Here is a 51,931-nt window from a genome sequence, read left to right as displayed (position 1 = left end):
TTTCTCATCGGCTCCTCGCTATCCTCGGAGCCATTCTTTCACGTTTCAATCGGTCCGAAAATCGCCGAGCAGGTCAGGCTGAATGCGATCTATCTAATCTAGTCGACCCCATCGGACTCGCACCGCAGGAAGCGGCGACGGGGTGATGATGGAAGGGGTGGCTGCGCGGGTCGCCCCCGGGAACCAGCCCTTCCGATGCGAAACCGCTACTCGGGCTTGATCCCCGCCGCCTTCACCGTCTTCTGCGCCCCGGCCAGATCCGCCTTCATCCGCGCGCCCAGTGTCTCCGGCGTGCCGCCGTAGATCTCCAGGCCGAGCTGGGCGAAGCGCTCGCGCGTGGCCGGCTGCGCCAGATAGCCGTTGACTACCGTGTTGATGCGGTCGACGATCGGCCGCGGCAGGTTCGCCGGCCCGAGGATGCCCAGCCAGATGCTGGTCTCGAACGCCGGGAAGCCGACCTCGACCATGTTCGGCACGTCGGGCAGCAGCGGATGGCGCTTGGGCGAGGTGATCGCCAGCGCACGCACCTTGCCGGCCTTGATGTGCTGCGCGGCGGTCGACAGCTGGTCGAACATGATCGGCACATGGCCGCCGATCACGTCCATGCCGGCCGCCGGGTTCGACTTGTACGGCACGTGGTTCAGCTTGATGCCGACCAGCGACGAGAAGTACTCGCCAGCCAGGTGCCCGGTGGAACCGATGCCGGCAGTGGCCCAGCCGAGCTGGCCGGGCCGGGCCTTGGCGAAGGCCACCAGTTCCTTCACCGTCTTCACTGGCACCGACGGATGCACCACCAGCACCTGCGGTGCGTTCGAGGTGCCGATCACCGGCGTGAAGTCGCGGAAGATGTCGTAGGGCAGCTTGGTGGTGAGCGCCGGGGCCATCGAGAACGCGCCCGAGGTCAGCAGCAGGGTGTAGCCGTCCGGCGGCTGGCGCGCGACGAAGTCGGCACCGATCGAGCCGGTCGCGCCGGCGCGGATCTCGATGACGATCGGCTGGCCGAAGGCCTCCTGCATGCTGGGGGCAACCAGCCGGGCCATGGTGTCGGCCGAGCCGCCGGCACCGAAGTTCACGATCATCCGCACCGGCTTCGAGGGCCAGGCCGGCTGGGCCTGCGCGCTGCCGGCAGCCGCCATCAGTGCGGTAGCTGCCAGGGCAGCCAGGGCGAGGCCCGGGGCGGTGCTGCGTTCAGGTGCTGCGTTCGATCCGTTTCGCTGTTTCATGTGATTCACCTTGCTCCATCACTCCGCTTTGATGCCGGCCGCCTTGATCGTGCGTGACGCCCAGGCAAAGTCCCGCTTCATCTCGGCGGCGAACGCCTCTGGCGTGCCGCCGATCACTTCCAGGCCGAGGCCGTTGAGCCGGTCGCGCACGTCCGCGAGCTTCAGCACCCGGTTCACCTCGGTGTTGATCCGGGCCAGCACGTCTTTCTGCAGGCTGCCCGGCCCCATCAGGCCATGCCAGACGGTGGTCTCGAAATCCTTGTAGCCGCTCTCGATCATCGTGGGCACCTCGGACAGCGAGGCCACCCGCTTGCCCGAAGTCACGGCCAGCGCACGCACCTTGCCTGCCTTCACATGCGGCACGGCGGTCGACAGCTGGTCGAACATGATCGGCACATGGCCGGCGATCACGTCGATCGTGCCCAGCCCGTTCGACTTGTAGGGTACGTGGATCAGCTGCAGTCCGCTCGCGATGCCCAGGCTTGCGCCCGACAGGTGCGCGACCGAGCCGATGCCGGAGCTGGCGTAACCGAGTTCGCCCGGCCGCTTCAGCGCGAACGCGACGAGGTCTTTCACCGTCTTCACCGGCAGCGACGGGTGCACGTACAGCACCTGCGGTCCGGCGGTGGTCTGCACGATCGCGCTCAGGTCGCGCTGCCAGTCGAACGGCAGCGTCGGGTACAGCGCCGCGGCGGTCGACAGCGCCGAGGTGAACAGCAGCGTATGGCCATCGCCGGCCGCGCGTGCGACCACGTCGGCCGCGATGGTGCCGGTGGCGCCGGAGCGGTTCTCGACCAGCACCGGCTGGCCGATGCCCTCGGCCAGCTTCTGCGCGACGGTGCGCGCGACGGTGTCGGAAGAGCCGCCGGCACCGAAGGCGACCAGCAGCCGCACCGGACGCTCGGGCCAGGCCTTCTGCGCGACGGCAGGCGCGCTCGCCGCGAGCAGCACGGCCAGTGCACCGCCGACCGCGCGGCGCGCGGCTGGTGTCATCGTGCAACCACCGGACGCAGCCCGCGGCTCATTGCCTCGCGTGCGCATGTCGCGTTCACTGCTCGAGCGTGATCTTCGCGTCCTTGACCACCTTCTGCCACTTCAGGAAGTCGTTGCGGTGCAGGGTCGCGAACGCCTCGGGCGTGCCACCGGCCGGCTCGACGCCCAGTTCGTTGAAGCGCTTGACGGTCTCGGGCAGCTTGACGATGCGGTTCACCTCGGTGTTCAACCGCATGACGATGTCGCGCGGCAGGTTGGCCGGGCCCATCATGCCCAGCCAGACGTTCGCATCGAAGGCCGGCAGCCCGGCCTCGGTGACCGTCGGCACGTCGGGCAGCAGCGGCAGGCGCTGGGCCGCAGTGACCGCGAGCGCGCGCAGCTTGCCCGAGCGCACATGCGGCGCGCCGGTGAGTACCAGGTCGAACATCAGCGGCACGTTGCCGGAGATCACGTCGATCACCGCGATCGGGTTGGCCTTGTACGGCACATGGACCATCTTCGTGCCGGTCATCGAAAGGAACAGCTCGGTCGCCAGGTGGCCGGTGCTGCCCACGCCGGCGGTGGCGTAGCTGATCTGGTCGGGCCGCTTCTTCGCGAAGGCAACCAGTTCCTTGATGCTCTTCACCGGCAGCGACGGATGCACGTTGATGATGGTGGCCGTGTTCGAGATGTTCACCACCGGGGTGAAGTCCTTGAAGATGTCCACCGGCACCTTGGGGTTGAGCGCTGGCGTGGACGAGAACGCGCCCGAGGTGACCATCAGCGTATAGCCGTCGGGCTGGGAGCGCGCGACGGCCTCGGCGCCGATCATCCCGGCCGCCCCGGTGCGGTTCTCCACCGTCGTGCCCTGGCCCCAGGTCTCGGTGAAGCGCTGGCCGACCAGCCGCGCCATGGTGTCGGCGGAACCGCCGGCGCCGAACGGTACGATGATGCGGATCGGCTTGGCCGGGTACTGCTGGGCGGCGGCCGTCAGCGCGGCCAGCGGCAGGAGGGCGGCCAGCGTGGCCAGGCTTGCGAACGGCTTCACGTGCATCAGGATGCTCCAGTGTGGGTCAGGACAAGGGAAAAGCGGCGGCGAGCGGCATGCACGCAGGCAGGAAGGAAGGCGGAGCCGGCGCTCAGCCGCGCGCGTCGCGGATCATGTTCTTCGCGATCACCAGCTGCTGGATCTGGCTGGTGCCCTCGAAGATGCGGAACAGGCGCACGTCGCGGTACAGCCGTTCGATCGGGTACTCCTGCATGTAGCCCGCGCCGCCATGCACCTGCACGCAGCGGTCGGCCACGCGCGAGCACATCTCGGAGGCGAACAGCTTCGCACAGGACGCTTCGGTCGCGATGTTCGCGCCGTCGTCGGCGCGCCGGGCGGCATCGAGCGTCATGCAGCGCGCGGCGTAGATCTCGGTCTTCGAGTCGGCGAGCATCGCCTGCACCAGCTGGAAGCCGGCGATCGGCTGGCCGAACTGTTCGCGCTGCATCGCATAGGCGAGCGTCTCGTCGAGCATGCGCTGCGCGATGCCCACGCACACCGCGGCGATGTTGAGCCGCGCGCGGTCGAGCACCTTCATCGCGGTCTTGAAGCCCTGCCCTTCGACGCCACCGATCAACGCACTGGCCGGCACGCGCACGTCCTGCAGGATCACGTCGGAGGTATGCGAGCCGCGCTGGCCCATCTTGCGGTCGGGCGGCGCGGTCGTGAGACCCGGCGTGTCACGCTCGACGATGAAGGCGCTCACCCCGGCCGCGCCCTTCTGCGACGCATCGGTGCGCGCCATCAGCGTGAAGATCGAAGCCTCGGGTGCATTGGTGATGTAGCGCTTGGTGCCGTTGATCACGTAGTGGTCGCCATCGCGCCGCGCGAAGGTCTTCAGCCCGCCGGCATCCGAGCCGTTGTCGGGCTCGGTCAGCGCGAAGCTGCCGATGATCTCGCCGGCCGCAAGGCGCCGCAGATAGCGCTCTTTCTGCGCTGGCGTGCCGTCGATCACGATGCCCATGCCGCCGATGCCGTTGTTGGTGCCGACATACGAACGGAACACCGGCGACGCGTAGCAGAGCTCGAACGACACGTGCATCTGTTCTTCAGTGGTCAGGCCCAGGCCGCCGTACTCCCTCGGCAGCGCATAGCCGAACAGGCCCATCTCGCGCATCTCGTGCACGATGGCCTCGGGCATCGCGTCTGCCTCGGTCACCTCGACCTCGGCCGGGATCAGCCGCTCGCGCACGAAGCGGCGGATCGAGTCGAGCAGCAGCCCGAGGGTTTCGGCGTCCTGGATCATGGTCGGTCAGTCGGGGTTGGCGCCGGACTTGCGAACTACTTCGCCCCAGCGCTTGAGCTCGGAATCGATCAGCCTGTTGAAGTCGGTCGGGGTCCCACCCATCGCCTCGATGGCCAGATCGGCCAGGCGCGCCTGGGTGGCCGGCAGCGCCAGCAGCTTGTTGGTCTCGGCGTTGACCTTGTCGATCACCGCCTTCGGGGTGCCGCGCGGGGTGACCAGGCCGAACCACGCATAGGCGAGGTAGCCCGGCAGGCCGGCCTCTTCGACCGTCGGCACGTCGGGCAGGATGCTGGTGCGCTTCGGCGTACCCATGGCCAGCGCGCGCAGCTTGCCGGACTTGATCAGCGGCACGTAGGGCGGCAGGTTGTCGATCGCGATCGTGATGCCGCTGGATGTCATCAGGTCGGACACCACCATCGCACTGCCCTTGAACGCGGCGAAGGTGAGATCGACGCCGGCCATGGTCTTGAACAGTTCGCCCGACAGGTGCCCGGTGGTGCCGATGCCGGGCGCGCCGAACACCAGCTTGCCCGGATTGGCCCGGGCCGCGGCAATGAACTCCTTCAGGGTCTTCTGCGGCGCGCTGGCGTTGACCACGAAGGCGTTCGGCGTCTGGCCGACCGCGACGACCGCCTCGAAATTCTTCGGGCTCCAGGACAGCTTGCGGTACAGCGTCGGGTTGATGCCCGAGACACCGGCGGTGGTCATCATCATCGTGTAGCCGTCCGGGTTGGCACGCGCCGCCAGTTCGGCGCCGATATTGCCCCCGGCACCGGGCCGGTTGTCGATCACGAAGGTCTGGCCCCAGCGGTCGCCGAGGTGCTGGGCGACCACCCGGGCGAGAATGTCGGTGGTACCGGCTGGCGGAAAGCCGACGATGAAACGGACCGCTCGATTGGGAAAGTCGGCCGCCGCGTCGCGGGCCTGCGCCTGCGCCGGTGTGCTCGATGGCGCAGACAGGGCGAAGAAGGCCAGAGAGGCCGCTGCGAGTCCGGCGTTACGATTGCGCGTCATGCGGTTTCTCCTCCGGGGCGTTATGCTCCCGCCTTGTGGTCTGGTGGGCTTCAGCCTGTTCCCGGCTGCGTCGGATTGTAACGGTGGCGAAACCCTTGCGGCTACGATGACCACTCCTGACGTATTCCGTGTGCTGGATTGCTGGCTCTGGCGGATCGACCCTTCGACGGAACGTGTCGTCACGATGGGCGGGAGCAACCCGTTCGGCACGGCACCCGCATCCTGGCGGACATTCCTTCGACGATGTGCGATCGATGACCGGCATGCCGTACTCCTGGCAGTGCGCTTGCTCAGGTCGTCGGAGGCGGACGGCACGCTGCGCGTGGAGAACCTCGCGATGCAGGCCGCTGGCGGGTACGGCCACCACGTCGACCTGCTGATCGGCCGGCAGCGAAATGGCGCTGGCGCGCCGGAATGGTCAGGCATGGTGTCGAGGCGGTGGCCGACCGCCCGCCGACCCGCGTCGGCGGTGGAACCGTCAGCGACCTCCGTGGCCGGGGAACTCGACGCCGCCGGCCTGGGCTGGTGGTCGATGGAGAACGCGGAAGACGGCCTGTCCCTGTCGCGTACTGCGGCACGCCTGATGGGTTTCGGCGACAGCGCATGCAAGGTACCGCTCGGCGCCTGGCTTGCCGCCGCACCGCCGCAGGAGTGTCCGCGACTGATGCGACAGATGGAACGCATCCTCGACGGCAAGACCGACCGCTTCGAACTCGACCTGCATGGCCTCGATCCGGCACGACCGCAGGCGGGGCTCAGGCTGACCGCGTTTCGCGCGCGCGCGCGCGGCAACGGACTGGTCGGCGTGATCGAGGCGCTCTCCGGCATCGCGGTGCATCCGCTCCAGCGGCCTTCGCCCACGGGTCCGGCCGGCGCGCCCTCCCGCACCGGGACGCAACCGTCGACCGATACAGGGCTCGACCGCGACTCGCTGGTGCGCGAGATACACCACCGGATCAAGAACCATCTTCAGGGGATGACCGGCCTGATCGAGCGCTACCGGAACGACTATCCGGCCCTGGGCGAAGCGCTGGATGCCATCGGCGGCCAGTTGCACTCGATCGGCACCGTCTACGGCCTGCTCGCCCGGTCCGGCCGCAGCGACCTGGCGCTCGACGAGATCGCGCAGGCGGTGACCGACGGCCTCTCCGGCATCGCGGTCAACGGCGTGCAGACCCGCTTCCCCGACGGCATGGGCTGCTGGCGGATCGCCGAGCAGCATTGCGTGGCCATCGCCCTGGTGGTGAACGAACTGCTGATGAACGCCATCAAGCACGGGGGATCACGCCCCGGGATGCCTCCGGTGGCCGCCGAGTGCGAACTCGTCCCGCAGGGCTGTACGCTGCGCATCCGCAACGACGGCACCCTCCCGCCCGGGTTCGACTTCGATGCCGGCACGGGCGCGCGCACGGGGCTGCAACTGGTGCGCGCGATGCTCCCGGGCCGCGGAGCGAAACTGTCCATCTGCGCGGTGGAGGGCAAGGTGGAGGTGTCGCTGCTGCTCGAGCCGCCCGTCCTGTCTGCGGCACCCGAGCCGAAGGGCACGATGTCTCATCCGGAAGAAACGCGTATTCCACTTTGAGAAGGTAGAATGACGTGGAAGACAGCCCGATTCGACCAGCGAGCTACAGTCAGCCCCCATGACAGCGCCCACCGAGACCGACGCGGCAGACGATCTTGCGCCGAAGACGGTGATGATCGTCGATGACGATCCGCTGATACTTACCACCATGCGCGACGGTCTGCAGCGCGCGGGTTACGCCGTATGGGCAGCCGCCTCCGCCGAGGAAGCACTCGAACTCACGCACGAAGCGATGCCTGACGCCGCGCTGGTCGACATGCGGATGCCGGGCATGAGCGGGCTCGAACTGGCCGAGGCCCTGCTCGACCGCGCCCCTCTGGCGATCGTCTTCCTGTCCGCCTACGACGACCTCGAACTGGTGCGCGAAGCGGCCACCCAGGGCGCCTATGGCTACCTCGTGAAGCCCGCACTGATCCGCCACATCGTCCCGGCCATCGAATCCGCGATGGTGCGCGCCCGCGATGTCGCCCAGATCGAGGACGAACAGGAGCGGTTGCGCGGCGCGCTCGAAGGGCAACAGGAAATCAGCGTCGCAGTGGGCATCATGATGGAGCGACAGCGCCTTTCTCGCAATGCGGCATTCAACTACCTGCGCAGCGAGGCGCGCAGCGGACGCCGCAAGCTGCGCGATGTCGCCAACGAATACATTGCGGCCGAAGAACGGCTGAACCGCGCCGACGACTGACCGCCAGGAGCGGTTGCCGGGCAATCCCCCGGCCAGGTCGTCCGGCTGCGTTCGCCCAGGCCGGCGATCGCCTGCGGTCGGCCTAAAGGAATCGCCGCCAGCGCCGTTACCCGGATTGTCGCTACAAGGCGAGCCAAGTCATCCAGGGTCGGGCCGACACCGCCGGCCGCCGGAGTTCCGCGCCATGCAGGCGCCACCCGAAAACCTGTTCGAGGAACTGTTCGATGGCTGAGTCCCTGCCTTCGACCCAATCGTCGATTGCCGCGCGCATGGCAATTGCAGTGGGTACCTGCAGCGCCGGAGCGGCATCAGCCGCGGCTGCCTGGGGCGCCTGGCCGGCGCTCGCGGCCGCCGGCGGGGCGGCGCTCGGCTGTGCCGCCGGCATCCTGGCTGCCCTTTACTGGCTGGAACACCCCGATGCCGCCCGTCTCGCGCTCGCCCGCGGCGCCGAGGCCGAGGCGGCGCTGGCGACCGCTCGGCTGCTGGAAGAACAGGGCAAGGCGATCGATGCCGCCTGCGCGGCTGCGCCGATCCTGGCCCGCCACGTCACCACCGCACGCGACCAGACCCGGGAGGCGACCGAGTCGCTGACCGGCAGCCTGCTGGCGCTGGTCGAGCGGCTGAACGCCAGGGGCGCGGGCGATGACGAGGGCGAGGCGACCGCGGCGATCCACGACTCCGAGGGCACCCTGCGCCCGGTCGTCGGAACACTCGAGGCGTTCGTCGACTCGCGCGATGCGCTGGTCGGCGAGGTCGCCACGCTCGCGGCCTTCTCGAGCGAACTGAAGTCGCTCGCGGCCGATGTTGCCGACATCGCCAGTCAGACGAACCTGCTGGCACTGAACGCGGCGATCGAGGCGGCACGCGCCGGCGAGCAAGGGCGCGGCTTCGCCGTGGTCGCCGACCAGGTGCGGAAACTGTCCACACAGTCCGGCGAGACTGGCAAGCGGATCACCGCGAAGCTGGACACCGTCAGCGCCCGGATGATCGCGCTGCTCGAATCCGCGCGGCAGAACGCCGAGGCCGACCGGCAGTCGGTGACCGAGACGCGTGCATCGATCGAGTCGGTGCTGGGCAGGCTGTCGCAGGCGGTCGGCAGTCTCACCCAGAGTTCGTCGCAACTGCGTGGCGACCGCACCGAAATCGGCAAGCGTATCTCGGAGCTGCTGGTGGGCTTCCAGTTCCAGGACCGCACGAACCAGATGCTCACCAAAGTGACACGGGACCTCGATGAACTGACCGGCGCGATCGCGCCGGGTGCCAGCCGCCCGATCGATCCGGTGCGCTGGGTGGAGTCGATGCGTGCCGGCTATGCAATGAGCGAGCAGCACGCGAACCACGACGCGGCGACCGGCAGCGGCGCCGGCGGGCGGGCCGCCGCCGGCAGCAGCCTCACCATTTTCTGATGGCCACGGATACCCGCTGACACGCTGCGGAGTGCCTGAATGCACCGGTTCAGGTCGCGGCAGCGTACCCTCGGGCGAAAGTCGAGGAAGCTCGGATGCCGAAGAACAGCGGACAGGATCGGGTAGTACACATCGATCGCGGTGCCAGGCGCGAGGCAGGCGAGAGGCCAGCCGGACGGTCCGCCCTGGCCGCGGACGCCTCCACCGCCCGGCTGGACGCACTCTACGCGCTCGCTCCCGCCGCGCTGATGGAACTGGATCCGGTAACCCTGCGCATCCTGCGCGCCAACAGCCGGCTGCGCGAGATCGTCGACCTTCCGCCCGAAGACCCGACTGGCTGCACGCTCTTCGACCTGCTGCCTCTGCAGGACCACGCTCAGTTGTACCGCGCCGCAGCGGCCTTCGCCGAGGGCTCGGATGCCACCGTCACCTTCCCTGTGGCCCTGGGCTTCGATGTCGCCCCGGGCGGCGGAGAGGGCAAGCCGCGCACTGGCGTTTCGCTGTCGCTGCGGCCCGTCCGCACCGGGCCGGCCAGCCTGGTATCCATCCTCGCGGCAGCCTCGCCTGCAAGCTCGACCGGGATCGACGGCGAAAACCTCGCGCGCGCCTGCGAATCCGCATCGATAGCGGTCGCCGAGCGGGACCTGGCCTCGGGCCGGTTGACCCGGGTGAACGCATCGTTCTGCCGGCTCGTGGGCTATTCCGAAGCGCAGCTGCTGACGATGACGATCGAGGACCTGACCCCCCCGGAGGAACTGGACACGATCCGCCGTCGCCTGGCACCCCTCGCCTCCGGCTCGGTGACCGAGTACACCGCGATGAAGGCGCTGCTCTGCTCCAACGGCAGCCGCTGCTGGGTCCTCGGCAGCATCTCGCGCCTGCCCGGCTCGGGCGGCACGCCGGACCACCTGATCACCGTCTACATCAACGTAAACGAGGTCGTTTCCGCACGGACGGCGCTGATGCTGAGCGAGACGCGCTACCGCACGCTCGTCGACACCATGCCGGACGCCGTCAGCATCGTGGACCGGGAGGGCAACATCACGTTCGTGAACCGCGCGATGGTGTCGCTGCTGGGATTCCCTGCCCGCCACTGGATCGAGGGCGGCGAGTCGGCAATCTCCAGGAGGCTTGACGCCACAGGGGTGGAGCAGCAGCGTCAGTTCTGGGCATACCTCGAGTCGCATGGCGAGTTCGATACGCGGCCAGGAGAACGGAGCTGGATGCGGCGCGACGGGCGCACGGTCAGCGTGGAACAGCGCGCGGCCAGCCTGCGCAACGATCGCGGCGAGGTCATCGGCGCGCTGTTCGTGCTGCGCGACGTGACCGAGGACAGACGGTCCAGGCTGGAGCGCGAGCGGGTGGCGGCGATTGTCGAAGCATCCGAGGACGCGATCTTCAGCGTCTCGCGCACGCATGTGGTCGAAAGCTGGAACAGCGGCTGCGTGCGGCTGTTCGACCTGCAGCCATGGCTGGCCGTGCTGCGACCACTGGAAGGCCTGTTCCCGGCGCCCCTCGGTGGCCTGCTCGGGCAGATGATCGACCAGGCCGCTGCCGGCCATCCGGTACGCAATGCCGAATGGCCGGGTTTCGCCGAGGGCCGGGCCCGCTGGGTCGTCTCGATGCGCGCGGTACGCGCGCGCGACGGCGGTACCAGTTCGGTCTCGGTGATCGTGCGCGACATCTCTGCTGAAATCGCCGCGACGCAGGCGCTCGACGACGAGCGCCGCTTCATCCGGACCGTGCTCGATACGATGCCGATCGCAATCTCGGTGCGCGATGCGCACGGCCGTGTACTGCTCGCCAACCACCGGTTCGACGCGCTTTTCGCGAAGGATGGCGGATCGACGGTCGGTACCGGCTACGAAGAACGGGTGCGCGTCCCCGCCGAGGCCGACCTGCTGATGCGCATGGACGCCGATGTGCTGCGCAACGGGCTTCCGGTCACCTATGAACGCAGGGTACGGGTCGATGGGGTTGGCGATGTAGACCTGCATACCGTCAAGGTGCCACTGCGCCAGGCCGGGGAGACGCGGATCCTTACCGCGTCGGTCGACGTATCCGACCGCATCCGCGCACAGGACGACCTGCGGCGTGAACGTGCGTTCATGCGCACGGTGATCGACACCGACCCGACGCTGATCACCGTGAAGGATGCACACGGGCGCTTCCTGCTCGCCAACCGCGCGGCCGCAGAGGCACTGGGCTGCACGGTCGAGGCACTCGAAGGCTACCGCCTCTCCGAGGTGCGACCCGGCGCGCGCCTCGATGCAGACATCGCGCGCCACGACGCAGAGGTCCTGCGGCTGAAGCAGCCGGTCACGCGCGAAGAATGCCAACGCGTTGCCGACGGCAGCGAGCGCTGGTTCAGCAGCACCCGCCTGCCGCTGGCCGGTGCCGATGGCGAACCGGTGGTGCTGGGCGTATCGACCGACATCACCGAGATGCGGCTGCAGGCGCGCCGGATCCACGAACTGAAGAATTTCGATTCGCTGACCGGCCTTCCCAACCGCATGCTGATCGAAGACCGCCTGCAGATGGCACTGACCACGGCGGAACGCGACCGCAGCCGCGTTGCCGTGATTTTCGTGGACCTCGACCATTTCAAGACCGTCAACGATTCCCTCGGGCACCCGGCCGGCGACCGCCTGCTGGTGGAGGTCGCGAAACGCATCCGCGCGGTGCTGCGCGACTCCGACTCCGTCGGCCGCCTCGGTGGCGACGAGTTCCTGCTGGTCCTGCCGCAGGTCGACGGACCGGAGGGAGCGGCACTGGTCGCGGGCAAGCTGCTGGCAGTGCTGGAAGAAGCCTTCGATATCCTGGGTCATTCGCTGACCGTCAACGCAAGCCTCGGCATCGCCTTCTACCCGGAGGATGGCGTGACGCCGCACCTGCTCGTGCAGAACGCCGATACGGCGATGTACCACGCGAAAGAACAGGGCCGCAGCTGCTACCGCTTCTTCACCAGCGAGCTCAATGCCCGCGCAGCCCGCTCACTGGCGATCGAGCACGGCATACGACGGGGCCTGCGCGACGGGGAATTCGAACTCTGGTACCAGCCGGTCTACGCGCTGGCCGACGGCAGCGTCGCCGGCATGGAAGCGCTGATCCGCTGGCGCCGTTCGAGCGGCGAGTTCCTGATGCCGGGCGACTTCATCGGCGTGGCGGAAGAGCGCGGCCTCATCAGCCACCTCGGGCGCTGGGTACTGGAGGCCGCGTGTACGTTCGCCGCCGCACGCAGCCGCGCGGGCCTGCCCGCGATACCGATCGCGATCAACCTGTCGCCGATACAGCTGCGCCAGCAGGGGCTTGCCGCGATGATCGAGGACACCCTGCGCGCGACCGGGGTAGACCCGTCGCTGCTCGAACTGGAATTGACCGAGAGCTCGATCATGCATGACATGAATGCAGCCATCGACGTGCTGCGGCAGATCCGTACGCTGGGCGTGCGCATCGCCGTCGACGATTTCGGTACCGGACATTCGAGCCTGGCCTGGCTGCGCCAGCTGCCGATCGACAAGCTGAAGATCGACCGCGCCTTCGTCGCGAACGTGCCGACGAACGAGGTCGACACGGTGATCTTCCGGACGATCGTGGCCATGGCGGGCGCGCTGGGCATCCGCACGGTCGCCGAGGGAGTCGAGACGCGCGAGCAGCTCGACCGCGTGCGTGCGCTCGGCTGCGATCTCGTGCAGGGTTACCTGCTGGCGAAGCCCACGCCCGAAGGCGACATCGTGCGTGCCGCCGGCACGCTGGTCGATCTGTCCCCGAAGCCTGCGCCGTCTGCAGGATAGCCGGGCGCTTCCGGCGATACACTACCGCCCGAAGCCTCACCCGACGGATTGCCATGACCTCCACGAACCACCCGCCGCGTACCGGCGGCCAGATCCTCGCCGACCAGTTGCGCATCCATGGGGTCGACCTCGCGTTCGGCGTCCCCGGCGAGAGCTATCTCGCCCTGCTCGACGCGATGCACGACCACCGCGAGGCAATGCGTTTCGTGATCTGCCGACAGGAAGGCGGTGCGGCGAACATGGCCGACGCCTATGGCAAGCTGACCGGCCGGCCGGGCATCTGCATGGTCACGCGCGGCCCGGGGGCGACCAACGCATCGATCGGCGTGCACACTGCCTTCCAGGATTCGACGCCGATGATCCTGTTCATCGGACAGGTGGCGCGCGACTACATCGACCGCGAGTCGTTCCAGGAAATCGACTACCGCCGCTTCTACGGGCCTTTCATGAGCAAATGGACCGCGCAGGTCGATTCGGCCGCGCGCCTGCCCGAGTATGTCAGCCGTGCCTTCCACGTCGCCACGTCGGGCCGACCGGGCCCGGTCGTACTCGCACTGCCCGAAGACATGCTGACCGAGACGGCCTGCGTGGCCGATGCATCGCCCTATCGGCGCGTGCAGGCCAGCCCGGCGGCGGCAGATCTGCAGACGCTGCATGCACGGCTCGCAGCGGCGAAGCGCCCGTTCCTGATGATCGGGGGCAGCGGCTGGACCACCCAGGCCGTCGAGGACATCGCGGCGTTCGCCCAGGCCAACCGCCTGCCGGTCGGCTGCTCGTTCCGCTGCCAGGACCTGATGGACAACCGGTCGCCGAACTATGCGGGCGATGTCGGTGTCGGCATCAATCCGGTGCTCGCCGAGCGCATCCGCAGCGCCGACCTGCTGCTGGTGGTCGGACCCCGACTGGGCGAGATGGCGACCCAGGGCTACACGCTGCTCGATGTGCCCCGGATGAAGCCCGCCCTGGTGCACGTGCATGCCGGCGCCGAGGAACTCGGACGCGTTTATCAGGGCGACCAGCTGATCAATGCCGGCATGCCGGAGATGGCCGCCGCTCTGCGCGCACTGCCGCCGGTACCGGACGAAGTGGTGGCCGGGTGGAGCGACTGGACGGCCAGCGCCCACGCCGATTACCTGAAAACGCTGGAACCGGTAGCGCCGCCGGGGGACGTGAACCTGTCGATCGTGCTGCGCCAGCTCCGGCAGCGCCTGCCCGACGATGCGATCGTGACCAACGGTGCCGGCAACTATGCGGCCTGGCTGCATCGCTTCTTCGACTATCGCAGCTACCGCACGCAGCTTGCACCCACCAGCGGCGCGATGGGCTACGGCGTACCCTCCGCCGTGGCCGCCGCACTGGTCCATCCCGGCCGGGTGGTAGTGTCCTGGAACGGCGACGGCTGCTTCATGATGAACGGCCAGGAGATGGCCACCGCGGCACAGTTCGGTGCGAAGGTCGTGTTCTGCGTGGTCAACAACGGCATGTTCGGCACCATCCGGATGCACCAGGAACGCGAGTACCCGGCGCGGGTCTCCGGCACCGAACTGAAGAACCCCGACTTCGTCGCGCTCGGCCGTGCCTACGGCGCACATGCCGAACTCGTCACACGCACCGACGAGTTCGCGGCGGCACTCGAGCGCTGCCTCGCGCACGACGGCCCGTCGCTGATCGAGATCCGTACCGACCCCGAGGCGATCACCCCGCGCACCACCCTGACCGCGCTGCGTAACGCGAAACGCTGATGCACGTCCTGCGCCTGCCGGGGTCGAGACCGGGGCGGGCATGATGCCGGAGCCGGCGACGCTGGCTGTATGCCTGGTCGCGATCTTCGCGATCGCGTTCATGAAGGGCGCGTTCGGCGGCGGCCTGGCGGCACTGGGCATCCCCCTGATGTCGCTGGTGCTCGACCCGATCTCGGCTGGCGCGTTGATGGCGCCGCTGTTCATCGTGATGGACGTGGTCGCCTTCCGCTACTGGAAGCCGGCCACCTGGTCGCGCCGGGACCTCGCCTGGCTGGTGCCGCCGATGGTCGTGGGTATCGGGGTCGGCTGGTGGTTCATGAGCCTGATGAACCCGTACTGGGTGGCCGTCGTGGTCGCGCTGGTCACGCTCGGCTTCGCGGCACAGTGGTTCGCCGGGGGCAGCCGCATCGTCGTGCGACCACGCTCGAAGTGGCGGGCGCTGCTGGCCGGTGGCACCTCGGGCATCACCACGATGGTGGCACACAGCGGAGGCCCCCCGGTGGCCGTGTACCTGCTTTCGATCGGCCTGTCCAAGTCGGTGTACGCCGGCACGACCAGCATGTACTTCACCGTCGCCAACGCGGTGAAGGCCGGTCCCTGGCTGCTGCTAGGCCAGCCGGACGCGAAGCTCTGGATCCTGATCGCGGCCTGCACCAGCGTGGTGCCCGCGGGCGTGTGGGTCGGCTGGCGCCTGCACCAGCGGCTCGACCAGCGACAGCTCTATTCGCTCTGCTACGTGCTGCTGGTCCTGACCTCGCTCAAGCTGCTGTGGGACGGCATCCGCGGCCTGTCCGGCTGAGGACGAAGGCTGGCACCAGCGGCGGCGAACACGTTTCGTGCGGCCGTCCGGCCGAAGCGGGATAATCCGCAGACCTCGATACGGAATGCGGAGCAGCCATGCGGCGTGTCACCTTCACCCAGTACCTCGTCGAACAGGAACGCAAGCGCAGGACGGTCCCTGCAGAGCTGCGGCTTCTGCTGGAAGTGATCGCCCGCGCGTGCAAGGCGATCAGCCATGCGGTGGGCAAGGGTGAACTGGCCGATGTGCTCGGTGCCGCCGGCACCGACAACGTGCAGGGCGAGGCTCAGAAGAAGCTCGACGTCATCTCCAACGAGGTGCTGGTCGAGGCCAATTCATGGGGCGGCAGCCTGGCCGCCATGGCCTCCGAGGAGATGGAAGAACCGTACCAGATCCCGAACGAGTACCCCAAGGGCCGCTACCTGCTGCTGTTCGATCCGCTCGACGGCTCGTCCAACATCGACGTCAACGTCTCGATCGGTACCATCTTCTCCATCCTCGAGTGCCCGCCCGATGTGACCGACCCGGACGAGTCCAGCTTCCTGCAGCCCGGCGCGAAGCAGGTCGCCGCCGGCTTCGCCGTGTACGGCCCGTCGACCGTGATGGTGCTCACGGTCGGCCACGGCACGGTCGGCTTCACCCTCGACCGCGAGGTAGGCACCTGGGTACTCACCCAGCCACGCATCGAGATCCCGGTGTCCACCAAGGAATTCGCGATCAACATGTCGAACGCGCGAAACTGGCCGGCACCGATCAAGCGCTACATCGACGAGTGCGTCGCCGGCAAGGACGGGCCGCGCGACAAGGATTTCAACATGCGCTGGGTCGCGTCGATGGTGGCCGATGTCTATCGCATCCTGACCCGCGGCGGCATCTTCATGTATCCCGCCGACACACGGCACAAGGAAGGCCGCCTGCGGTTGCTGTACGAAGCCAACCCGATGGCCTTCATCGTCGAGCAGGCGGGCGGCGCAGCCAGCACCGGCACCCAGCGCATCATGGACGTGCAGCCCGCCAGGCTGCACCAGCGCATCGGCGTCGTGCTCGGTTCCACGGAAGAGGTGGAGCGGGTCGAGCGCTACTTCGCGGAAGCCGGTTGAGCGCACCGGTACAGGGGGCGCAGCAGCCTGGCCCGGAAGCGGGTACGGGTACGGGTACGGGTGCGAACGCGCCAGGCGATGCGCCCGCCGGTGCGCGGACACGACCCGCGTGTCCAGGCGCTGGCCCTTGCCGCGCTGGGCGTCGTCTTCGGCGACATCGGTACCAGCCCGCTGTATGCGATGAAGGAAGTGTTCTCGGAGGCCTACGCGGTCACCGCGACACACGACCATGTGCTGGGCGCGGTGTCGCTGGTGCTCTGGTCGCTGATGCTGGTGGTGTCGGTGAAGTACGTGATGTTCATCATGCACGCCGACAACCGCGGCGAGGGCGGCATCATGGCGCTCATCGCACTGGTGCTGCGCGAGCGGGTGTTCCTGCTCACGGTGGTCATCGCCGACGTGCCCTATGTCGCCCACGACCAGCGCATCGCCGTCGAACCGCTGGGCAACGGCTTCTACCGCGTGCTGATCCACTTCGGCTTCCGGGACATCCCGGACGTGCCGGCCGCCATGGCGCGCCTGCCCGCCGTGGGCCATCCGTTCGAGATGATGGCGACTTCTTTCTTCCTGTCGCGCGAGACCGTGGTGCCGACAGTCAGGGCCGGCATGGCGCTCTGGCGGGAGCGTCTGTTCGCGACCATGGCCCGCAATGCCGGCAGTGCTGCAGCCTACTTCCGGCTGCCGCCGAACCGCGTGATCGAGCTGGGCACGCAGGTCGAGATCTGACGGCTCAGCGTACGCTGCCTCCGCGCAGGCGCTGCGCCGTGGTCGACGGCAACTCGCCGAACATCTGCCGGTAGTCGGCGGCGAACTGGCCGAGGTGCCAGAAGCCCCAGTCGAGCGCTGCATCGGTGACGGCAGAGCCGCCCAGCAGCGCCCGGCGTGCACCGTTGAAGCGCAGTGCGCGCAGGTATGCGATCGGGCTCAGTCCGAGGACGTCCTGGAAGCAATACTGCAGCGTGCGCCGGCTGACCTCGAGCGCGGCGCACAGGCGGGCGACGTTCATCGGCTCGTGGGGCGCTGCATCGATCAGTTCACGCGCGCGGGCAACGAGGGACCAGCGGGCACGCAACTGCATCGGCATGGCGGCTGGCGGACCGGCGCCCTCGAGCAGGTCGCACACCTCCGCGACGATCGCGTCTTTCAGCGCAGCACATGCATGGCGGTTCTCCACGAGCTCCGGCGTGGACGAGAAAGCCTCGACCACGCCGCACACCAGACGGCGCATCGACTCCAGTGCATGCGGGTGGGCGGCACGTACATGGGCGCGGTCGCCCAGGCGCTCGAGCAGGTCGGCGCGGGAAGGGATCGCGCCTGGCGCGGACATGAACTCCGGCGAAAACGCGACACCGGCCACCTGATGGTCGGCGGGCGAACAGAACTCGAAGCCGTCGCGGCCCGAATACAGGTAGGCCTGGTCGAGCGTGCAGGCGCTGCCGCAGAACCGCGCAGCGCCGTCGAGCCGCAACGGTACCGCCACGGCCAGCGAGCCATGTGCGAGGTGCCCCCGCTGCAGCAGCGCGCGGTTCGCCGATTCGATGAACACATAGATGGCGTCGAATGTGACTGCACGGACGGTCCCTTCGAAAGCCCCGCGCGACAGTTGCCAGTAGGCCTGGTTCCATCCGGGCAGGACGGCGGCCTGTTCCTGTGCGTCTGCGCAATGGAAAGCGGCGACGGGCGCTTTCACGCATTGCACGTGCTGGGACATCGGTGCCTCCAGAGGAACGGTCGGGGAGCGAGCGGAAACGTTCGGCAAGGCGGGCACAACGGCGCGAACGATGGTGAGCGACGTAATCGTAGTACTCGTTTGTTGCCGGAATTCGATGCTGCGGATGTCGGTGGCGGTTGCCGAATTCCGATAGCGACCGCCCGGGCCATCGCCTACTTTCTGGCCTCCGCCTGTACACCGTGCGGCCTGACCGATTTGCGACCGGCCGCGCGAGGCGTCGCCCTTCCCCTTACCGTCCGGCGCGAGCGCTCGCCGGGCAGATGTCGAATCCCCTGAACCGGAGACAGTCCATGAGCTACAGTCTGGTGTCGCTCGTCCGTCCGATGGCCATTGCATGCACCCTCGGGGTGTCGGCGATGATCGTCGCCCCGGATGCCGCCGCAGCACAGGCCTTCCCTGCAACACTGGTCGGGCAGGCCATCCTGCCGGCCGCGTCGTTCACCAAGCCACCGGCCGACGCCCCGGCCTCGATGGCAGTATCCGGGCGCTACACCCATCCCGACACCCGCCGACGCGACCAGATCGGCTCGATTCCGGGCATCTCGTTCCTGTCCGATCCCAAGGCACCCCGCTTCACCGGCGTAGACACGCCGTTCAAGGGCCAGCCGATCCAGGGCTTCTCCGGCATCAAGTGGATGAAGGACGGCACCGCCTGGGTCACCGGCGACAATGGCTTCGGCACGCGCGCCAACTCACCCGACGCGATGTTGATGTTCTACCACGTACGCTTCGACTGGAAGACCCACCAGATCGTCATCCTGCGCACGGTCTTCCTGCACGACCCGGACGGCGTCCTGCCGTTCAATATCGTCAACTCGGCGAGCAAGACCCGCTACCTGACCGGGGCCGATCTCGACATCGAGTCGATCCAGATCATCGGCGACAACTTCTGGTTCGGAGACGAGCTCGGCCCGTACCTGATCCGCACCGACCGCAACGGCAAGGTAACCGGGATGTTCGAGACGGTGATCGACGGCCGTGTCGTGCGCTCGCCCGACCACTTCGCCGTGACCACGCCGAACGTGCCCGGCCAGTTCAACACCGTCGTACGCCGCTCGCGCGGCTTCGAGGGCATGGCAGCCTCGCCAGATGGACGTTTCCTCTACCCGCTGCTGGAAGGCCCGATCTGGAACGAGGCCACCAAGGGCTGGGAGATGGCCGACGGCCGCGAGGCGCTGCGCATCCTCGAATTCGACGTGCAGAAGGCGGCCTACACCGGTCGCTCCTGGCGATACCAGCTCGAAGTCAACGGCCACAACATCGGCGACTTCAACATGATCGACGGCACTACCGCGCTGATCATCGAGCGGGACAACCGGGAAGGCATCACTGAACTGGCCTGCAACGGCCCGGCACGCGCCGACTGCTACAACGCACCGGCCCAGTTCAAGCGGGTCTACAAGATCGACCTTGGCGGCACTGCACCCGATGGCATCGTACGCAAGATCGGCTATATCGACCTGCTGAACATCGCCGATCCGGACAAGCGCGCAAGGCAGGGCACGATCGCCGGCCGGTTCACGATGCCGTTCTGGTGTATCGAGAACGTCGACATCGTCGATGCGGACCACATCATCGTCGGCAACGACAACAACCTGACCGTGGGTGCCGGCCGCGAGCCCGGCAAGCACGAGGACAACGAGTTCGTGCTGCTGCGCGTGAGCGATTTCCTGCGGGCTCTCTGAGCCCATCACGTTCCAGGAAGTAGAGGCATGGGCAAGGGCGACTTCGGTCGCCCTTTCTTCATTCCGACGCGGTGGGACCCCCTACCCGCGACCTTCGAATCGCAGTAGATTGCAGGCTTGCGCGCCGCGCGACCGCGTTCGACCTCGAACCGCGACCATTCTCTGGGGGGAGAAAACAGCATGAGCATGATGACCGACGAAGACCTGGCACGACTGGCACCAGCCGAATCCTCGCTGTTCGCCTCGCCGATACCCGTGCAGTCCGTGTCCTCCGACGAGTTCATGCCGGCACCGCAGACCGAGCGCCAGCGCGAGTTCGAGGCCCGCGTGAAGGCGATCGGATCGGAGCTCGCCGAGCATCAGGGACTGAGCAGGCGCGCGTTCTTCAAGACCTCGGCCGGGATGGCCGCGGCGTTCGTGGCGATGAACGAGACCTTCGGGCCGCTGTACATGGTGAGCCGCGCCGAAGCGGCCACGCCCGAGATGGCCAATGCCCGCTCGGCGGCACTGAAGGGTCAGTTCATCATGGACATGCACACGCACTTCCTGCGCGACGACACGCGACTGGAAGGTTTCGTGCGCTCGCGCGAGGCAGTCGGCAAGGCCGGCTGGAACCCGGCGCTCGCAGGCAAGCCGCAGAGCCTGGAAGACCTGAAGTTCGCGAATTACTTCAAGGAGATCTACCTCGACAGCGACACCAAGGTCGCGTTGATCTCCGGCTCGGGTTCCGAGGACCCGCGCGACTGGTTCCTCACCAACGAGATGAAGGCCGACGCGCGTGCAAACGTGAACAAGCAGAGCGGCACGAGGCGCATGTTCTCGCACGCGATCTTCATGCCGGGCATGCCGGGCTGGCTCGAAAAGGTCGACCGCGACCTCGAAGTGCTGAAGCCGGATTCGTTCAAGGGCTACACGGTTGGCGACAACACCAACAAGCACCTCGCACGCCACCCCTGGCACCTCGACGACGAGAAGCTGATGTATCCGTTCTACGAGAGGCTGGTCAAGGCGAGCAAGACCAACCCGAGCCTGGCCAACGTCTGCGTGCACAAGGGCCTGTTCCCGCCGTCGACCACCAAACAGTTCCCCGACCTGGTCAAGTACGCGGATGTGCGCGACGTCGGCAAGGCCGCGAAAGACTGGCCGCAGCTCAACTTCGTGATCTACCACTCCGGCTTCCGCTTCACCGGCGGCGCGCAGAACACCGGCTGGGAACAGTTCGAGAAGACCGGCCGCATCGACTGGGTGACCGATCTCGCCGAGATCCCGTCGAAGTACGGGGTGAACAACGTCTACGGCGACCTCGGGCAGATCTTCGCGCAGAGCACGGTCGCCGAGCCGCGACTGTGTGCCGCAATGCTGGGGCAACTGGTGAAGGGTCTGGGTGCCGACCGTATCGTCTGGGGCACCGACGCCGTGTGGACCGGCGCGCCACAGTGGCAGATCGAGGCGCTGCGCCGGCTCGAGATCCCGGAAGAGATGCAGACGAAGTACGGCTTCAAGCCGCTCGGCGCGCCCGACGGCCCGGTGAAGAATGCGATCTTCGCGGAGAACTCGGCACGCCTGTACCGGTTCACGCAGGGCATGCGTGCCGGGCTGGAGAACGACATCGTCGCCCGTGCGAAGCGCATCTACGACGAGCAGGGCGATGGGCGTACCAACCTCGCGTACGGCTACATGAACCCGGGCGCCTGACCGCCGCACGTGGAACCGGCCCTTGCCGGTTCCACTGAAGTTCATGCTGTGCCGGCCGCGACCCTCAGTAGCCGCGCGCTGGATCCACCGCATTGAGCGGGGCATCACCGCGCGCGATGCGGCGCAGGTTATCGACGATCTGCGTGGCCGCCGTGCGCGGGATCGCGATCGATGCAAGATGCGGCGTGATCAGCACCTGCGACAGGTCCCACAGCGGATGCGCCGGCGGCAGCGGCTCTTCCTGGAATACGTCGAGCGTCGCCTCGGCCAGGTGCCCGGAGCGAAGCGCCTGCACCAGCGCCTGTTCATCGACCGTGCGGCCACGTCCGGCGTTGACGAACTTCGCACCGCGCGGCAGTTGCGCGAACCGCTCGGCCGTCATCAGATGCTCTGTTTCGGGCGTCAGCGGCAGCAGCATCACGCAGATTTCGCTCTGCGCGAGGAAGGCCGGCAACGCCGCCATGCCGGCGAAGGTCTCCACGCCGGGCATGACCTTGGGCGAGCGCGACCAGCCGAGCACGCGGAAGCCCTGCCGGACGAACTCGGCGGCCGCGACCGAACCGAGTTGTCCCAGCCCCATCATGCCGACGGTGCACTCGCGCGTCTCGCGCGGATGCACGTAGGCCCAGCGGCGCTCGGCACGCGCGCGCTCGAAGGTACCGAACTCGCGGAAGTGGCGCAGCACGCAGGTCAGCAGGAACTGGCCCATCATCCTGCCCATCTCGGGGTCGGAGATCCGGGTGATCGGAATACCCGGCGGCAGCGTCGCGTCACCGACGATGTTGTCCACACCGGCGCCCAGGGTGATGATCAGCCTGAGGTTCGGAAACTGCCGGTAGAAGCCGGGTGGGGCCTTCCATGCAAGCACCGCCTCGACAGCTTCGAGCGGCCCGCAGTCGGGCCAGGTACGGAACGCCAGCGCAGGATCGGCGGCGCGCAAGGCCTCTCGCCAGTCATCGGCGTTATCGACCTGGCTGTAGAAGACCAGCGTCATGGCCAGACCTTCGACCGGTCGAGCCGGCACTGATCGGCACGCCGGCGCCCTGGCTGCGCGCCGAGGCATGGGGTGGACAGACGGTTCATCGTCCGGGAGCTTAGCGGGTCGCCACCGCACGGACAACAGGATCGCCCGGCGCCTGCCACGATCGCCGACCGGACCGGGACGGCCTGGTCGCCGCTAGTTGAACGCCTGCAGCCCCGTCATCGCACGGCCCAGCACCAGCGCATGGATGTCGCTGGTGCCTTCCAGCGTGTTGACCGTCTCGAGGTTCAGCAGGTGGCGGATCACGTGGTACTCGTCGCTGATGCCGTTGCCGCCATGCATGTCGCGCGCCATGCGTGCGATCTCGAGGGCCTTGCCGGTGGAATTGCGCTTGATGATCGACACCATCTCCGGCGCGGCACGGCCTTCGTCGCGCAGGCGCGACACACGCAGCACCGCCTGCAACCCGATCGCGATTTCGCACTGCATGTCGGCGAGCTTCTTCTGCACCAGCTGGTTCGCGGCCAGCGGCCGTCCGAACTGGATACGTTCCATCGTGTAGCGGCGCGCCGCATGCCAGCAGAACTCGGCCGCACCCAGCGCGCCCCAGGCGATGCCGAAGCGCGCGTTGTTGAGGCAGCCGAACGGCCCCTTCAGGCCGGTCGCCCCGGGCAGCAGCTGTTCGTCGGGCACGAACACCTGGTCCATCACGATCTCGCCGGTCGGGCTGGCGCGCACCGAGAACTTGCCTTCGATCTTCCGGGTGGAGAGCCCCTTCATCCCGCGCTCGAGGATGAAGCCGCGGATCGTGCCATCGCGCGGGCTTCCGTCACTTCCGGCACTGCCGTGCACCTTCGCCCAGACGATCATCAGGTCGGCGATCGGCGCATGGGTGATCCAGATCTTGCTGCCGGCGAGGAGCCAGCCGCCATCGACCTTCACCGCGCGCGTCTTCATGCTGCCAGGGTCGGAACCATGGTCCGGCTCGGTCAGGCCGAAGCAGCCGAGCCATTCGCCGGTCACCATGCGCGGCAGGTACTTCGCGCGCTGCGCGTCCGATCCGTAGGCATGGATCGGGAACATCGACAGCGTGCCCTGCGTGCCGCAGGCGGACCGGAAGGCGGTGTCGACTCGTTCGAGCTCGCGCATCGCCAGCCCGTAGGCCACGTAGCTGATGCCGGCACAGCCATGGCCGGTCAGCGTCGCCCCGAGCAGTCCGAGCTCGCCCATCTCGCGCATGATGTCGCGGTCGAAGGTCTCGTCGCGATTCATGCGCAGGATGCGCGGCATCAGGCGCTCCTGGGCATAGGCACGCGTCGCATCGCGGATCGCGCGTTCCTCGCCGCTCAACTGGTCGTCGATCAGGAACGGGTCGTCCCAGGCGAACTCACCCTGGAACTGGGTGGTCATGACCGCCCGGCCCTCCGTCCCCGCCCCGCCGCTCAGCCGTCGACGCGTTCCATCACTAGCGCCATGCCCTGGCCGACACCGATGCACAGGCTGACCAGCGCATAGCGGCCACCGGTACGCTGCAGCTGGCGTGCTGCAGTCAATGCGATCCGGGCACCGGACGCACCAAGCGGATGGCCGACGGCGATCGCGCCGCCATTCATGTTCACCCGCGAATCCTCGAACGAGGTACCGAGGCCCTTCAGGCAGGCGAGCACCTGTGCTGCGAAGGCTTCGTTGATCTCGATGACGTCCATGTCCTTCAGCGACAAGCCGGCGCGGGCGAGCGCCTTCTGCGACGAGGGCACAGGGCCGAAGCCCATGATGCGCGGCGGCACGCCGGCAGCGGCAGTCGCCAGGATGCGGGCGATCGGCTTCACGCCGGCCTTCTCGCCGATGGCGCGGCTGCCGATCAGCAGCGCAGCTGCGCCGTCGTTCACGCCAGAGGCGTTGCCGGCGGTGGTGACGCCGCCTTCGTTCAGCGGCTTCAACTTCTGCAGCGCCTCGATGGTGGTGTCGGCACGCGGATGCTCGTCCTCGCTCACCACCTTCGGGTCGCCCTTGCGCTGGGGGATGGTGACCGGCGCGATCTCGCCAGCGAAGAAACCGTCGGCCTTGGCAGCCGCGTACTTGCGCTGCGAGGCAAGTGCGAAGATGTCGGCGGCGGCGCGCGGTACGTCGTAATCGTGCGCCAGGTTGTCGGCGGTCTGCGGCATCGAATCGTCGCCGAACTGCTTCTCGACCTTCGGGTTAGGGAAGCGCGGGCCGATCGTCGAATCGAAGATGCGCATCTCGCGGCTGTAGGCCGACTCGGCCTTGGCCATCACGAACGGCGCACGGCTCATGCTCTCGACGCCACCGGCGATGAACAGGTCGCCCTCGCCCGCGGTGACCACCTGGGCCGCGTAGGCGACGGCGTTCAGTCCGCTCGCGCAGTTGCGCTGGAGCACAGTGCCGCCGACCTCGATCGGCAGGCCGGCGAGCAGTCCCGCGTGGCGTGCGACGCAGCGCGAATCTTCGCCGCCCTGGTTCGCGCAGCCGATGATGAGGTCCTCGAGCTGTTCGGGTTTGAAGCCGCTGCGTGCCATCAGTTCCTTCATCACGCCTGCGAGCAGGTCGTCCGGGCGTACGCCGGCCAGCGCACCGGCGTGGCGGCCGATGGGGGAACGCAGTCCGTCGTACAGATATGCGTCGAGCATGGTGATCTCCTTATTCGGGGGTGAGCAGCGACACGCCGAGCTTCGCCCGCCGGGTCATCCAGACGTTGGGACGGTAGCGCGGATCGCCGTAGATCCGGTACATGTTGGACAGCACCGCATGGATGCGCTCGACGCCGACGACATCGCCGAACTTGAGCGGCCCGTGCGGGTAATTGAGGCCGAGCGTGACCGCCTTGTCGATGTCAGCGGGCGACGCGGTCTTCATCTGCGCGATCGAGCAGCCGATGTTGCAGATCATCGCGACCACGCGCTGGGCGATGAAGCCGGGGCTGTCGCGCAGCACGGTGACCGGCGTGCCATCCGAGGCGAGCAGGCCGTGCGCCGCGGCGAGCATCGCCGGGTCGGTCAGCGGCGTACCCATGATCGTGCGCCGCTTCACCAGCGGGAACAGTGTGTCCACCGCCACGGTGCGCTTCGGGTCCAGCCCCTGCTCGACCGCGCAATGGGTTGCATCGGTACCGTACGGCGTGACCAGGATCAGCGCGCCAGCGCTCGGTGCATCGCCACGCTCGACGCTGGCACCCAGCTTCGACAGCAGCGCGGCAAGCGCTTCATGGCCATGGGGCTCGGCGCGGCTCACCCAGACGCTCGCCGGGCTCGCATCCGGGGCCGGCGACTCGGGTGCCACCAACGGCTTCATCTCGGCATCGTACTCATAGAAGCCACGCTTCGTCTTGCGGCCGAGCACGCCAGCCTCGTAGCGAGCGCGCATCAGCATCACCGGCCGGTAGCGCGGCTCGTCGTAGAACTGCTGGTAGATCGCCTCCGACGCCGGGTGCGTGACATCGAGCCCGGTCAGCTCCATCAGCTCGAACGGGCCCATGCGGAAGCCGCCGACGTCGCGCATCACGCGGTCGATATCGAGGATGCCCGCGAGGCTCTCCTGCAGCATGTGCGCCGACTCGATGGTGAAGCCGCGGCCGACCTGGTTGACGATGAAGCCCGGCACGTCGACGCAGCGCACCGGCTCGCGCGTCATGCGCTTGCCGATCGACATCAGCGCATCGCCGACCCAGGGCGCGCTCTGCACGCCATCGATCACCTCGACCAGCTTCATCAGCGGCACGGGATTGAAGAAGTGGAAGCCGGCGAAACGGTGCGCCGTCTTGAGCTTCGCGGAAATGGTGGTCACCGACAGCGACGACGTGTTGGTGGCCAGGATGCATTCGGGCGACACGATCTGTTCGAGCTCGGCGAACACCTGCTGCTTGACCGCGAGGTTCTCGACGATGGCCTCGACCACCAGGTGGCAGCGTGCATAGCCGGCCATGCCGTCGATCACCTCGACGCGGCCGATGGCTGCAGCCGAATCGGCCTCGGACAACTGCCCTTTCTCCGCAGCACGCTGGAACATCTTGCCGATGAACTCGCGCGCCTCGGCGGCGGCACCGGGCTTGGCGTCGTGCAGCAATACATGCATGCCACCGGCAGCGGCGACCTGGGCGATGCCGCGGCCCATTGCGCCTGCGCCGAGCACGCCGACCACCAGGTCGGCACGTTGCGGATCGAAACTCGGATCGGATGCCATCTTGACTCAGTACCTCCAGGAGAAGCGGTAGCGTCCGGCGTGCCTCAGGCAGGCAGGATGAACTCGGCTTCGATGATGATCTCGACCGACGCCGAAACGCCCGGCTCCGGCGGCGTGGGCGGCGGCGGGGTCAGCATGCCGAACATGCGGCGATCGAGCGTGCCTCGCGCCGAGAAGCCGATGGTGGGCAGGTTGGTCGGCGGGCGTGACCGGAAGCCCGCGTTGAGGGTGACCTCAAGAGACACGGGCGCGGAGACGCCGAGCAGGGCCAGGTCTCCGGCCACCCGCATCCGGTTGCCCTCGACAGACTGCACCTTCGTCGATCGCCAGGTAGCCTCGCGGAACTTGGCGACGTTGAAGAACTTCTCGCTGCGCAGGTCGCCGTTCCAGTCCCGCTTGTTGAATCCGGGCGGATAGTCGGTCTCGATCGATGCCATGTCGATCGTCGCCTGCGCGCTGCTGCGCGCGAGGTCTGCCGGATCGAAGTCCAGCTGGACGTCGAAGCGGGTGAACCGCGCCGTATAGTTCGACAGGCCGAAGTGGCTGATCCGCCACAGCAGGCTCGCGTGCGTCGGATCGAGCCGGTAACGCCCCGCCGGTACGTCGAGCTTCGATTGCGCGTGTGCGGGCAGGCCTGCAGCCATGGCCAGACCCCCAAGCGACCCAAGCACTTCCCTGCGTTTCATGGCCTCTCCCTGAGCGTGGTGGCACGCGTGGACTGCTGCCTGCCTGTCAGCGCCCCTTGAACTGGGGCTTGCGCTTTTCCATGAAGGCGGTGCGGCCTTCCTTGTAGTCTTCGGTCGTGTAGCAGAACTCGACCGCCTTCGCGCAGGCGTCGAGGTCGCGCTCGGCGGGGTCTGCATGGATGTTCTTGACGATCAGCTTCACCGAGGCGATGGTCACCGGCGCGTTGCCGGCGATCACCATCGCATAGTCGCGGGTGTACTTCTCGATCTGGTCGACCGGCACCACGCGATTGACCAGGCCCATGGTCTCGGCCTCTTTCGCGTTGAAGCGGCGCGCCGTGTAGAAGATCTCGGCCGCGAACGACGGGCCGACGATATCGGACAGGCGCTTGATGCCGGCGAAACGGTAGCCGAGCCCGAGCTTGGCGGCCGGCACCGAGAACTGCGAGTCTTCGGCGGCGATACGGATGTCGGCGCCGAGCGCGATGCCGAGGCCACCGCCGATGCAGAAGCCGCGGATCATGGCGATCACCGGCTTGCCGCAGGCCTGCAGGCGGTCGTTCGCATGGTCGGCGATGGCGTTGTATTCCTTCACCGCCTCCATCGTGCCGCGGCGCTCGCCGAACTGCGAGATGTCGGCGCCGGACACGAACGCCTTGTCGCCGGCACCGGTGATGATGATCACGCGGATCTCGGGATCGGCCTCGTAGGCGTCGAGGATCTTCGGCAGCGACTCCCACATGTCGACGGACATCGCGTTGTGCCGGGGCGGCTGGTTGAAAACGATCCAGCCGAGGGGACCTTCCTTGCGGACGATCATCCGCTCGGTGATGCCTTGCAGGGCGGGCAGTGCGTCGTTCATGCCGGGCCTCTTCGAGTGTGGCTTGGGTGACGGGAGCAGGGGCGGTGAACATAGCAGATTTGCCGCCCCCGGCAAAACGGGCAAGACCTTCGGGATCCTGCTCGACCTCTCGACCGGACCGGCTCAAGCAGTGGCTGGCAGCAACCCTGCGACCGATGCCTTCAGGCGCAGCAGCGCGCCGATGCGGGTGAGCTCCGGCATCGGCACGCCGTAGCGCTCGGCCAGCTCGATCGGGGCGTCGACCAGCGCGCCGATCTCGATCTCGCGCCCGGCTTCGAAGTCCTGCAGCGTCGAGGGCTTGTGGATTCCCTTGTCCCTGGCCTGGGCAAGCTTCGCTTCGATGCTGCCGATGATGCCCGAGCCGCTTGCCGTCGCCAGGGCTTGCACCTCACGCATGATGGCCTCGGCGATCGGCCCGGTGGCTGCATCGCGAGCGACATCGCACTGCCGTGCACCCGTCAGCGCGCAGAGCGTGTTGAACGCGGCGTTGGTGACGAACTTGTTCCAGACCGCACGCCGGATATCGTCGCTCACCACGGCTTCGAAGGGCGAACCGGCGAACGCCTGTGCGACCCTCGCCGCGGCAGCGGGGTCCGCCCCGACGATGACCGGCCCCAGCGTCAGTTGTCCGGGGACCGTCTGCGTCCAAGTGGCGTTCTCGAGGCTGCGCCATGCGGGAGAATAGGTGACGGCTCCCACAAGCCGCTCGGGCCCGACGGCTGCCGCGAGTTCGCCGAGCGGGTCCACCGCGCGGATCGGCTGCTGCGCCGTACCGAACCACCACGGAACGCCGTTGACCACCGGGGCGACCAGCGTATCCGGCCCGATCGCGGCGCGCACCTGGCCCAGCGCGGCGCCGAGCGAGAATGCCTTGGTCGCGAAGATCACGATATCGGCCGGGACCAGCGCCGCGCTGCCATCGACGACGCGCGGCTGCACATGGAACTCGGACTGATCGGGAGTGACCAGGCGGATGCCGCGCTCGGTGATCGTGCGCGCGGTCGCGCCGCGCGCAAACACGGTGACGTCACGGCCGGCTGCGCCGAGATAGCCGGCCAGCATGCCGCCGATGGCACCTGCACCTACGATCAGTATCGAGTCGGACATGGTGGGTACCGGAGAGGCTGTCGAAAGGTCACGGCTCTACCTTGATTCCAGCCGCGCGGATGGTCTTGGAATAACGCTCGGTTTCTTCCCGGATGATGCGCGCAAGCACCTCGGGCGTGCTGGCGTGCAGGTCGAAACCCACGGCCAGCAGCCGGTCGCGCACATCGGGCTCGGCGAGGATCGCCTTCACCTCGGCGTTCAACCGGCGCACGACCGACTGCGGCGTACGCGCCGGCGCCAGCAGCGCCTGCATGTTGTCGGCGATCACGCTCGGAAAGCCGCCTTCGACCAGCGTGGGCACATCGGTCAGCACCGCGCTGCGCCGGGCGCTGGTCACCGCGATCGCCCGCAGTGCCCCGGACTTCACGTGGCTGACCGTGGGCGGCAGCGCGGTGCATCCGATCGGTATCTGGTTGCCCAGCACCGCGGTCACCACCGGGGCGGCACCGTTGTAGGGGACATGCTGCATGTCGACGCCGGCCGCCAGCCGCAGGGCCTCGCAGGCGATGTGCGGCGTGGTGCCGGTGCCCGGCGTGCCGAAGGTGAACTTGCCGGGCTGCGACCGGACCAGCGCCACCAGGTCGGCGGCAGTCTTCGCCGGCACCGACGGATGCACGAAGACGATGTTGGGTGACACCGCGACATACGAGATCGGCGCGAAATCGCGAACCGGATCGAACGGCGCCACCGCCGAAAGCAGCGGATTGGACACCAGGTTGCTGCTGGAGAACAGCAGGGTGTGGCCGTCGGCTACGGCCCTGGCGACCGTCTGGATGGCGATGTTGCCGGAGGCGCCGGCGCGGTTGTCGACCACGACCGGCTGCCCCATCCGGTCACCGAGTCGGCCGGCAATCACGCGGGCGATGAAATCGGTGGGCCCGCCGGGTGCGAACGGAACCATCAGGCGGATCGGCCGGAGCGGAAAGGCTTCGGAGGCAGCGGGCTGGCCCTTCGTCTGGGCGAGGGCCGCGGGGGCGACAGCCAGCAGCGCGCAAGCCACCAGCCAGCGGCCGGACGCTCGACGCATACCCTGCGCCTGACCCTGCCCCACCTGCGTGCGATGGTCGACCGCGCGCCCCGTACCTGCAGTGATGCCCGCCATTGATCCTCCTGTCGACCCGGTGAAGCGTCCCGCTCATCGTGTGCCGCTGCCGCTGCCTTGCCACGGGGAACCCGGGCCTGACGCTGGGCGCGCAGAGTATACTGAAGCGGTGATGGCCGTCGATGTCCGGCGCGCCGCGACCCACGCGAACCGGCCTCCCACGCACCACCGTCGCAATGAAGCCCGCACCGTTCTCATACGTTCGCGCAGCGTCCGTCGAGCATGCGCTCGAGGTGCTTGCCGAACATGGCGATGACGCACTGGTGCTGGCCGGTGGCCAGAGCCTGGTGCCGATGCTCAACCTTCGCCTGGTGCAGCCGGCCGTGGTGCTCGACATCAACAGGCTGCACGGCCTCGCGGCCATAGCACCGCACGCCGGCGGTGGGCTGCAACTCGGTGCGCTGGTCCGGCACAGAGAGATAGCCGTCCATCCGATGGTCGCCGCGCGCGCGCCGCTGCTGCGCGCCGCGGCACCGTGGATCGCCCATCCCGCCGTCCGCCACCGCGGCACGCTGGGCGGCAGCCTCGCGCTGGGCGACCCGGCTGCGGAATGGCCTGCCTGCGCGGTCGCCCTCGATGCGACGATCCGCCTGGCAAGCCGCGCGGGCGGCGAACGCTGCGTTGCCGCCGAGTCGTTCTTCCACGGGCTCTATCAGTCCGAGCGCCGCGGCGACGAACTCCTGGTGGGTTGCGACCTTGCCCAGCCCAGCCACGATTCCGTGTTTTCCTTCCGCGAGCTTGCCCGCCGCCATGGCGATTACGCAGCGGTCGGGCTCGCCGTATCGGCGTGCGGCAGGCCAGGTGCGTGGCGGACCCTGCGCATGGTCTTCTTCGGCGTCGGCGACACCCCGGTCAGGGCCACCGCCTGCGGCGCGGCGCTGGCCGCAGGCGCGGGCCTGGCGGAAGCACGCGCGCAACTCGAAGCGGAGCTGGAACCCAGGGCCGACCTCTGGTTCTCGGCACAGGCCAAGCGGCATCTCGCCGTGCACCTGCTGCGCGAAGCCTGGCGCGATCTCGGCCATCCGACTGCAGGCGAGTGAATTGGAACCCACGACAGACATCGAATTCGAGGTCAACGGCAAGCGGGTTCGCCTCGCCGTTTCGCCGCGCGAGCATCTTGCCGACGTGCTGCGCCAGCGCTGCGGACTCACCGGCACGCACCTGGGCTGTGAACATGGCGTGTGCGGCGCATGCACCGTGCGCGTGGATGGCGCGGCCATCCGCGGCTGCCTCATACTGGCCGTGCAGGCCGACGGAGCACAGGTACGCACGATCGAAGGCGAGGGGGACGACCCGGTGATGCAGGCCCTGCAGCATGCGTTCATCGAGCGCAACGCCCTGCAGTGCGGCTACTGCACGCCCGGGTTCCTGCTCACTGCCGCCGAACTGCTCGAGCTTGATCCGGATCCATCGCGCGAATCGATACGCGAGTATCTGTCGGGCAACCTGTGCCGCTGTACCGGGTACCAGGCCATCGTCGATGCGGTCGAACTCGCCGCGCACCGGCTGCGCGGCGAAGCCGTCACGGACGCCGGCGCCCCATGAGCGGCACGCCTGCCTTGCCCGAGGGGACGAACCTGCGCACGCGCGCGATCGGACAACCGACCGTACGCGCCGAGGCCCGGCGATTCGTGACCGGTGCCGGCGCCTATGTCGACGACCTGCCCGCCCACCGGCTGCTGCATGCCGCTTTCCTGCGCAGCCCGGTCGCGCACGGCACGATCGTGAAGCTGGACCTGGCGCCTGCCCTGCGCATGGAAGGCGTGGTGGCCGCCTACGACGGCGAGGCGCTCGCCCCGCATTGCCAGCCGGTCCGCGGCCTGCTCGCGCACCTGCCCGACATGCAGGCCGCGCTGCAGTGGCCGCTGGCGCGCGATCGGGTGCGCTGGGTCGGAGAACCGGTCGCGCTGGTGATCGCCGAGAGCCGCGCGCTCGCCGAAGACGCCGCGCAAGCGATCGCCTTCGAGTGGACCGAACTGCCGCCGATGGTCGACCCCCGGCTGGCACTCGAACCCGATGCGCCCAGGCTGCATGCGGAATTCGACAGCAACCTCATGTTCGCGGCGACGGTCGCCACCGCGAACGTCGAGCAGGCGTTCGCGCAGGCCGGCACGGTGGTCGAACTCGCCGTGCGCACCGAGCGCGTGACGGCGATGGCCCTGGAGCCGCGCGGCCTGCTGGCGCAATGGGACGCGGCGCAGCAGCGGCTCACGGTACACATGGGCACCCAGGTGCCCTGGATGATGCAGGCGGTGTTCGCAAGCGTGCTGGGCATCGGCTGCGACCAGGTCAGGGTCGTCGCGGCCGACACTGGCGGCTCGTTCGGCTCGAAGATCCACTGCTACGGCGACGAATCGGCGGTGGCGGTGGCGGCGAAGCACCTGGGGCGCCCGATACGCTACGTGGCCGACCGGCTCGAAGCCTTCGTGTCCGACGTACATGCGCGAGGCCATGAAGCCGTCGTGCGTGCAGCCGTCGATGCCGACGGCCGGCTCACGGCCTTCGAGGTCGACGACCTGTGCGGCGCCGGCCCGTTCTCGATCTACCCGCGCGGCAGCGTCAACGAGTCGCGCCATGTGCTCGGGCTCACAGGCGCCTGCTATCGCGCCACCGAGTATCGGGCCCGCATCCAGGTCGCGATGCAGACCAAGGCGATCTACGGACAGTACCGCGGCGTCGGTCATCCGCTGGCCTGCCTGTTCACCGAAGCCGCGGTCGATGCCGCGGCGCGCCAACTCGGCGTCGATCCGCTGGCGTTTCGCCGGCGCAACCTGGTGCCCGACGATGCCTACCCGCATCGCGCACCATCCGGCGCACGTTTCGAAAGCCTGTCGCTGTGTGCCTGCCTCGATGAACTGGCGCGGCTGATGGACTACGACCGGCTGCGCGCCGATCAGCGCGAGCGGGCCGCCGACCGCGAGCGGGGCGTCTATCGCGGCATCGGTCTCGCCGTCTTCGTGGAGAACTCGAACCACTCCTCCTCCAACTACGGCCGCGGCGGCGCCCCGATCGCCAGCCGCGACGGCGCGATGATCAGGCTGACCCAGGGCGGCGGCCTCCATTGCGCGGTCGGACTGACCGACTCCGGGCAGGGCGTGACCACCGCGCTGGCGCAGATCGCCGCCGACGCGGTCGGGGCCGCGATGGCCGACGTGCGGGTCTTCCTGGGCGACACCGAGCACACGCCAGTCAGCGGCGGCAACTGGGGTTCGCGCGGCACCGGCATCTCCGGCGAGGCGCTGTGGCAGGCTGGCGTCGCCCTGCGCGCGCAGCTCGTTGAAGCCGCGGCCGCGCTTCATGCATGCAGCCCCGGCGCGCTCGAGCTCGTCGACGGCACGTTCCTGCGTCGCGATGACCGGGCGTGCGTGTGCACGCTGCAGGCACTGGCCGAGGCGATCTATTTCCGGCCCGAGCGCTTTCCCCGCGGCTTCCAGCCGGAGCCCGCCGCGCAGCGCCACTACGCGCAGACCGAGTACGACGGCATCTACACCAATGGCGCCAGCGCGAGCTGGGTCGAGGTGGACACACGCACCGGCTTCGTCAAGGTGCTCGGGCACTGGATCGTCGACGACTGCGGCACGGTGATAAACCCACTGCTGCTGGACGAACAGTTGCGGGGTGCGGCGGTGCAGGGCATCGGACAGGCACTGTTCGAAGGTTGCCTGTACGGCAACCAGGGCGAACTGCGCAACGCCACGCTGGCCGACTACCTCGTGCCGATGGCGGCCGAGATGCCGGACATCCATGTGGGCCATGTCACCACGCCCACGGCTACCTCGGCGCTCGGCGCCAAGGGTGGCGCCGAAGCGGGTATCACTGGCGCACTGGCCTCGGTCGTCAACGCGATCAACGATGCGCTGGCGCCCCTGGGCGCGCAGGTACTCGAACTCCCGGTCACGCCCGAGCGCGTGCTGCGGGCGATCGGCGCGATCGACGGCTAGCCCTGCGCCGGGCAGTGCTCACGCCATCACGATCAGCCAGTCGACCGCCACCGCGCCGTCGGCCGTGAGCATGATCGGATTGAGGTCGAGCTCCGCCACGCGCGGTCCGGCAGCGGCGGCCAGGCGCGATACCGCGCAGATGAGTTCGACCAGCCGGGCGCGGTCGACCGGCGGCTTGCCGCGCACCCCGTCCAGGATCGCCCGGCCGCGCAGGTCGTCGAGCATGCCGGCCGCCTGCGCCGGGGTGACCGGCGCGCTGCGGAAGGTGACATCCTTGATCACCTCGACCAGCACGCCACCGATGCCGGCCATCACGACCGGGCCGAACACCGGATCCTGGCTCACGCCCAGCACGAACTCGGCATCGCCGGGCATCATCTTCTGCACGATGATGCCGTCTATGCGCGCCTCGGGCAGGTTGCGCTTCATGTTGCCCTGGATCACCGTCCAGGCATCGCGCACCGCAGCCTCGTCGGCAAGGCCGAGTTTCACGCCGAGCACCTCGGTCTTGTGCAGGATGTCCGGGGATTCGATCTTCATCGCGACCGGGTAGCCGAGCGCGGCCGCCGCCTCGACGGCCTGATCGACGGTCGTGGCCAGCCGCACCGGCGCGGCGTCGATGCCGGCTTCGGCCAGAAGCGCCGAGCCTTCAAGCGTTGTAAGCGCCCGCTTCTGCCCGGACAACCGATCCAGCGTGGGCAACATCGGCAGCGCGATCGATTCGCGGGCTTCGCGGTCGGCCAGCCAGCGCCGCCGGGCCTCGCTGAAATGCACCAGGCCGGCCAGGGCATCGACCGACGGCTCGGCCATCCGGATGACCGGGATGCCCGCAGCCCGCAGTGCAAGCAGCGCCTGCTCGGGGATGCTGACCCAGCACACCACCAGCGGCTTGTCGTACTTCGCCTTGATGGCCTTGAAGATGTCGACGTTCATCTGCCACAGCTTCTCGGTCAGCGACAGCCACATGATCGCGACGTGCACGTTGGGGTCTTCGAGCACGATCTCGATGCTCTTCTGGATCAGCGTCGGGTCGACCAGCCCCTGCGCGGTGACATCGACCGGATTGCCGATCGCACCGAACACCGGCACCACTTCCTTGAGCCGGGCGCGGGTCTCGGGCGTGAACTGCGCCATCTCGAGCCCGAGTTCGCCCGCGCGATCGGCCATGATCACGCCGGCGCCCCCGGAGCGCGTGATCACCGCCATGCCGTTGCCGGCCGCGGGCGGGCAGCTCGACAGCACCTCGACCATGTCGAGCAGTTGTTCTTCGTTGCGCACCCGCAGCAGCCCGAACTGCCGGGCCACGCCATCGAATACCGCATCGGCACCGGCCAGTGCGCCGGTGTGGGATGCCGCAGCGCGCGCCCCGGCGGCGGTACGGCCGACCTTGATCGCGACCAGCGGCTTGCCGTTGTCGATCGCGTAGCGGGCGGTCTCGATGAACCGTTCGCCGTTACGCAGCCCCTCGATGTAGCCCGAGCCGACGCGGATCGCCGGGTCTTCCAGCACCGCGCGCATCGCCTCCGACCACTCGACGTCGACTTCGTTGCCGGTGTTGATGAAGTAGCCGAAATTGAAATGCCGGCGCCGGGCGGTGCTGTTGGTGGCAGTGCCGAGCGCACCCGACTGCGTGACGAACGCCGCTGGTCCGGGCGGCGTCGGGCCGCTGGCGAACTGACTGAAGGTCGCCATCACGTTGCGCGAGGCATTGATGAAGCCGAGGCAGTTCGGGCCGAGCATGCGCATGCCGGTGTCCGCGATCGCCTGCCGGACTTCCTGTTCCCGCTGCGCGCCTTCCGGGCCGGTCTCGGAGAAGCCGGAACTGAACACCACCGCGGCACGCACGCCGCGTGCGGACAGCTCGCGCAGGGTCTTCGCGACGATCGCCGCCGGCGTGGCAACGATGGCCAGGTCGATGCCGTCGGGCAGCGACTGCACGTCCGGGTAGCAGGTGAGGTCGGCGATGCGGTCGTACTTCGGATTGACCGGATAGACGCCACCGTCGAACTTCTTGTCGACCAGCGCGCGCACCGTGCGGCCGTTCAGCTTCTCCGGATCGCCGGAGGCGCCGAGCACCGCGATCGCGCGCGGATCGAACAGCGGTTGCAGCGACCCGCGTGCGGCCGGCGCGTGCGCCGACGGCGACTCTGGCTGGAAGCCGGGCTGCGAGCCCGGCGGTAGGGACGGCTGCTTCTGGTCGGTCACGGCTGGCTCGGTCACGGTTGCTGCATGGGGCGCCGACGATAGCGCAACCGCCGTGGCCGGGCAATTTGGGCAGGCCAGGCCACCTGCGGCGATGTGGCACCATAGACACGCGAGGAGAACGACATGGACGACACGACACGCCGCACGAACGGCATGCACCCGATACGACCGACAGTCTGGGTCCGCATGACGCAGGCACTGACACTGGCCACGGCCGCGCTGCTGGCGGTCACGGCGGCACAGGCGCAATCGTTCCCGTCGCGGGCGGTGCGCCTGGTACATACCTTCCCGGCCGGCGGCCCGGTCGATTTCGTCACGCGTGGCGCCGCAGACGAACTGTCGAAACTCTGGGGCCAGCCGGTGATCGTCGATCCGCGTCCCGGTGGCGGTGGTTCGATCGGCAACGAGATCGTGCGCGTATCCCCGGCGGACGGCTACACCCTGCTCACCGGCACGCATTCCGGAATGGTCGCCGCGCCGCTGCTGATTCCCGCAGTGAAATACCACCCGCTGAAAGACTTCACGCCGATCACCCAGATGGTGAACAGCCCGTTCTTCCTGGTCGCCCATGCGCAGCTTCCCGCGAACAACCTGAAGGAAGTGATCGCGCTGATGAAGGCGCAGCCGGGCAAGCTCAACTACGGCTCGGTCGGACAGGGCAGCTCGACGCACCTTGCTTTCGAGATGTTCGCCTTCACGGCCGGCGTGCAGGCGCTGCACGTGCCCTACAAGGGCACCACGCCGATGGTCGTCGACCTGCTAGCCGGCACGCTGCAGCTGACCATCACCAGCATCCCGACCGTGCTGCCTTACGTCAAGAGTGGCAAGCTGAAGGTCATCGCCAACGGGTCCACGAAACGTTCGGTCGCGCTGCCGGACGCCCCGACCTACGGCGAGGCAGGATTGCCCGGCTTCGAGTCGGTCACCTGGTACGGGCTGTTCGGGCCGGCCCGCCTGCCCGCCGCCCTGGTGCAGGAGATCAGTGCGACCGCGCGCAAGGCGCTGGCCAGCCCGCCCCTGCTCACGCGCTACAGTGAGGCGGGCCTGGAGACGATCGCCAGCACGCCGGAGCAGTTCAGCAGATTCGTCGGCCAGGAGTACGAGCGCTGGGCCAGGCTGATCAGGCAGGCCGGGATCACCGCACAATGACGCGCACGCACCGGATGCAGGCTCCCCCGATCGCCGCTTCGCGCAGCGCGGCCGCAGCGTCGATGCTGGTCGGTGCATCGATGTTCGCCGCCGCCGCGCCCGCCGCCGCAGCGAGTGCCAGCGCCGCCGCCGCGGAGCCCTGGCCCTCGAAGCCGATCCGTTTCGTCGTCCCGTTCCCGCCAGGCGGCCCGCTCGACATCAGCGCGCGGCTGATCGGCAGCCGGCTGGCGGAACGTTTCGGTCAGCCGGTGCTCGTCGACAATCGTCCCGGCGCCGGCGGCAGCCTCGGTGCGCAACTGGTCGCACGCTCGGCGGGGGATGGCTACACGCTGCTGATGGGCGCGCTGTCCACGCACGCGGTCAATCCCTACCTGTACCCGGCCGTCGGCTACGACGCGGTGCGCGACTTCACGCCGGTGACGCTCGTCGCGAACGTGCCCAACGTGCTGGTCGTGCATCCGTCGGTCAAGGCAGATTCGGTACAGGCGCTGGTCGCGCTGGCCCGGGCGCGGCCCGGCGGGCTCGCCTTCGCGTCGGGCGGCAGCGGCAGTGGCGGGCATCTGGCCGGCGAACTGCTGAAGACCGCGGCGAAGATCGAACTGGTGCATGTGCCGTACAAGGGTGCTGCGCCGGCACTGGCCGACCTCGTCGGCGGACAGGTCCCGATGATGTTCGACAACCTTGCCTCGGCATTGCCGCAGGTGCGCGCCGGCAAGGTGCGGGCACTCGCGGTCACGACCCGCACCCGCAGTGCCTTCCTGCCGGAACTGCCGACGATGCAGGAAGCCGGCGTGCCCGGCTTCGACATCAGCACCTGGTTCGGCGTGTTCGCGCCCGCCGGGCTGCCGGCACCGATCCTCGACCGCCTGCACCGTGCGATCGTCGACAGCCTGCAGTTGCCGGAGGTGCGCGAACGGCTGGCCACCTTCGGGTCGGAACCGGTCGGCAACACCCCGGCGCAGTTCGCCGCGTTCATCCGCGCCGAACAACCGAAGTACGCGCGCATCATCCGCGACTCCGGCGCGCGCGCCGACTGAATACCGGCGGGCTCAGCCCTGCGCCGGCCAGAGCCAGGCGGCGCCGCGTACGCCGGACGAATCTCCGTGGCGGTTGCGCACCAGCAACGTATCCACACGGTCGGAGAACACATGCGCGCCCCAGAGCGCGGGGATGCGCTCGTACAGGCGATCGATGTTCGACAGGCCGCCTCCGAGCACGATCACGTCCGGGTCGAGCAGGTTGATCACGCCCGCCAGCGCGCGGGCCGCGCGCCCGCAGTAGCGTTCCAGCGTATCCACGCACCGGGCATCGCCCGTCGCTGCCCTGGCGGCTACTGCCTGCGCAGACAGCGCCTGGCCGGTCGTACGCAGATGGTCGGCAGCCAGGGCCGGGCCGGACAGCCAGGTCTCGACGCATCCGGCGCGGCCGCAGTAGCAGTCGGGACGCGGCCAGTCATGCTCGTCCATCAGCGGCAGCGGGTTGTGCCCCCATTCGCCGGCAATCGCGTTGCGGCCTTCGAGCACGCGCCCGTCGACCACGACGCCTCCGCCAACGCCGGTGCCCAGGATCACGCCGAACACCACGCGCGCTCCAGCGGCAGCGCCATCCGTTGCCTCGGACAACGCGAAGCAGTTCGCGTCGTTGGCGAAGCGCAGCGGCCGGGCGAGCCGTGCTTCGAGGTCGGCCGCGAGTGCGCGGCCGTTCAGGCAGGTCGAATTGGCGTTCTTCAGCCGGCCGGTCACGCTGGAGAACGCGCCAGGGGTGCCAACCCCGACCCGGGCTGGCCCAAGGGGCGCAAGCGACGGGTCGGACTCGATCCCGGCGACCAGCGCGACAATCGCCTCGAGCGTCGCTTCGTAGTCGCCCTGCGGCGTCGGGCGGCGCATGCGTACGCGCTGCGCGCCCTGCGCATCGATCGCGATCGCCTCGATCTTGGTGCCGCCGAGGTCGATCCCGATGCGCAGCGATGCGCTGCCGCGCTCGTCGATGCCTGGACCGGCGGTGGTCACTCGGCCTTGATGTTCGCCTGCTTCGCCACCTCGACGAAGCGCTGCGCCTGCTGGGCGATGAACTTGTCGAACTCGCGCGCACCCATCGGGATCGGGTCTGCGCCCAGCGTGCGGAAGCGCTCGCGGATCTCCGGCAGGTTCAGCACGCGCACGACCTCGGCGTTCAGGCGATCGACGATCGGCCGCGGCGTTGCCGCCGGGGCGAGCAGGCCGAACCAGGTGTCGTAGCGGAAACCGGCCAGGCCCGCTTCGGCAATGGTCGGGGTGTCGGGCATCTGCGGCTGGCGCTTGGCTACCGTGATGCCCAGGGCGTTGACCTTGCCACTGGCGGTCTGCGGGATCGCATTCGGCATCGGCGTGATCGTGTAGTTCACGGTACCCGCGATCACGGCGTTGAGCGCCTCGGGGATGCCCTTGAACGGTACGTGCGTGGCCTGGATACCGGCCATGCTGTTGAACAGTTCAGCGACGAAGTGGGTCGACGATGCGATACCGCCGGAGGAGAAGTTCATCGAGCCGGGCTTGGCCTTCGCCTGGGCGATGAGTTCCTTCACGGTCTTCGGGCCGCTCGCCGCGGTGACCAGCACCGAGGCCACGTTCACCGTGGTGCTGATGCCGGCGAAGTCTTTCAGGATGTCGTACGGCAGCTTGGCGGTCACCGCCGGGCCGATCGCATGCGAGGCCGACACCGAAAGGATGGTGTAGCCGTCGGGGTTGCCGCGCGCGACGAGTTCACCGGCGACGATGCCACCGGCGCTGGGTCGGTTGTCGATCACCACCGGTTGCTTGAGACCGTCGGACAGTTTCTCGGCAACGACCCGTGCCGAGATGTCGACCACGCTGCCGGCGGAGAAGCCCACCATGATGCGCACCGGCCGCTGGGGGAACTCCTGGGCAGACGCTGCGGGGGCGGCGATGGCGAAAACCACTGCGGCCGCGAGCGGCATGCCAGCGTGCGCGCGGCGCGGGACGGTTCCGGCAGGCGTGGAAAGGCGGTTCATCGAAGGACCTCTGGAGGATTGGGAAATCGGGACGGCAATGATGTTCATCCGCGCCCCTTTAGGCAAGTGCCGGGCGTGCTGACGGCGCTGCACACGGCTCGGCGCTGATGCAGAATAGGCCTATCGACGCTCAAGCCTGAAAGGCCCGGCCATGAAGGGTTACCACGACATCGGCGGCGAGCCCGCCGGCGAGATCCCGAAGCAGGAACACGAGATGATGCTCTGGGAGAAGCGAGTGGAGGCGATGCTGCTGCTGCTCTCGCAGAAAGGCGTGATGCGCGTGGACGAAAACCGGCGTGGCCTGGAATCGGTCGGCGCCGAGGTCTACCACGGCGCCGGCTACGCGCAGCGGCGCATCCAGTCGATCAGCACCAACCTGATCGCCAAGGGGCTCATCTCGATCGAGGAACTGGCCGCCAAGGTCGCCGACATCGAGCAGCGCAGGGACGTGCTGCCATGAACCCCGGAACGCTCTCGCCCGGCGACACCGTCGCGGTGCTCGACGCCGACGTGCCCGGCCACATCCGCACACCGTTCTACGTGCGCGGCAAGCGCGGCGTGATCGAACGCGCGGTCGGCCCCTTCCGCAATCCCGAGGAACTGGCCTACGGCCGCAGCGGCGAGCCCAAGCGCATGCTGTACCGGGTGCGCTTCGCACAGGCCGAGGTCTGGCCCGACTACCAGGGCCCCGCGGTCGACACCATCGACGTCGACCTCTACGAACACTGGCTCAGGAAGGCCTGACATGCACATCGGACACGACCACCCGCACGCGCACGGCGAAGCCGGCGCAATCGATCCGCACGCACCGCAGCGCGACCACGATGACACCCTCGACTACTACCGCAAGCTCGAGATCGCGGTGCGCGAACTGCTGATGGAGAAGAACGTGCTCACCGCCGACGAGGTCCGGCGCACGGTCGAGAGCTACGACAGCCGCACGCCGGAAGGCGGCGCGCGCGTGGTCGCTCGCGCCTGGGTCGACCCGGCCTTCAAGGGGCTGCTGCTGCAGGACGCCACCGCCGCCTGCGAATCGCTGGGCTTCGACATGAACGTGTTCGACGTGAAGCTCACGGTGGTCGAGAACACGCCGAAGGTGCACAACGTGATCGTCTGCACCCTCTGCTCGTGCTACCCGCGCATGCTGCTGGGCATGCCGCCGGCCTGGTACAAGAGCCGCGCCTACCGCGCGCGGCTGGTGCGCGAACCGCGCGCGGTTCTGCGCGAGTTCGGCACCGTACTGCCCGACGATGTCGCGGTGCGGGTGCACGACTCCACGGCCGACCTGCGCTACATCGTGCTGCCGATGCGCCCGGAAGGCAGCGAAGGCATGTCCGAGGCGCAGCTCGCGCAACTGGTGTCGCGCGACAGCATGGTCGGCGTCAGCGCGCTGCCGGCGGTGAAGGCTTGAGCCTGCCGAAGATCACCGGCGCGGTCGGGCTTTTCGACCGCACGCGGGCGCTGCTCGACGGGCGGGCTCCGGTCGAAGGCTTCGACGTCGCCTGGACCTCGGGCGAACTCGAAAGCCTGTTCTCGCGCGCGTTCGAAACCGCCGAGTTCGACATCACCGAACTGTCGTTCTGCAACTACCTGATCGCCACTGCACGCGGTGCCTCGCCGTACGTCGCGCTGCCGATCTTCCCGACCCGCTGCTTCCGCCATCACGCGATGTTCGTGCGTGGCGCGGCCGGCATCCGTACGCCGAAGGACATCGAAGGGCGCCGGGTCGGCACGCGCGAGTTCACGAATACCGTGTCGCTGGTGGTGCGCGGCATCTGGGCAGACTACTACGGCGTCGACCTGTCGAAGGTGCGCTGGGTGGTCGGCGATGTCGACCGCCAGGAGCGCGCACAGGTCACCGCACCGAAGCTGCGCAACGGCTGGTCGATCGAGACCTCGGGCGGGCGCTTTCTCGCCGACCTGGTCGCCGAGGGCGGGCTCGACGCCCTCTGCGCATACACGCCGCCACGTACCTTCGACGGGCGCACCGTGATGCGCATGTTCCCCGACTACGCCGCCGAAGAGCAGCGCTACTGGCGCGACACCGCACTGTTCCCGATCATGCACGTGATGGTCGTGCGGCGAAGCATCCTCGACGCGCATCCGTCACTGGCACCCGCGCTGATGGCAGCGTTCGCCAAGGCACGCGACCTCGCGGTGGCAGACCTCGAGATCGAGCAGGCGCCGAAGGTGATGCTGCCGTGGACGCCCACGCACCTGGAGCAGACGCGCGGCGTCATGGGCCATGATTTCTGGCCGTATGGCGTAGCTTCGGGCGTGGGTGCCGGCGATGCACCCGAGAACCGGCGCACGGTCGAGACGCAGATCGGCTGGGCGCATGCGCAGGGCCTGATCGACCGCCCGGTCACGCTGGACGAGTTCTTCGCCCCCGGCGCGCTGCAGCTGGCTCGCTGCTGAGCGCCCCGGGACGACCGACCGATGCACGCCACCGTGGCCATCCGCCCGATCGAGCCGCGCGACCAGCCGCAGTGGCAGGTACTGTGGGCGGGCTACCTGGCTTTCTACGAAGTCGCGCTCGATGCCGCGACCACGCAGGTGCTGTGGTCGCGCCTGTTCGACCCGGCCTCGACCGTACACGGGCTGGTGGCGGAAGGTGCCGACGGCAGCGCGATCGGCCTCTGCCACTACATCCTGCATGCGAACACCTGGGAGATCGCGCCGGTCTGCTACCTCGAAGACCTGTACGTGCAGCCGGGCGAACGTGCGCGCGGCGTGGGCGCGGCACTGATCGAGCACCTGTGCGGGCGCATGCGCGACGAAGGCTGGTCACGCATCTACTGGATGACGCGCGAAGACAACTACCGCGCGCGGGGCCTGTACGACCGCTTCGCGAAGCGCGACGCGTTCGTACGCTACGTCGTCCGGCGCCCGGGCTGAGCCGCGAGCGGGATCGCGAGCGCGCGGGCAGCGGCTTCGAAGCGGTCCGCGCGCGTGACGATCAGGTACGCGGCCGCATTGGCGCTGCCCTCCGGCGGCCACGGGCGATCGATCCGGAATCCCCGGCAGGGATGCGCGAGGTATGTCATCAGGGCGTTGAACCCCGACAGGACCGCGTCGACATCGAGCCGACTGCCCAGGCGCGACACACTGAACGCGTGCCGCTGCCCGAGGTAACGGAACATCACCAGCATCCGGCCACGATAAAGCACCTGCCTGACTTCGGTCAGCGCGACGCTGGGGCGGGCCGCCGCTGAGAGGTCTGCAAGCAACCGGTCGGCACGGGGCTGGCCGGCACCAGCCTCGAGGCTGCACTCGACAAGCTGGCGGCCGAACAGCGCCGCCCATAGCGGTGCCGGGTCCTCGATCGCCGCCACGGGGTCGGCGATCGCCGCATCGAGCAGCGCCGTACCGGCCGGCGTCATCGGCCGGAAACCGTGCTGGAGCAGGAACGCGCCGATCCTGGCGCCCGAGAGCGCACGCTGCTGCCAGATGAACGGAGAACGCCGCCAGGGCTGGATCGCCCAGTTCACCCGAGGCTCGAGTGCGTCCGCTCGGTCGTCAGGCGCGCGTGCCTGTTCGGCGCGCGCGGCGCCATTGAACCTCTGCAGCAGTCGAAGTACGGCCGGCGGAGTCATGTCGTTCACGCTTCGCGCTTGAAATCACGCGCATTCTACGTGCAACCGGGGTGCATCCGGGGCCTGGCGCGGCTGTACCGCGCACGAAAAAAAGCCCCGCCGAAGCGGGGCTCTTCTGAAACAGGTCCAGTCGGGCCCGCGCATGCGCGGGCCGTTCCGGAGGCCGGGAGGCCTTGTTACATGTCCATCCCGCCCATGCCGCCCATGCCGCCGTGGTTGTGGCCGGCGTGGCCGCCTGCGTCATCCTTCGCCGCCTCGGCAACCATCGCGTCGGTGGTGAGGATCAGGCCGGCAACCGAGGCTGCGTTCTGCAGCGCGACGCGCGCGACCTTGGTCGGGTCCAGCACGCCCATCTCGACCATGTCACCGTACTGGCCGGTGGCGGCGTTGTAGCCGAAGTTGCCCTTGCCTTCGACGACCTTGTTGACGACGACCGAAGCCTCGTCACCGGCGTTCGAAGCGATCTGGCGCATCGGCTCTTCGATCGCACGCAGCACGATCTTGATGCCGGCTTCCTGGTCGATGTTGTCGCCCTTCAGCTTGCCCAGGTTGGAACGGGCACGCACCAGCGCCACGCCGCCGCCGGGGACGATACCTTCTTCGACAGCCGCACGGGTCGCGTGCAGCGCGTCTTCGACGCGGGCCTTCTTCTCTTTCATCTCGACTTCGGTCGCCGCACCGACGCGTACCACCGCAACGCCGCCGGCGAGTTTCGCAACGCGCTCCTGCAGCTTCTCACGGTCGTAATCGCTGGTGGCTTCCTCGATCTGCGCACGGATCTGCTTGATGCGCGACTCGATGCTCGCCTTGTCGGCGTGGCCGTCGATGATCGTGGTCTCTTCCTTGCCCACTTCGATGCGCTTGGCCTGGCCGAGGTCGGTCAGGGTGGCGTTCTCGAGCTTCAGGCCGACTTCTTCGGCGATGACCGTGCCGCCGGTCAGGATCGCGATGTCTTCCAGCATGGCCTTGCGGCGGTCGCCGAAACCCGGGGCCTTGACGGCGCAGGTCTTCAGGATGCCGCGGATGTTGTTCACCACCAGGGTGGCCAGCGCCTCGCCGTCGACTTCCTCGGCGATGATCAGCAGCGGACGGCCGGCCTTGGCGACCTGCTCGAGTACGGGCAGGAGATCACGGATGTTCGAGATCTTCTTGTCGTGCAGGAGGATGTAGGGGTTCTCGAGTACCGACTGCTGCTTCTCGGCGGTGTTGATGAAGTAGGGCGAGAGGTAGCCACGGTCGAACTGCATGCCCTCGACGATGTCGAGTTCGTTCTCGAGCGACTTGCCGTCTTCGACGGTGATCACGCCTTCCTTGCCGACCTTGTCCATCGCCTTGGCGATGATGTCGCCGATGTCGCTGTCGGAGTTCGCCGAGATCGAGCCGACCTGAGCGATTTCCTTGTTCGTCGTGCAGGGCTTGCTGATCTTCTTCAGTTCGGCAACGACCGACTCGACGGCCTTGTCGATGCCGCGCTTCAGGTCCATCGGGTTCATGCCGGCGGCAACGTACTTCATGCCTTCCTGCACGATCGACTGGGCCAGCACGGTCGCGGTGGTGGTGCCGTCACCGGCGATGTCGGAGGTCTTCGAAGCGACTTCCTTCAGCATCTGCGCGCCCATGTTCTCGAACTTGTCCTTCAGCTCGATTTCCTTGGCGACGGAGACACCGTCCTTGGTCACGGTCGGGGCACCGAAGCTGCGCTCGAGCACGACGTTGCGGCCTTTCGGGCCGAGGGTGACCTTGACCGCATCGGCCAGCACGTTCACGCCGACGACGATCTTGGACCGTGCGCTGTCGTGGAATTTGACGTCTTTAGCTGCCATGTCTGAATCTCCTGAATTCTGGGGTTGTTCTGCTGCGGAACGAAGAGCCGGGGGCGGTTACAGCTCGACCACGCCCATGATGTCTTCCTCGCGCATCACGAGGAACTCTTCGCCCTTGACCTTGACGGTCTGGCCAGAGTACTTGCCGAACAGGACACGGTCGCCGACCTTCACGTCCAGCGGACGGGTCTTGCCGTCGTCGAGGATCTTGCCGTTTCCGATGGCGATGACTTCGCCCTGGTCGGGCTTTTCAGCGGCGGTGTCGGGGATGACGATGCCGGAGGCGGTCTTGCGCTCTTCTTCGAGGCGGCGGACCACGACGCGGTCGTGCAACGGACGGATTTTCATGTGTGGATCTCCTGCTTGGATGACTGCTGTTGGACACAACCGAGTGCCGGAGGCGTGTGGCCGGTACGCTGCCTGCCGCCCGACCTGCTAGCACTCGCCGAAATCGAGTGCTAATAATAGACGGGCTGCGCGGACAATTGCAAGTGCCTCGACATGTTCAACCGGAGCAGCCCTTCCGAGAACACGGCAATCCCTTTACCCCGCGCCACGACAGTCCCGCTGCGAGGGCTCCAAGCCGACAGTAAGCACGTGCTCAGCTCTCTCGCCAGCCTGCGATGCTCCATCGGTCACCGGCCCGGCGGGTCAACCTGTCCCGGCTGCGGCCGATAAAGAAAGCGAGCCTGTTGTGGCGAATCCGACTCGCTTCTGCCGGATTCGGGCCACTCGCGCAGGTACTGTGCACGGATGTAAGGCTTGCGACGTTAAACTACAGGATTGCCCTGATTTTCCACTTCGACGCGCCCCGGTGCTGCCTGCCGCCGCCGTCCGTGTACCACCCCAAAAGCATGCGCCTCCCCGCTCCAGCACAACTCGTCCAGCCGCTTCCCGCATCGTTCGGACGCCGCCGCGCGCTCGCCTCCGGACTGCTCTCGCTGGCCGTCGGAGGCCTGCCGGCACTGGCGGGCGCCCAGGGGCGCATGCCGTCCCAGCAGGCGCAACCGCAACCGGCCGTCATCCCGGCCAGCCTGTCGCCGCTCCCCCAGGCCGACCGGCGGCTCACTGCCGCAGCGCAACTGATGGCCGGCATCGTCCCGTCTGCCGGCGATCCGGTGATCGACCGTTTCGTCGCACTCGACGCGTTCAAGGCACACCAGGAATGGATGCGCGAGCAGTGGGCTCCAGTGCGTGCCCGGCTGCTGGCAATGGAAGGCTGGCGCGATCAGAACATCCGCATCCCGGATGCTCGAAGCCGGACGATGCTCTATCCGTTCAGCGGCCCCGACTTCCTCAACGCGTACGCGCTTTTCCCGAACCATGCGCGCTACGTGTTCTTCAGCCTGGAGCGTCCGAGCGCACTGCCGGACCTCTCCACCAAGTCGCCGCAGGAGTTCGCTGAACTTCTGGCGAGCGTGCGCGAAGCACTGCGCGACATCTTCGAACGCAACTACTTCATCACCTCCTACATGAGCCGCCAGCTGACCGCGCCGCGACTGCGCGGTACGGTACCGGTGATCGCGGTGATGATGGCGCTGTACAACCGACAGATCGTGTCGGCCGAGCCGGTGGACCTGTTCCCCGAACTCACCGCCGCCTACGCGGATCCCGCCAGCAAGCGTCCGCGCATGCCGTTGCGCGGGATGCGCATCGTGTTCATGGACCCGGCGACCCGCACCACGCAGTCGCTGCAGTACTTCTCGCTGGACGCAACCGACCGCGCGCTCGCGTTCTACCCGGAATTCACCACCTGGCTGAGCCGCCAGGGCCCGGCCACCGCGCTGGTGAAGTCTGCGTCCTACCTGCTGCACGACCGGCAGTTCCTGCAGGTGCGCGAGGCACTGCTGACGACCGCCGATACCGTGGTGCAGGACGACACCGGCGTGCCATACCGCGTACTGCGTCAGGCCGGCTGGGATGTGCAGTTGTACGGCGAGTACCGCAAGCCGATCCCCCCACTGTCCTACGGCTACCAACGCGACCTGCAGGAGTCGTTCATCAAGAATGGCAATCCGGCCCGGCTGCCGTTCCCGTTCGGCTACCACTGGCGCGAAGGCGGGGCTGGCTCCGGCCTGCTTATCGCGACACGCCCGCTGACCACCGCGGGCGCGCAGGCCACCATCGTTCGCTGAACGTCGAACGCCCGGCCACGCCCGCATGGTGACCGGCACCGACTTCACCTTGCCGCCCGGCACCGTGCGCGGCACGTTCGAGGCGCCGGACGGTATCGGGCTGTCGTTCCTTCAGTCGGGCGTGCGCTCCGCCCGGCCATCGTTCCTGCTGCTGCCAGGCTGGAGCATGCCGGCCTGGATCTGGGCTGGGCAGTTCGGCCCGCTCTCGGCCGATCGTGCGGTGTTCGCGCTGGATCCGCGCGGGCAGGGCGAATCGGATCGCCCGACGGAGGGTTACGACATCCGCACCCGTGCGCGCGACCTGCATGCGTTCGCCGCTTCGATCGCGCCGGTAGTGGTGGTCGGCTGGTCGCTGGCGGCACTGGAGACCCTGCACGCCATCCATCAGTTCGGCAGCATGCCGTTCGCCGGCGTCGTGCTGGTCGACAGCTCGGTCGGTGAAGAACCGGCGCCGCCCGCTGGCTCACCGTTCATCGATGCGCTCCAGGCCGATCGCGAATCCGCCCTGGACGGTTTCGTGCGCGCGGTCTTCGCGAGCGGCCGACCCGAGGCGGAAATGCGTGCGCTGGTGGACGGCGCGCTGCGCATGCCGCTGGCGGCGAGCATCGCGCTGTTCCCCCGCGACATCCCGCGCGAGTACTGGCGCGAGGTCGTGCGGTCGATCGAGCTCCCGCTGCTCTACGCAGTGTCTCCGCAGTTCCAGGAACAGGCATGGAACCTGCGCCTGCAGCGGCCGCGTACGCAGGTCGAAGTATTCCATCGCTCGGGCCATGCATTGTTCGCGGACGAACCGGACCGGTTCAACCGGCTGCTGATCCACTTCGCACGCAAGCTCGGCGGCCCGCCCGCATGAGTGCAAACGACACGCTGCTCGCGCGCAGCCTCGCGCACGTGTGGAATCCGTGCACGCAGATGAAGCAGCACGACACCTGGCCGATGGTGCCGATCGCGCGCGGCGACGGCGCATGGCTGTACGACCTCGAAGGCCGCCGCTACCTCGACGCCATCAGCTCGTGGTGGGTGAACCTGTTCGGCCATTGCAATCCGCGCATCGGTGGTCCACTGACCGAACAATTGCGCACGCTCGACCACGTGATGCTCGCCGGCTTCACGCATCCGCCGGTGGTGGAACTGTCGGAGCGGCTCAGCGCACTGGCACCGCGCGCATCCGACAGCAGGTTGTCCGCGAGCAGCGCCCCCCTCGGCCATGCCAGTTACGCCAGCGACGGCGCCTCGGCGACCGAGATCGCGCTGAAGATGGCCTTCCACTACTGGCGCAACCGCGGCCAGCCATCGAAGCAGCGTTTCATCGCGCTGGCCGGCAGCTACCACGGCGAGACGCTCGGCGCCCTTTCGGTGACCGACCTGGCATTGTTCCGCGATGCATATGCGCCGCTGCTGAAGCTGCCGCTGATCGTGCCCGCCCCCGGCCCCGCCACCGCCCAGCCCTGCTGCGCCGGCTGCACCGCCGACGCGCTGGCGGCACTGGAAGCCGAACTCGAACGATCCGCGGGATCGGTCGCGGCGATGATCGTCGAGCCGCTGGTGCAGGGCGCCTCCGGCATGCGCATGTACCACCCCGACTACCTCGCCGGCGCACGCACCCTGTGCACGAAGCATGGCGTCCTGCTGATCGCCGACGAGATCATGACCGGCATGGGCCGCACCGGCACGATGTTCGCCTGCGAGCAGGCGGGCATCCAGCCGGACTTTCTCTGCCTGTCGAAGGGCATCACCGGCGGCTACCTGCCGCTGTCGGTCGTGCTGACCACCGACGAGGTTTACGACGCGTTCTACGACGACAGCAGCGCGCGTGCGTTCCTGCATTCGCATTCGTACACCGGCAACCCGCTCGCCTGCCGGGCTGCGCTCGCAACGCTGGACATCTTCGCGCAGGACGGTACGGTCGAGACGAACCGTGCGCGCTCGCTGCAGGTCACCGCGCGCGCACAACCGCTGACTGCCCATCCGCGGGTGCGCAACTTCCGCAACCTCGGCATGATCTGGGCCTTCGAGGTCGATTGCGAAGACACCGCGTTCGGCCGCCGGCTGTTCACCGCCGCCCTCGAGCGGGAACTGCTGCTGCGCCCGATCGGCACCACCGTCTACTTCATGCCACCCTACATCCTCGACGATGCGCAGGTCGCGCACCTGGTCGATGCCACCCTCGATGCGCTGCATGCGGTGCTGAAAGACTGATCCGACCATGCTCGCGACTGAACCGACACTCACCTTCCTCGGCGGCATCGGCGAAGTCACCGGCTCCTGCTACCTGGTCGAGATGCCCGGGCTGCGCTTCCTCGTCGATTGCGGGATGTTCCAGGGTGGGCGCGAAGCCGCCGACAAGAACCGCCGTCCGTTCCCGTTCGACCCGGCTGCGCTCGACTTCGTGCTGCTGACCCATGCGCACATCGATCACAGCGGGCTGCTGCCGAGGCTCGCTGCCGAAGGGTTCTCCGGCGCGATCCACGCGACGGCGCCCACGGCAGACCTCGCCGCGGTGATGCTGCGCGACTCCGCGTTCATCCAGCAGAAGGAAGCCGAGTGGTCGCGCAAGTCGGCCCGGTCAGCGGCCAGCCAGCACGGCTCGAAGCATCCGCAGCGCCGACACGACGACAGGGAAGTCGATCCGCTGTACCGCATGGCCGATGCCGAGCGGGCGATCGCGCTGTTCTCCGGCACCCGCTATGAGGCGCCGTTCGAGCCGCATCCGGGCGTGCGGGTCGTGTTCCGCGATGCCGGACACATCCTCGGGTCGTCCAGCGTCGAGGTCACGCTCGTCATGCCTGGCGGTACGCATCGCATCGTGTTCTCGGGCGACCTCGGCCAGCCTGGCCATCCGATCGTGCGCGATGCGGTACCCGTACCCCTGGCCGACACGCTGCTGGTCGAATCGACCTACGGCGACCGGATGCACCGCCCGATGGAGGCAACGCTGGACGAACTGGTCGAGGCACTGACCAGCGCACTCGTCGAGCGCAAGGGCAATGTCGTGATCCCGGCCTTCGCGGTGGGCCGCACGCAAGACCTGCTGATGCTGCTGATCCGCCTGACCCGCGATGGCCGGTTGCCGCCGATGGAGGTCTACGTCGACTCGCCGCTGGCCACGAGCGCGACACAGATCACCCTGAAGCACCATGCGGAACTCGACGATGAAGCCGCGCACCTCGGCCGATGGCTTGCGTCGGCAAAGGGGTATCCGCGCATCCATTTTTCGGAGTCGGTCGAAGACTCCATGTTCATCAACACGATCCGCGACGGTGCCGTGATCATTTCCGCCAGCGGCATGTGCGATGCAGGGCGGATCAAGCATCACCTGAAGTACAACCTGCCCCGTCCGGAATGCACGGTGATCATCACTGGCTTCCAGGCGCAGGGCACCCTGGGCCGGCGCATCGTCGACGGTGCACGGC

The 51,931-nt window shown here is 68.2% G+C and carries 44 protein-coding genes (1 of these 44 cut by a window edge); 24 read left to right on the top strand and 20 right to left on the bottom strand.

Annotated elements, in window-relative coordinates; genetic code table 11:
- Positions 1–206: 206 nt before the first annotated feature.
- The 5 genes from ING98_17700 to ING98_17680 form a co-directional block, all read right to left on the bottom strand.
- On the bottom strand, positions 207–1,223 hold the full coding sequence (locus tag ING98_17700; protein ID MCA3103706.1) for a tripartite tricarboxylate transporter substrate binding protein: 1,017 nt from the start codon (positions 1,221–1,223) through the stop codon (positions 207–209).
- An 18-nt stretch (positions 1,224–1,241) separates the two neighbouring features.
- Complete coding sequence (locus ING98_17695; protein MCA3103705.1) at positions 1,242–2,216, bottom strand: tripartite tricarboxylate transporter substrate binding protein; 975 nt, start codon at positions 2,214–2,216, stop codon at positions 1,242–1,244.
- A 55-nt stretch (positions 2,217–2,271) separates the two neighbouring features.
- Positions 2,272–3,249 carry a tripartite tricarboxylate transporter substrate binding protein gene (locus ING98_17690; protein ID MCA3103704.1) on the bottom strand — a complete coding sequence of 326 codons (978 nt, stop codon included), beginning with the start codon at positions 3,247–3,249 and terminating at the stop codon, positions 2,272–2,274.
- Between the two features lie 85 nt (positions 3,250–3,334).
- Positions 3,335–4,489, bottom strand: a complete 1,155-nt coding sequence (locus ING98_17685; GenBank protein MCA3103703.1) for an acyl-CoA dehydrogenase family protein — start codon at positions 4,487–4,489, stop codon at positions 3,335–3,337.
- A 6-nt stretch (positions 4,490–4,495) separates the two neighbouring features.
- A complete protein-coding gene (locus tag ING98_17680) occupies positions 4,496–5,503 on the bottom strand; it encodes a tripartite tricarboxylate transporter substrate binding protein (protein ID MCA3103702.1) in 1,008 nt (335 codons plus the stop codon).
- Positions 5,504–5,789: 286 nt separating this feature from the next.
- Here ING98_17680 and ING98_17675 point away from each other — a divergent pair, with 286 nt between their 5' ends.
- The 8 genes from ING98_17675 (at position 5,790) to ING98_17640 (ending at position 17,337) form a co-directional block, all read left to right on the top strand.
- Positions 5,790–7,085, top strand: a complete 1,296-nt coding sequence (locus ING98_17675) for a sensor histidine kinase (protein MCA3103701.1) — start codon at positions 5,790–5,792, stop codon at positions 7,083–7,085.
- A 58-nt stretch (positions 7,086–7,143) separates the two neighbouring features.
- Positions 7,144–7,770 (top strand): response regulator, encoded by a 627-nt coding sequence (locus tag ING98_17670; protein MCA3103700.1) that lies wholly within the window; start codon positions 7,144–7,146, stop codon positions 7,768–7,770.
- Between the two features lie 224 nt (positions 7,771–7,994).
- Positions 7,995–9,176, top strand: a complete 1,182-nt coding sequence (locus ING98_17665; GenBank protein ID MCA3103699.1) for a hypothetical protein — start codon at positions 7,995–7,997, stop codon at positions 9,174–9,176.
- A 95-nt stretch (positions 9,177–9,271) separates the two neighbouring features.
- Positions 9,272–12,970 carry an EAL domain-containing protein gene (locus tag ING98_17660; GenBank protein ID MCA3103698.1) on the top strand — a complete coding sequence of 1,233 codons (3,699 nt, stop codon included), beginning with the start codon at positions 9,272–9,274 and terminating at the stop codon, positions 12,968–12,970.
- Positions 12,971–13,023: 53 nt separating this feature from the next.
- A complete protein-coding gene (locus ING98_17655) occupies positions 13,024–14,712 on the top strand; it encodes a thiamine pyrophosphate-binding protein (GenBank protein ID MCA3103697.1) in 1,689 nt (562 codons plus the stop codon).
- A 40-nt stretch (positions 14,713–14,752) separates the two neighbouring features.
- Positions 14,753–15,511 (top strand): sulfite exporter TauE/SafE family protein, encoded by a 759-nt coding sequence (locus ING98_17650; GenBank protein ID MCA3103696.1) that lies wholly within the window; start codon positions 14,753–14,755, stop codon positions 15,509–15,511.
- Between the two features lie 98 nt (positions 15,512–15,609).
- Positions 15,610–16,611: a class 1 fructose-bisphosphatase gene (locus tag ING98_17645; GenBank protein MCA3103695.1), complete on the top strand. Its 1,002-nt coding sequence runs from the start codon at positions 15,610–15,612 to the stop codon at positions 16,609–16,611.
- 78 nt (positions 16,612–16,689) lie between these two features.
- Entirely contained in the window at positions 16,690–17,337 is a 648-nt protein-coding gene (locus tag ING98_17640) for a KUP/HAK/KT family potassium transporter (protein MCA3103694.1), read from the top strand.
- A 4-nt stretch (positions 17,338–17,341) separates the two neighbouring features.
- Here ING98_17640 and ING98_17635 read toward each other — a convergent pair whose 3' ends face one another.
- Complete coding sequence (locus ING98_17635) at positions 17,342–18,322, bottom strand: helix-turn-helix domain-containing protein (GenBank protein MCA3103693.1); 981 nt, start codon at positions 18,320–18,322, stop codon at positions 17,342–17,344.
- A gap of 344 nt (positions 18,323–18,666) precedes the next feature.
- Here ING98_17635 and ING98_17630 point away from each other — a divergent pair, with 344 nt between their 5' ends.
- Entirely contained in the window at positions 18,667–20,028 is a 1,362-nt protein-coding gene (locus ING98_17630) for an esterase-like activity of phytase family protein (GenBank protein ID MCA3103692.1), read from the top strand.
- Positions 20,029–20,208: 180 nt separating this feature from the next.
- Positions 20,209–21,723: an amidohydrolase family protein gene (locus tag ING98_17625; GenBank protein ID MCA3103691.1), complete on the top strand. Its 1,515-nt coding sequence runs from the start codon at positions 20,209–20,211 to the stop codon at positions 21,721–21,723.
- A gap of 64 nt (positions 21,724–21,787) precedes the next feature.
- Here the strand turns inward: ING98_17625 and ING98_17620 are convergent, their stop codons facing one another.
- The 8 genes from ING98_17620 to ING98_17585 form a co-directional block, all read right to left on the bottom strand.
- Positions 21,788–22,717, bottom strand: coding sequence for a glyoxylate/hydroxypyruvate reductase A (locus ING98_17620; GenBank protein MCA3103690.1), 930 nt, complete (start codon positions 22,715–22,717; stop codon positions 21,788–21,790).
- Between the two features lie 183 nt (positions 22,718–22,900).
- The gene (locus tag ING98_17615; protein ID MCA3103689.1) at positions 22,901–24,115 is read right to left on the bottom strand and encodes an acyl-CoA dehydrogenase; all 1,215 of its coding nucleotides are present in this window, start codon (positions 24,113–24,115) and stop codon (positions 22,901–22,903) included.
- Positions 24,116–24,147: 32 nt separating this feature from the next.
- Positions 24,148–25,353 carry a 3-oxoadipyl-CoA thiolase gene (locus tag ING98_17610; GenBank protein ID MCA3103688.1) on the bottom strand — a complete coding sequence of 402 codons (1,206 nt, stop codon included), beginning with the start codon at positions 25,351–25,353 and terminating at the stop codon, positions 24,148–24,150.
- A gap of 10 nt (positions 25,354–25,363) precedes the next feature.
- Complete coding sequence (locus ING98_17605) at positions 25,364–26,902, bottom strand: 3-hydroxyacyl-CoA dehydrogenase (protein ID MCA3103687.1); 1,539 nt, start codon at positions 26,900–26,902, stop codon at positions 25,364–25,366.
- 44 nt (positions 26,903–26,946) lie between these two features.
- Positions 26,947–27,588 carry a polyisoprenoid-binding protein gene (locus ING98_17600; protein MCA3103686.1) on the bottom strand — a complete coding sequence of 214 codons (642 nt, stop codon included), beginning with the start codon at positions 27,586–27,588 and terminating at the stop codon, positions 26,947–26,949.
- Between the two features lie 46 nt (positions 27,589–27,634).
- Positions 27,635–28,450, bottom strand: coding sequence for an enoyl-CoA hydratase/isomerase family protein (locus ING98_17595; protein ID MCA3103685.1), 816 nt, complete (start codon positions 28,448–28,450; stop codon positions 27,635–27,637).
- 123 nt (positions 28,451–28,573) lie between these two features.
- The gene (locus ING98_17590; GenBank protein ID MCA3103684.1) at positions 28,574–29,557 is read right to left on the bottom strand and encodes a 2-dehydropantoate 2-reductase; all 984 of its coding nucleotides are present in this window, start codon (positions 29,555–29,557) and stop codon (positions 28,574–28,576) included.
- Positions 29,558–29,585: 28 nt separating this feature from the next.
- The gene (locus ING98_17585; GenBank protein ID MCA3103683.1) at positions 29,586–30,659 is read right to left on the bottom strand and encodes a tripartite tricarboxylate transporter substrate binding protein; all 1,074 of its coding nucleotides are present in this window, start codon (positions 30,657–30,659) and stop codon (positions 29,586–29,588) included.
- 176 nt (positions 30,660–30,835) lie between these two features.
- Here ING98_17585 and ING98_17580 point away from each other — a divergent pair, with 176 nt between their 5' ends.
- The 3 genes from ING98_17580 to ING98_17570 are packed head-to-tail and all read left to right on the top strand — an operon-like array spanning position 30,836 to position 34,600.
- Positions 30,836–31,699: an FAD binding domain-containing protein gene (locus tag ING98_17580; GenBank protein ID MCA3103682.1), complete on the top strand. Its 864-nt coding sequence runs from the start codon at positions 30,836–30,838 to the stop codon at positions 31,697–31,699.
- A gap of 1 nt (position 31,700) precedes the next feature.
- Complete coding sequence (locus ING98_17575) at positions 31,701–32,204, top strand: (2Fe-2S)-binding protein (protein MCA3103681.1); 504 nt, start codon at positions 31,701–31,703, stop codon at positions 32,202–32,204.
- Positions 32,201–34,600 carry a xanthine dehydrogenase family protein molybdopterin-binding subunit gene (locus ING98_17570; protein ID MCA3103680.1) on the top strand — a complete coding sequence of 800 codons (2,400 nt, stop codon included), beginning with the start codon at positions 32,201–32,203 and terminating at the stop codon, positions 34,598–34,600. Before ING98_17575 ends, ING98_17570 begins: the two co-directional genes overlap by 4 nt.
- Positions 34,601–34,618: 18 nt before the next feature.
- On the opposite strand, the gene ING98_17565 is transcribed toward ING98_17570, so the two are convergent.
- The gene (locus ING98_17565) at positions 34,619–37,087 is read right to left on the bottom strand and encodes an acetate--CoA ligase family protein (GenBank protein ID MCA3103679.1); all 2,469 of its coding nucleotides are present in this window, start codon (positions 37,085–37,087) and stop codon (positions 34,619–34,621) included.
- On the opposite strand from ING98_17565, the gene ING98_17560 reads away from it, so the two are divergent.
- Both ING98_17560 and ING98_17555 read left to right on the top strand, forming a co-directional pair.
- Entirely contained in the window at positions 36,992–37,954 is a 963-nt protein-coding gene (locus ING98_17560) for a tripartite tricarboxylate transporter substrate binding protein (GenBank protein MCA3103678.1), read from the top strand. The genes ING98_17565 and ING98_17560 overlap by 96 nt on opposite strands.
- Positions 37,955–38,034: 80 nt before the next feature.
- Positions 38,035–38,991, top strand: a complete 957-nt coding sequence (locus ING98_17555) for a tripartite tricarboxylate transporter substrate binding protein (GenBank protein MCA3103677.1) — start codon at positions 38,035–38,037, stop codon at positions 38,989–38,991.
- A 12-nt stretch (positions 38,992–39,003) separates the two neighbouring features.
- Here ING98_17555 and ING98_17550 read toward each other — a convergent pair whose 3' ends face one another.
- Together ING98_17550 and ING98_17545 are read right to left on the bottom strand one after the other, a co-directional pair.
- A complete protein-coding gene (locus tag ING98_17550) occupies positions 39,004–39,918 on the bottom strand; it encodes an ROK family protein (GenBank protein ID MCA3103676.1) in 915 nt (304 codons plus the stop codon).
- Positions 39,919–39,959: 41 nt separating this feature from the next.
- Positions 39,960–40,964: a tripartite tricarboxylate transporter substrate binding protein gene (locus ING98_17545; GenBank protein MCA3103675.1), complete on the bottom strand. Its 1,005-nt coding sequence runs from the start codon at positions 40,962–40,964 to the stop codon at positions 39,960–39,962.
- A 151-nt stretch (positions 40,965–41,115) separates the two neighbouring features.
- Here ING98_17545 and ING98_17540 point away from each other — a divergent pair, with 151 nt between their 5' ends.
- From ING98_17540 to ING98_17520, 5 genes are read left to right on the top strand one after another with little or no spacing between them, the layout of a single operon-like run.
- Entirely contained in the window at positions 41,116–41,424 is a 309-nt protein-coding gene (locus ING98_17540; GenBank protein MCA3103674.1) for a nitrile hydratase subunit beta, read from the top strand.
- Positions 41,421–41,708, top strand: a complete 288-nt coding sequence (locus ING98_17535; GenBank protein MCA3103673.1) for a nitrile hydratase subunit beta — start codon at positions 41,421–41,423, stop codon at positions 41,706–41,708. Before ING98_17540 ends, ING98_17535 begins: the two co-directional genes overlap by 4 nt.
- Position 41,709: 1 nt before the next feature.
- Entirely contained in the window at positions 41,710–42,375 is a 666-nt protein-coding gene (gene nthA / locus ING98_17530) for a nitrile hydratase subunit alpha (protein MCA3103672.1), read from the top strand.
- Positions 42,372–43,382 carry an ABC transporter substrate-binding protein gene (locus ING98_17525; protein MCA3103671.1) on the top strand — a complete coding sequence of 337 codons (1,011 nt, stop codon included), beginning with the start codon at positions 42,372–42,374 and terminating at the stop codon, positions 43,380–43,382. Before nthA ends, ING98_17525 begins: the two co-directional genes overlap by 4 nt.
- Positions 43,383–43,403: 21 nt before the next feature.
- A complete protein-coding gene (locus tag ING98_17520; protein MCA3103670.1) occupies positions 43,404–43,862 on the top strand; it encodes a GNAT family N-acetyltransferase in 459 nt (152 codons plus the stop codon).
- Here ING98_17520 and ING98_17515 read toward each other — a convergent pair.
- From ING98_17515 to groES, 3 genes are all read right to left on the bottom strand, one after another.
- Positions 43,838–44,569, bottom strand: coding sequence for a hypothetical protein (locus ING98_17515; GenBank protein ID MCA3103669.1), 732 nt, complete (start codon positions 44,567–44,569; stop codon positions 43,838–43,840). The genes ING98_17520 and ING98_17515 overlap by 25 nt on opposite strands.
- Positions 44,570–44,736: 167 nt before the next feature.
- Positions 44,737–46,383, bottom strand: a complete 1,647-nt coding sequence (groL, locus tag ING98_17510) for a chaperonin GroEL (GenBank protein ID MCA3103668.1) — start codon at positions 46,381–46,383, stop codon at positions 44,737–44,739.
- 57 nt (positions 46,384–46,440) lie between these two features.
- A complete protein-coding gene (groES, locus tag ING98_17505) occupies positions 46,441–46,731 on the bottom strand; it encodes a co-chaperone GroES (GenBank protein ID MCA3103667.1) in 291 nt (96 codons plus the stop codon).
- 506 nt (positions 46,732–47,237) lie between these two features.
- Between groES and ING98_17500 the strand changes: the two genes are divergently transcribed.
- The 4 genes in view from ING98_17500 to ING98_17485 are tightly spaced (at most 25 nt apart) and all read left to right on the top strand, a layout consistent with a single transcriptional unit that may run on beyond the window.
- Positions 47,238–48,518 carry a hypothetical protein gene (locus ING98_17500; GenBank protein ID MCA3103666.1) on the top strand — a complete coding sequence of 427 codons (1,281 nt, stop codon included), beginning with the start codon at positions 47,238–47,240 and terminating at the stop codon, positions 48,516–48,518.
- Positions 48,519–48,543: 25 nt separating this feature from the next.
- Positions 48,544–49,371 carry an alpha/beta fold hydrolase gene (locus ING98_17495; GenBank protein ID MCA3103665.1) on the top strand — a complete coding sequence of 276 codons (828 nt, stop codon included), beginning with the start codon at positions 48,544–48,546 and terminating at the stop codon, positions 49,369–49,371.
- Positions 49,368–50,717 (top strand): adenosylmethionine--8-amino-7-oxononanoate transaminase, encoded by a 1,350-nt coding sequence (locus ING98_17490; protein MCA3103664.1) that lies wholly within the window; start codon positions 49,368–49,370, stop codon positions 50,715–50,717. Before ING98_17495 ends, ING98_17490 begins: the two co-directional genes overlap by 4 nt.
- Positions 50,718–50,724: 7 nt before the next feature.
- Positions 50,725–51,931, top strand: partial view of an MBL fold metallo-hydrolase gene (locus ING98_17485; protein MCA3103663.1) — the 5' portion only. Its footprint extends 263 nt past the window's final position; the window shows 1,207 of its 1,470 coding nt (coding positions 1–1,207); it begins with the start codon at positions 50,725–50,727; the stop codon falls past the right edge of the window.

This window comes from Rhodocyclaceae bacterium (assembly GCA_020248265.1).
GTDB lineage: Bacteria > Pseudomonadota > Gammaproteobacteria > Burkholderiales > CAIKXV01 > CAIKXV01.
Note: the sequence above shows the minus strand (reverse complement) of the source record. Positions and strands in the feature narration are given on the sequence as shown.

Coding starts and splice junctions, on each gene's coding strand:
- ING98_17700 (MCA3103706.1), bottom strand. CDS start 1,223: ATGAAACAGCGAAACGGATCGAACGCAGCACCTGAACGCAGCACCGCC.
- ING98_17695 (MCA3103705.1), bottom strand. CDS start 2,216: ATGACACCAGCCGCGCGCCGCGCGGTCGGCGGTGCACTGGCCGTGCTG.
- ING98_17690 (MCA3103704.1), bottom strand. CDS start 3,249: ATGCACGTGAAGCCGTTCGCAAGCCTGGCCACGCTGGCCGCCCTCCTG.
- ING98_17685 (MCA3103703.1), bottom strand. CDS start 4,489: ATGATCCAGGACGCCGAAACCCTCGGGCTGCTGCTCGACTCGATCCGC.
- ING98_17680 (MCA3103702.1), bottom strand. CDS start 5,503: ATGACGCGCAATCGTAACGCCGGACTCGCAGCGGCCTCTCTGGCCTTC.
- ING98_17670 (MCA3103700.1), top strand. CDS start 7,144: ATGACAGCGCCCACCGAGACCGACGCGGCAGACGATCTTGCGCCGAAG.
- ING98_17665 (MCA3103699.1), top strand. CDS start 7,995: ATGGCTGAGTCCCTGCCTTCGACCCAATCGTCGATTGCCGCGCGCATG.
- ING98_17660 (MCA3103698.1), top strand. CDS start 9,272: ATGCCGAAGAACAGCGGACAGGATCGGGTAGTACACATCGATCGCGGT.
- ING98_17655 (MCA3103697.1), top strand. CDS start 13,024: ATGACCTCCACGAACCACCCGCCGCGTACCGGCGGCCAGATCCTCGCC.
- ING98_17650 (MCA3103696.1), top strand. CDS start 14,753: ATGATGCCGGAGCCGGCGACGCTGGCTGTATGCCTGGTCGCGATCTTC.
- ING98_17645 (MCA3103695.1), top strand. CDS start 15,610: ATGCGGCGTGTCACCTTCACCCAGTACCTCGTCGAACAGGAACGCAAG.
- ING98_17640 (MCA3103694.1), top strand. CDS start 16,690: ATGCGCCCGCCGGTGCGCGGACACGACCCGCGTGTCCAGGCGCTGGCC.
- ING98_17635 (MCA3103693.1), bottom strand. CDS start 18,322: ATGTCCCAGCACGTGCAATGCGTGAAAGCGCCCGTCGCCGCTTTCCAT.
- ING98_17630 (MCA3103692.1), top strand. CDS start 18,667: ATGGCCATTGCATGCACCCTCGGGGTGTCGGCGATGATCGTCGCCCCG.
- ING98_17625 (MCA3103691.1), top strand. CDS start 20,209: ATGAGCATGATGACCGACGAAGACCTGGCACGACTGGCACCAGCCGAA.
- ING98_17620 (MCA3103690.1), bottom strand. CDS start 22,717: ATGACGCTGGTCTTCTACAGCCAGGTCGATAACGCCGATGACTGGCGA.
- ING98_17615 (MCA3103689.1), bottom strand. CDS start 24,115: ATGACCACCCAGTTCCAGGGTGAGTTCGCCTGGGACGACCCGTTCCTG.
- ING98_17610 (MCA3103688.1), bottom strand. CDS start 25,353: ATGCTCGACGCATATCTGTACGACGGACTGCGTTCCCCCATCGGCCGC.
- ING98_17605 (MCA3103687.1), bottom strand. CDS start 26,902: ATGGCATCCGATCCGAGTTTCGATCCGCAACGTGCCGACCTGGTGGTC.
- ING98_17600 (MCA3103686.1), bottom strand. CDS start 27,588: ATGAAACGCAGGGAAGTGCTTGGGTCGCTTGGGGGTCTGGCCATGGCT.
- ING98_17595 (MCA3103685.1), bottom strand. CDS start 28,450: ATGAACGACGCACTGCCCGCCCTGCAAGGCATCACCGAGCGGATGATC.
- ING98_17590 (MCA3103684.1), bottom strand. CDS start 29,557: ATGTCCGACTCGATACTGATCGTAGGTGCAGGTGCCATCGGCGGCATG.
- ING98_17585 (MCA3103683.1), bottom strand. CDS start 30,659: ATGGCGGGCATCACTGCAGGTACGGGGCGCGCGGTCGACCATCGCACG.
- ING98_17580 (MCA3103682.1), top strand. CDS start 30,836: ATGAAGCCCGCACCGTTCTCATACGTTCGCGCAGCGTCCGTCGAGCAT.
- ING98_17570 (MCA3103680.1), top strand. CDS start 32,201: ATGAGCGGCACGCCTGCCTTGCCCGAGGGGACGAACCTGCGCACGCGC.
- ING98_17560 (MCA3103678.1), top strand. CDS start 36,992: ATGACGCAGGCACTGACACTGGCCACGGCCGCGCTGCTGGCGGTCACG.
- ING98_17565 (MCA3103679.1), bottom strand. CDS start 37,087: ATGTACCAGGCGCACCGCCCGCGACGGGAACGATTGCGCCTGTGCCGC.
- ING98_17555 (MCA3103677.1), top strand. CDS start 38,035: ATGTTCGCCGCCGCCGCGCCCGCCGCCGCAGCGAGTGCCAGCGCCGCC.
- ING98_17545 (MCA3103675.1), bottom strand. CDS start 40,964: ATGAACCGCCTTTCCACGCCTGCCGGAACCGTCCCGCGCCGCGCGCAC.
- ING98_17540 (MCA3103674.1), top strand. CDS start 41,116: ATGAAGGGTTACCACGACATCGGCGGCGAGCCCGCCGGCGAGATCCCG.
- ING98_17535 (MCA3103673.1), top strand. CDS start 41,421: ATGAACCCCGGAACGCTCTCGCCCGGCGACACCGTCGCGGTGCTCGAC.
- nthA (MCA3103672.1), top strand. CDS start 41,710: ATGCACATCGGACACGACCACCCGCACGCGCACGGCGAAGCCGGCGCA.
- ING98_17520 (MCA3103670.1), top strand. CDS start 43,404: ATGCACGCCACCGTGGCCATCCGCCCGATCGAGCCGCGCGACCAGCCG.
- groL (MCA3103668.1), bottom strand. CDS start 46,383: ATGGCAGCTAAAGACGTCAAATTCCACGACAGCGCACGGTCCAAGATC.
- groES (MCA3103667.1), bottom strand. CDS start 46,731: ATGAAAATCCGTCCGTTGCACGACCGCGTCGTGGTCCGCCGCCTCGAA.
- ING98_17500 (MCA3103666.1), top strand. CDS start 47,238: ATGCGCCTCCCCGCTCCAGCACAACTCGTCCAGCCGCTTCCCGCATCG.
- ING98_17495 (MCA3103665.1), top strand. CDS start 48,544: ATGGTGACCGGCACCGACTTCACCTTGCCGCCCGGCACCGTGCGCGGC.
- ING98_17490 (MCA3103664.1), top strand. CDS start 49,368: ATGAGTGCAAACGACACGCTGCTCGCGCGCAGCCTCGCGCACGTGTGG.